General features: G+C 63.4%; 40 protein-coding genes (1 of these 40 only partly in view). 24 read left to right on the forward strand and 16 right to left on the reverse strand.

All coding sequences use genetic code 11. The annotated features are described in order from the left end of the window. Positions 1-956, reverse strand: the 5' portion of a protein-coding gene (gene hemH / locus M0D66_RS31960) for a ferrochelatase (RefSeq protein ID WP_093644645.1). 115 nt of this gene lie to the left of the window's left edge; 956 of the gene's 1071 nt are visible here — the first part of the coding sequence; its start codon is at positions 954-956; the stop codon falls past the left edge of the window. A 176-nt stretch (positions 957-1132) separates the two neighbouring features. After that, a complete protein-coding gene (gene hrcA / locus M0D66_RS31965; protein WP_054040981.1) occupies positions 1133-2152 on the reverse strand; it encodes a heat-inducible transcriptional repressor HrcA in 1020 nt (339 codons plus the stop codon). 213 nt (positions 2153-2365) lie between these two features. Here hrcA and M0D66_RS31970 point away from each other — a divergent pair, with 213 nt between their 5' ends. Continuing rightward, the gene (locus M0D66_RS31970) at positions 2366-3268 is read left to right on the forward strand and encodes an NAD kinase (protein WP_093644643.1); all 903 of its coding nucleotides are present in this window, start codon (positions 2366-2368) and stop codon (positions 3266-3268) included. 94 nt (positions 3269-3362) lie between these two features. Beyond that, positions 3363-5033: a DNA repair protein RecN gene (gene recN / locus M0D66_RS31975; protein ID WP_266212535.1), complete on the forward strand. Its 1671-nt coding sequence runs from the start codon at positions 3363-3365 to the stop codon at positions 5031-5033. Positions 5034-5062: 29 nt separating this feature from the next. Here the strand turns inward: recN and glnE are convergent, their stop codons facing one another. Further along, complete coding sequence (glnE, locus tag M0D66_RS31980; protein WP_200619338.1) at positions 5063-7855, reverse strand: bifunctional [glutamate--ammonia ligase]-adenylyl-L-tyrosine phosphorylase/[glutamate--ammonia-ligase] adenylyltransferase; 2793 nt, start codon at positions 7853-7855, stop codon at positions 5063-5065. 185 nt (positions 7856-8040) lie between these two features. Here glnE and M0D66_RS31985 point away from each other — a divergent pair, with 185 nt between their 5' ends. The 6 genes from M0D66_RS31985 to M0D66_RS32010 all read left to right on the forward strand — a co-directional run bounded on the left by M0D66_RS31985 (position 8041) and on the right by M0D66_RS32010 (position 17158). After that, positions 8041-12234 carry a YhdP family protein gene (locus M0D66_RS31985; protein WP_266212536.1) on the forward strand — a complete coding sequence of 1398 codons (4194 nt, stop codon included), beginning with the start codon at positions 8041-8043 and terminating at the stop codon, positions 12232-12234. Positions 12235-12357: 123 nt separating this feature from the next. Further along, positions 12358-13248, forward strand: a complete 891-nt coding sequence (locus M0D66_RS31990; protein ID WP_200651170.1) for a carbon-nitrogen hydrolase family protein — start codon at positions 12358-12360, stop codon at positions 13246-13248. 93 nt (positions 13249-13341) lie between these two features. Next, positions 13342-14808, forward strand: coding sequence for a metalloprotease TldD (gene tldD / locus M0D66_RS31995; protein WP_054037784.1), 1467 nt, complete (start codon positions 13342-13344; stop codon positions 14806-14808). 403 nt (positions 14809-15211) lie between these two features. Next, positions 15212-16285: a 3-deoxy-7-phosphoheptulonate synthase AroG gene (gene aroG, locus M0D66_RS32000; RefSeq protein ID WP_093644635.1), complete on the forward strand. Its 1074-nt coding sequence runs from the start codon at positions 15212-15214 to the stop codon at positions 16283-16285. A 198-nt stretch (positions 16286-16483) separates the two neighbouring features. Further along, on the forward strand, positions 16484-16822 hold the full coding sequence (locus tag M0D66_RS32005) for a type II toxin-antitoxin system RelE/ParE family toxin (RefSeq protein ID WP_054037780.1): 339 nt from the start codon (positions 16484-16486) through the stop codon (positions 16820-16822). 3 nt (positions 16823-16825) lie between these two features. Then, positions 16826-17158 carry a helix-turn-helix domain-containing protein gene (locus tag M0D66_RS32010; protein ID WP_063494819.1) on the forward strand — a complete coding sequence of 111 codons (333 nt, stop codon included), beginning with the start codon at positions 16826-16828 and terminating at the stop codon, positions 17156-17158. A 58-nt stretch (positions 17159-17216) separates the two neighbouring features. Here the strand turns inward: M0D66_RS32010 and hmpA are convergent, their stop codons facing one another. Both hmpA and M0D66_RS32020 read right to left on the reverse strand, forming a co-directional pair. Continuing rightward, positions 17217-18422, reverse strand: coding sequence for an NO-inducible flavohemoprotein (hmpA, locus tag M0D66_RS32015; RefSeq protein ID WP_200651172.1), 1206 nt, complete (start codon positions 18420-18422; stop codon positions 17217-17219). 98 nt (positions 18423-18520) lie between these two features. Continuing rightward, positions 18521-19075, reverse strand: coding sequence for a cob(I)yrinic acid a,c-diamide adenosyltransferase (locus tag M0D66_RS32020; RefSeq protein ID WP_093644725.1), 555 nt, complete (start codon positions 19073-19075; stop codon positions 18521-18523). A gap of 223 nt (positions 19076-19298) precedes the next feature. On the opposite strand from M0D66_RS32020, the gene M0D66_RS32025 reads away from it, so the two are divergent. The 6 genes from M0D66_RS32025 (at position 19299) to proC (ending at position 26630) form a co-directional block, all read left to right on the forward strand. Continuing rightward, positions 19299-20714 (forward strand): FAD-linked oxidase C-terminal domain-containing protein, encoded by a 1416-nt coding sequence (locus M0D66_RS32025; protein ID WP_093644631.1) that lies wholly within the window; start codon positions 19299-19301, stop codon positions 20712-20714. Positions 20715-20824: 110 nt separating this feature from the next. After that, positions 20825-22318, forward strand: a complete 1494-nt coding sequence (locus M0D66_RS32030) for an FAD-linked oxidase C-terminal domain-containing protein (RefSeq protein ID WP_093644629.1) — start codon at positions 20825-20827, stop codon at positions 22316-22318. Between the two features lie 270 nt (positions 22319-22588). Next, positions 22589-23677: a glycolate oxidase subunit GlcE gene (gene glcE, locus M0D66_RS32035; protein WP_093644627.1), complete on the forward strand. Its 1089-nt coding sequence runs from the start codon at positions 22589-22591 to the stop codon at positions 23675-23677. Positions 23678-23685: 8 nt separating this feature from the next. Beyond that, on the forward strand, positions 23686-24912 hold the full coding sequence (gene glcF, locus M0D66_RS32040) for a glycolate oxidase subunit GlcF (protein WP_093644625.1): 1227 nt from the start codon (positions 23686-23688) through the stop codon (positions 24910-24912). 150 nt (positions 24913-25062) lie between these two features. Further along, entirely contained in the window at positions 25063-25761 is a 699-nt protein-coding gene (locus tag M0D66_RS32045) for a YggS family pyridoxal phosphate-dependent enzyme (protein WP_200651174.1), read from the forward strand. A 53-nt stretch (positions 25762-25814) separates the two neighbouring features. Next, a complete protein-coding gene (gene proC, locus M0D66_RS32050) occupies positions 25815-26630 on the forward strand; it encodes a pyrroline-5-carboxylate reductase (RefSeq protein WP_200651175.1) in 816 nt (271 codons plus the stop codon). Between the two features lie 117 nt (positions 26631-26747). Here the strand turns inward: proC and ubiA are convergent, their stop codons facing one another. The 7 genes from ubiA to recG all read right to left on the reverse strand — a co-directional run bounded on the left by ubiA (position 26748) and on the right by recG (position 33971). Then, positions 26748-27611 carry a 4-hydroxybenzoate octaprenyltransferase gene (gene ubiA / locus M0D66_RS32055; RefSeq protein ID WP_093644619.1) on the reverse strand — a complete coding sequence of 288 codons (864 nt, stop codon included), beginning with the start codon at positions 27609-27611 and terminating at the stop codon, positions 26748-26750. Positions 27612-27838: 227 nt separating this feature from the next. After that, a complete protein-coding gene (locus M0D66_RS32060) occupies positions 27839-28327 on the reverse strand; it encodes a Dps family protein (RefSeq protein ID WP_027777895.1) in 489 nt (162 codons plus the stop codon). 154 nt (positions 28328-28481) lie between these two features. Further along, the gene (locus M0D66_RS32065; protein ID WP_200651176.1) at positions 28482-28643 is read right to left on the reverse strand and encodes a hypothetical protein; all 162 of its coding nucleotides are present in this window, start codon (positions 28641-28643) and stop codon (positions 28482-28484) included. An 80-nt stretch (positions 28644-28723) separates the two neighbouring features. After that, a complete protein-coding gene (locus M0D66_RS32070; protein ID WP_266212539.1) occupies positions 28724-30178 on the reverse strand; it encodes a catalase in 1455 nt (484 codons plus the stop codon). Positions 30179-30248: 70 nt separating this feature from the next. Beyond that, positions 30249-30398, reverse strand: coding sequence for a hypothetical protein (locus M0D66_RS32075; RefSeq protein WP_266212540.1), 150 nt, complete (start codon positions 30396-30398; stop codon positions 30249-30251). Between the two features lie 182 nt (positions 30399-30580). Then, positions 30581-31540, reverse strand: coding sequence for a hydrogen peroxide-inducible genes activator (locus M0D66_RS32080; RefSeq protein ID WP_054037761.1), 960 nt, complete (start codon positions 31538-31540; stop codon positions 30581-30583). A gap of 124 nt (positions 31541-31664) precedes the next feature. Next, positions 31665-33971 carry an ATP-dependent DNA helicase RecG gene (gene recG, locus M0D66_RS32085; RefSeq protein WP_266212541.1) on the reverse strand — a complete coding sequence of 769 codons (2307 nt, stop codon included), beginning with the start codon at positions 33969-33971 and terminating at the stop codon, positions 31665-31667. Between the two features lie 148 nt (positions 33972-34119). Between recG and queA the strand changes: the two genes are divergently transcribed. The 5 genes from queA to secF all read left to right on the forward strand — a co-directional run bounded on the left by queA (position 34120) and on the right by secF (position 40143). Then, positions 34120-35178, forward strand: a complete 1059-nt coding sequence (gene queA, locus M0D66_RS32090; protein WP_266212542.1) for a tRNA preQ1(34) S-adenosylmethionine ribosyltransferase-isomerase QueA — start codon at positions 34120-34122, stop codon at positions 35176-35178. An 88-nt stretch (positions 35179-35266) separates the two neighbouring features. Continuing rightward, on the forward strand, positions 35267-36472 hold the full coding sequence (gene tgt / locus M0D66_RS32095; RefSeq protein ID WP_200651180.1) for a tRNA guanosine(34) transglycosylase Tgt: 1206 nt from the start codon (positions 35267-35269) through the stop codon (positions 36470-36472). A gap of 205 nt (positions 36473-36677) precedes the next feature. Beyond that, positions 36678-37007, forward strand: coding sequence for a preprotein translocase subunit YajC (gene yajC, locus M0D66_RS32100; RefSeq protein ID WP_007179286.1), 330 nt, complete (start codon positions 36678-36680; stop codon positions 37005-37007). A gap of 118 nt (positions 37008-37125) precedes the next feature. Continuing rightward, positions 37126-39174, forward strand: a complete 2049-nt coding sequence (gene secD / locus M0D66_RS32105; RefSeq protein ID WP_211702941.1) for a protein translocase subunit SecD — start codon at positions 37126-37128, stop codon at positions 39172-39174. A gap of 18 nt (positions 39175-39192) precedes the next feature. After that, positions 39193-40143: a protein translocase subunit SecF gene (secF, locus tag M0D66_RS32110; protein ID WP_200651182.1), complete on the forward strand. Its 951-nt coding sequence runs from the start codon at positions 39193-39195 to the stop codon at positions 40141-40143. Between the two features lie 98 nt (positions 40144-40241). Here secF and M0D66_RS32115 read toward each other — a convergent pair whose 3' ends face one another. Next, a complete protein-coding gene (locus tag M0D66_RS32115; RefSeq protein WP_266212543.1) occupies positions 40242-41519 on the reverse strand; it encodes an MFS transporter in 1278 nt (425 codons plus the stop codon). A gap of 139 nt (positions 41520-41658) precedes the next feature. Here M0D66_RS32115 and M0D66_RS32120 point away from each other — a divergent pair, with 139 nt between their 5' ends. Further along, a complete protein-coding gene (locus M0D66_RS32120) occupies positions 41659-41820 on the forward strand; it encodes a hypothetical protein (RefSeq protein ID WP_256456018.1) in 162 nt (53 codons plus the stop codon). Here M0D66_RS32120 and M0D66_RS32125 read toward each other — a convergent pair. The 3 genes from M0D66_RS32125 to M0D66_RS32135 all read right to left on the reverse strand — a co-directional run bounded on the left by M0D66_RS32125 (position 41810) and on the right by M0D66_RS32135 (position 43595). Beyond that, positions 41810-42379 carry a YceI family protein gene (locus tag M0D66_RS32125; RefSeq protein ID WP_266212546.1) on the reverse strand — a complete coding sequence of 190 codons (570 nt, stop codon included), beginning with the start codon at positions 42377-42379 and terminating at the stop codon, positions 41810-41812. The two genes, M0D66_RS32120 and M0D66_RS32125, sit on opposite strands and share 11 nt — an antisense overlap. An 83-nt stretch (positions 42380-42462) precedes the next feature. After that, positions 42463-43026 carry a YceI family protein gene (locus tag M0D66_RS32130; RefSeq protein WP_093644603.1) on the reverse strand — a complete coding sequence of 188 codons (564 nt, stop codon included), beginning with the start codon at positions 43024-43026 and terminating at the stop codon, positions 42463-42465. An 8-nt stretch (positions 43027-43034) separates the two neighbouring features. Beyond that, positions 43035-43595, reverse strand: a complete 561-nt coding sequence (locus M0D66_RS32135) for a cytochrome b (RefSeq protein ID WP_093644601.1) — start codon at positions 43593-43595, stop codon at positions 43035-43037. 448 nt (positions 43596-44043) lie between these two features. On the opposite strand from M0D66_RS32135, the gene M0D66_RS32140 reads away from it, so the two are divergent. The 4 genes from M0D66_RS32140 to M0D66_RS32155 are packed head-to-tail and all read left to right on the forward strand — an operon-like array spanning position 44044 to position 47821. Continuing rightward, positions 44044-44799 (forward strand): paraquat-inducible protein A, encoded by a 756-nt coding sequence (locus tag M0D66_RS32140; RefSeq protein WP_211708181.1) that lies wholly within the window; start codon positions 44044-44046, stop codon positions 44797-44799. 7 nt (positions 44800-44806) lie between these two features. Then, positions 44807-45457: a paraquat-inducible protein A gene (locus M0D66_RS32145; RefSeq protein WP_266212544.1), complete on the forward strand. Its 651-nt coding sequence runs from the start codon at positions 44807-44809 to the stop codon at positions 45455-45457. Beyond that, positions 45450-47108, forward strand: coding sequence for an intermembrane transport protein PqiB (locus M0D66_RS32150; RefSeq protein WP_093644597.1), 1659 nt, complete (start codon positions 45450-45452; stop codon positions 47106-47108). The genes M0D66_RS32145 and M0D66_RS32150 overlap by 8 nt, the downstream gene beginning before the upstream one ends. Beyond that, positions 47105-47821 carry a membrane integrity-associated transporter subunit PqiC gene (locus M0D66_RS32155; protein ID WP_211702936.1) on the forward strand — a complete coding sequence of 239 codons (717 nt, stop codon included), beginning with the start codon at positions 47105-47107 and terminating at the stop codon, positions 47819-47821. Before M0D66_RS32150 ends, M0D66_RS32155 begins: the two co-directional genes overlap by 4 nt. Positions 47822-47920 lie beyond the last annotated feature (99 nt).

The raw sequence follows: 47920 nt of genomic DNA on the forward strand, positions 1-47920 counted from the left end.
ATCCGATGAAACTCCTTGCCGCCCGCCTGCAGGAACTCGTCGCGCACCTCCATGCCGATTTCTTCGATCGTTTCAAGGCAGTCGGCGGTAAAACCCGGACAGAACACGTCGGCACGCCGCACGCCCGCCGAGCCCAATTCCTTCAGCGTGGGCGCGGTGTACGGCTGCAACCACTCGGCCTTGCCGAAGCGCGACTGAAACGTGACGCGGCATTCCACCTGCGTCAATCCCAGCGCCTGCGTCAACAACGCGCCGGTCTGCTGGCATTGCTCGTGGTACGGATCGCCGAGATCCATCGTGCGCTTGGGCACGCCGTGGAAGCTCAGCACCAGCTTGTCGCCCGCCGCGAAATCCGGCCGGCCGTGCTGATGCCAGTAGTGGTGCACCTGAGCGGCGAGCGCGGCGATATACGCCGGATGATCGGCGTACTGCCGCACCGTGCGGATTTCCGGCTGATTGCGCATGCGCTTCAAGGCCGAAAAGGCGTCGTCGAAAGCCGTGGCCGTGGTCGACGACGAGTATTGCGGATACATGGGCATCAGCAGCACGCGCTCGGCGCCCGCCAGCTTGAGCTGGTTCAGCATGGCCGGAATGCCCGGCGTGCCATAGCGCATCGCGTAGTCGACCAGTACCGTGTAGTCGTTCAATTGCAGCAGATGGCGCAAACCCTCCACCTGCTTCTCGGTGAAGACACGCAGTGGCGAGCCTTCCGGCATCCACACGGCCGCGTACTTCTTCGCCGACGCGGGGCTCCGGAACGGCAAAATCAACGTGCGCAGGATCACCTGCCACAGCAGCGCCGGAATTTCGACCACACGCGGATCGGACAGGAACTGCGCAAGATAGCGCCGGACCGCACGCGGCGTCGGCGCGTCGGGCGTGCCGAGATTGATCAGCAACACGGCGACACGGTGTGACGTGGCGTTCTGTGATGGCCGCTCGAGGTCGAAGCGCATAGGCAGCAGGGATAACCGCTTGGGGCGGAGAGTCGGTTCAGGTGGAATTCATTATAGCGGCGCGGTCCATTGCAAGGTCCGCCAGGGCCCCCTGGCCATTCGGCCAATTGGCAAGCCGCGCGCCGTCGCGCATTATTTGCAGCATGAGATGTGCCGCAGCCAACGGTGACCGCAGGTTACTGCTGGCTGAGCGTCAGGGAAAGCAGCCGCGCAGTGATGTCCACGATTGGGATCACGCGGTTGTAAGCCATGCGGGTCGGCCCGATCACGCCGAGCGTGCCGACAATCTTGCCGTTCACCTCATAAGGCGCGGTGACGACGCTCATTTCCTCGATCGGCACGAGATTCGACTCGCCGCCAATGAAAATCTGCACGCCCGCGGCGTGACTCGACACGTCGAGCAACTGAAGGAGACTGGTCTTTTGGTCGAATACATCGAACAGCTTGCGCAAGCGCGCCATGTCCGACGACAGGTCGGCGACTTCGAGCAGGTTGCGCTCGCCGGAAATCAGCACGGTCTCGCCGGTGTCGGACTCATCCGTGCTGGCCGTGACCGCGGCGTGCATCAGCGTGGTCATGTCGCCGCGCAATTCGTCGATTTCTTCGCGCAGGCGGCGGCGCACGTCGTCGAACGAGAGGCCCGCGAAGTGCGCGTTGATGTAATTGGAGGCTTCCACCAGCTGCGACGGCGAAAAGTCGCGCTGGGTGGCCATGATGCGGTTCTGTACGTCGCCCTCGGGCGTCACGATGATCAGCAGGATGCGCTTGTCCGACAGGCGCATGAATTCGATCTGCTTGAACACGTGGCTGCGGCGCGGCGTGAGCACCACGCCGGCGAACTGCGACAGATTGGACAGCACACTAGCCGCTGCGGCGACGACTTTCTGCGGTTCGCCCGCCTGCAGCGTAGTCTTGACGATACGCATCACCGCTTCTTCGTCCGCGGCGGATTCCACCGTCAGCATGGTGTCGACGAACAGCCGGTAGCCGCGCGGCGTCGGGATCCGGCCCGCCGACGTATGCGGACTGATTACGAGCCCCAGGTCCTCGAGATCGGACATCACGTTGCGGATCGTGGCCGGGCTCAGTTCGAGGCCGGAGTAGCGTGACAACGTGCGCGAGCCGACCGGCTGACCTTCGGCGATGTAGCGCTCGATCAGCGTTTTGAGGAGGGTTTGTGCGCGGGGATCTAGCATGACGGAAAATTTTAGCTCAATGGCGCGGCTACAGCGAGCGCTAACGGCGCCAACCCCTGACTATCGCGCCGCCGGTTGGCGGGGCAGCGCCTGTCATCAATGTTTCACCATTCTAACGATAATCCTCCAATGCGCTGGCAGCCCGTTTGCGCAGGCCCGTCACCGGGTCTGTCTGCGGTTCTTTTCAGGCCCTACCTATGGTGTAATGCCGGCATGCAAGTGACCAGCCAGTTCAAGACCGTCGCGCTCGTCGGGCGCAACAATACGCCGGGCATCGGCGAGCCGCTGACCGCGCTCGCCTCGTGCATCGCGAAGCGCGGCTTCGAGGTCGTATTCGAAGCCGACACCGCCGCCGAAATCGGCGTCACCGACTATCCGGCGCTACGCCCCGCCGAGATCGGCGCGCGCGCCGACGTTGCCGTGGTGCTAGGCGGCGACGGCACGATGCTAGGCATTGGCCGCCAGCTTGCGCCCTACCGCACGCCGCTGATCGGCATCAACCACGGCCGCCTGGGCTTCATTACCGACATTCCGATCTCCGACATGCGCGAGATCGTGCCGCAAATGCTCTCGGGTAACTTCGAGCGCGAAGAGCGCATGTTGCTCGAGGCGCGCATCATGCGCGACGGCGCCCCGATCTATCACGCGCTTGCCTTCAACGATGTGGTGGTCAACCGCAGCGGTTTCTCGGGGATGGCGGAACTGCATGTCTCGGTGGACGGGCGCTTCATGTACAACCAGCGCTCGGACGGCCTGATCGTCGCCACGCCAACGGGTTCGACCGCCTACGCGTTGTCTTCGCAGGGGCCGATCCTGCATCCGCAACTACAAGGCATCGTGCTGGTGCCGATCGCGCCGCATGCGTTGTCGAACCGGCCAATCGTGCTGCCGGACGACTCGAAGGTGAGCATCCAGATCGTCTCGGGCCGCGAAGTAAACGTCAACTTCGACATGCAGTCGTTCACTTCGCTGGAATTGGGCGACACGATCGAAGTGCGCCGCTCGCGCCATACGGTGCCGATGCTGCACCCGGTCGGTTACAGCCATTTCGCCACGCTGCGCAAGAAACTGCACTGGAACGAATACCCGTCGCACGAAGAAGATACCAAGCCCTGAGCGGTCCCCGAGCGCCGGAATGCCGGACCGCCGGGCTATCGGAACACGAACGCCGCTGCCGAACCCTGAATCTCAAGCTCACCAGACGACCTCCATGCTTCGCCACCTCTCGATACGCGACTTCGTCATCGTCGCCGCGCTCGACCTCGAATTCGATAGCGGCTTTACCGTTTTCTCAGGCGAAACAGGCGCCGGCAAGTCGATCCTGATCGACGCGCTGGCCCTCGCGCTCGGCGCCCGCGCCGATGCAAGCGTGGTGCGCACCGGCGAGAGCCGCGCCGACATCACCGCGGAATTCGAGACGCATGCGCCAGTCGAGCAATGGCTCGACGAGCAGGCGCTCGGCACGACCGCCGACGACGGCCATCACGGCAGCACCGTCATGCTGCGTCGCGTGGTGGACGCAAATGGCCGCTCGCGCGCGTTCATCAACGGCACGGCGGCAACGCTCGCGCAGTTGCGCGAAGTCGGCGAGATGCTGGTGGATATTCACGGGCAGCATGCGCACCAGTTGCTGATGCGTCCGGACGCGCAGCGCGAACTGTTCGACACCCACGCCGGCCTCACGGAAACCGCGGTAGCCGTCACGCGTGCATGGCGGTCGTGGCGCGACAAGGTTCAGGCCATCGAGCATGCGCAAACGCGCGACCGCGAGCTGCAACTGGAGCGCGAGCGTCTCGCCTGGCAGCTCACCGAGCTGGACAAACTTTCACCGCAACCGGGCGAATGGGAAGAGGTCAACACCGAGCACCGGCGCCTGTCGCACTCGGCCAATCTGATCGACGGCGTGCAAGGGGCGCTCGGCGCACTGTCCGAATCTGATGAAGCGATGATCACGCATCTCGCCTCGATCGTGTCGAAGGTGCGCGACCTCGCCGAGATCGACCCGGCGCTGAACGACGTGCTGGCGGCGCTGGAACCGGCTGAGATCCAGTTGCAGGAAGCGGCCTATTCGCTCAGCCACTACGCGCAGAAACTCGAACTGGATCCCGACCGGCTTGCCCAGGTCGAAAAGCGTCTCGACGCGCTGCACTCGGCCGCACGCAAATTCCGCCTGCGACCCGAGACGCTACCTGAAGAACACGAAGCACGCCGCGCGCAACTTGCCGCGCTCGACGCCGCCGCCGATCTGGACAGCCTCCACGCAGCCGAAGCCAAAGCCAAAGAAGCCTTCCTCGCCGAAGCGAAAAAGCTCTCGAAGGCGCGCGCGAAGGCTGGCAAGGCTCTAGGTGCAGCGGTAACCACCGGCATGCAGGAACTGTCGATGAAAGGCGGCAGCTTCGATGTGGCGCTGGTGCCGTTGCCGGAAGGTGGCGCGCATGGGCTCGAACAGGTCGAATTCCGCGTCGCAGGTCATGCCGGCGTGCCGTTGCGGCCGCTCGCGAAGGTCGCCTCAGGCGGGGAACTGGCGCGGATCAGCCTCGCTCTCGCGGTCATTGCGAGCGCCGCGAGTCCGACTCCAACCCTGATCTTCGACGAAGTGGATACGGGAATCGGCGGCGGCGTCGCGGAAGTGGTCGGGCGCTTGCTGCACCAACTGGGGCAAGCGCGTCAGGTGCTGTGCGTCACGCACTTGCCGCAAGTCGCCGCACGCGGCGACCATCATTTCCAGGTGGCGAAGTCGGGCAATGGCAAGGGTGGCACGGTCAGCAGCGTGACCTCACTCGACCGCGCGAGCCGCGTCGAAGAAGTCGCGCGCATGCTCGGCGGTCTGGAGATCACCGCCACCACCCGCAAGCACGCGAAGGAAATGCTGGCGGCCTAGGAACGCGGGACGGAAATCATCGCGGAGCCTCAGCCGAACACCCGCTTCCACAGCTTCAGCACCGCTTCACGCTCCGTCACCACCAGCGCGGGATCGACCCGCGCCTTTTCCATCCCGTCGAGCCGCAACTGGTGCTGCAACTTCCGGTAGGTCCGATACGCCGCCCCGACCGTCTCCGCTTCCGCCTCGCTCATCAAGCCGAAGCGCGACACTTCGCGCAGCAACGCGATATTGCCGGTATTGCGGATCAGTTCAGGATCGCTCGCCGCATGTAGCAACACCCAGTACTGCACGGTGAATTCGATATCGACCATGCCGCCGCGATCGTGCTTCAGGTCGAACAGCGCCGTATGGTTCGGGTGCCCCGCCTCGACGCGCTCGCGCATCTCGACGATTTCCTTCGCGAGCGGCGCGGCCTCGCGCGGCGTGGTCAGCACCTGTTCGCGGATCTGCTCGAATTTCGCGCCGATTTCAGCGTCGCCCGCACAGTAGCGCGCGCGGCTCAATGCCTGATGCTCCCACACCCACGCGGTATTCGCGGCATCGCCTTCGCGTAGTTGATAACGGCGGAACGCGTCCAGATCGGTGACCAGCAGGCCCGACTCGCCGTTTGGCCGCAACCGCAAGTCGACGTCGAACAAGGTGCCCGCGCCGGTCGCCGTCGTCAGCCAGGTGATGAGGCGGCGGGTGTAGGTGGCGTAGACGTCCGCAGCGGCATCGTCCGGATCGTCGTAGAGGAAGATGACGTCGAGGTCGGACGCGTAGCCGAGCTCCTTGCCGCCCAGCTTGCCGTACGCGATCACCGCAAACTTCGGCACCTCGCGGTGGCGTTTGGCCAATTGGTTCCAGACGGCTTCGAGCGTGACGTCGAGCACGGCATCGGCGAGCTCGGACAGGCGGTCGCTCACATGCTCGACGCTCAACTTGCCGGCCAGATCGATCAACAGGATGCGGAACACCTCGGCCTGGTGCGCGTGGCGCAGCAGATCCATCTGTTGTTCGATGCCATCCGCCGCGGCCAGACGCAAGCGCAGCGTGCGCTTGAATTCAGGCCAGTCGAACGGACTGTCCATCGCCTCTTCGTCAAGGAGTTCGTCGAGCAATTGCGGGTGGCGGATCAGGTAGCCAGCGGCCCAGTGTGAACCACCCAGCACCGACAGCACCCGATGCAGCGCCTGCGGATATTCCGTCAGCAGCGCAAGGTACGCGCCGCGCCGGCTCACGGCTTCGAGCAAGTCGAAGAAACGCGCCACCGTATCGCCGCGCCGTTCGACCGGCTCCAACGTACGCGCGGCTTCCAGCGCACGCTGCGCGACGATATCGAAGCGCTGGCGGCTACGCTCGGCGAGCCCCGCGTAACGCGACGACTGCCATATCGCACGCAAGCGCGCCAGCAACTCGTCCGGCTCGGACACACCCAGTTCGATCAGACGCGCGCGAAGCGCGTCCTCAGCGCTGTCGTCGGCGAGCGCGCTGCTCCAGATCCACACCGCCGCGCCGTCTTCCGGTGCGCCGCAGCCATCGCGGCCGCTCACCTTGTCGGCGAAAATCTGGTCGAACTGCTGTTCGACGAACTCGCGGTGCGCGTCGAGCTTGAGCATCAGCGCGGCATAGTCGTCGCAACCCATGGCTTGCGCGAGCGCCACACGCTCCTCAGGATCGACCGGCATCGCGTGAGTTTGCGCGTCGTTGCGGTATTGCAGACGGTGCTCGAGTTCGCGCAGGAAACGGTAAGCCTGTGAAAGCTTCACGCAGACCGAGGTATCGAGCAGCCCGTGCGTGGCCGCGTGCCGCAAGACTGCGAGCGTCGGTCGAACCCGGAAGCCGGCATCCTGGCCGCCGCGGATCAACTGAAACACCTGAGCGCTGAATTCGATTTCGCGGATGCCGCCGCGGCCCAGCTTGATGTCGTCGGCCTTGTCGGGGCGCATCGAGGCACGCCGCTGCGCTTCCTGGCGAATCTGCAAATGCAGCGCGCGGATTGCGCTGATCACACCGAAGTCCAGATAACGCCGATAGACGAACGGCGTGACGATCGCATCGAGCTGCTTCTGCAGCCGACGCGCTGCGTCGCTCGCGCCTTCGGACACGAGCCGGCCCTTGATCCACGCATAGCGCTCCCACTCGCGGCCCTGCACGTAGAAATACTCTTCGAGCATGCCGAGGCTGCACACAAGCGGCCCGGAATCGCCGTTCGGCCGTAAGCGCATATCGACCCGGAACACGTAACCGTCGGCGGTCACCTCGGCCAGTGCGCCGATCAGGCGCTTACCCAGTCGCGTAAAAAAGTCCTGCGTCGCAATCGGCGAACGCTGACCGCCCGCGGTCTCACCGTCCTCTTCATAAATGAAGATCAGATCGATATCCGACGACACGTTCAGCTCACGCCCACCCAGCTTGCCCATCCCGACCACGCCGAGCGCGAGCCGCTCGCCCTGTGGCCCGCGCGGCTCGCCATAAAGCGTTTCGAGTTCGGCGGACACGACCGCGAGCGCGCGCTGGATCGTCGTCTCCGCCAGATCGGTCATCGCGCCGGTGACTTCGGCGACATCCGCCTCGCCCGCGAGGTCACGCTCCATCACGGCGCAAAATACCTCCGTGCGCAATTGGCGTAAGGCCCGTTTGAGTGCATCCTCGCTCAACGGACCCTCGCCCGCGCCGGCTGCCTCGGCGCACAGTGCGTCAAAGCGCGCGTCGATCCGTTCGCGCGTGAGGGGTGCGGAGGCGAGCGCCACCACCTGCGCCACGATTTGCGGACGGGCCGCCGCGGCACGCGCCGCGTAATGTGAATAGTTGGAACTCAGGAGTGTTGCGTCAGTCATCAAGGGTCTGGCTCGCTCGTTGCTTTATCAGCGTTGTTCAGTTCGCCGCAACACACAGGTCCGGCAGCCTCGCGCAGGTCGCGAGACGGCATGGAGAAAGGGTTTGCCGGAGGTCCGCCGACGCTTTCCCGTGTGTTACATTTCGTCGTTAATTCGCAAAACTACCATACGCCACCCGCCGCAGCATGTCCGAGCGAAACGAATCCGCCGACCCGCACGAAACCAGGCAGGTCCGGCCTGCGAGCGGAAGCGCCCACATGGTGCTGCATCGGACGTCCCATGTAGTGCTGGCGCTCGCACTCGCCTTCTACTTTATCGCGGCGGGTCTGTTTCTCGGTTTGCGTTATGTCCTGCTGCCGCGCGTCGACTCGTTCCGCCCGCGCATCGAAGCCATCGTTTCCGAGAAGCTGCACGCACAGTTCACCATCGGCAAGCTGGCGCCGCACTGGAGCGGCTTTCAGCCAGGCCTCGACGTCACCGATATCGTCATCCGCGACCCGGAAGGCAAAGCGGCCCTAACCATTCCGCACGCCACCGCCGCGCTTTCGTGGAAGTCGCTCTGGCAGTTCCATCCCGCGCTTTCCAGCCTGATCGTCGATCAACCGGACGTGCTGGTGTCGCGCAGCAGCGACGGCGTGATCTCGGTGGCAGGCGTGCCGGTGCCGACCCGGCACAGCGGCAACGACACCCTGTCCACATGGCTGTTGCGCCAGCAGGCGATCGTGGTGCGCGGCGGCGTGCTGCGCTGGCGAGATGCCGAGCATGACGCACCGGAACTCGCCCTGCGCGACATCCGGATCGCGATCCTCAACGAAGGCTACGATCACCGCCTCGCGTTGCAGGCGCCCGCCGACGGCCATGTCCTGCACGGACCGATCGACTTCCGTACGCATTTCAAACACGCCCGGCTCTCGGCGATCGGCAAGCCGGTCAACTGGGCGGGCCAGGTCTATATGTCGACCGGTCCGGTCGATCTGCCGACCCTCGCGCGCTACATCAACTTCCCAATCGAGATGTTCGCCGGCCGCATCGACAATGCGATCTGGGCCGACTTCGCCGACGGCCGCATGAAGTCGGCGAGCGGGCAACTGGCCGGCACGGATGTCTCGATGCGGGTCCGCCCGACCCAGCCCAAGCTGGTGGTACCGATCGCTAATTTCTCCTGGGGTCTCGACGTCAACCAGGGCGACTACACGCTGCAACTGAACCACTTGCACGCCGAACTCGGCCAGCCGCCGCTCGACGACGGTACGCCGCTCACCCGCACCCTCGCGCTAACCACGCTGCACGGCCGCTATCGGACCGCCTCGCTGCAGCATGGGCAACTCGTCAGCGTCAGCGGCGACCGCGTCGACCTGGGCATCCTCGCCGAATTCAGCCGCGCGTTGCCGTTGCCGCGCCCCCTGCTGAACAACCTGGTGCGCTTCAATCCACGCGGCATGGTGTCGAACTATGTGATCGAGGTCGAACGCGGCAAACCGGAATCGGGCGAAGCGGGCAGCGACCATCGGCCAAGCGGCGCCGAGCCGATCGAGCGCTATCGTTTCAAGGGCGATCTGCAGGGCATCAGCATCGCCGCGCAGGAACCGCCGCCGGGGCTGACCCCGCTGAATCACCCGCGCGCGGGCATTCCCGGCATCGAAAACCTGTGGGGCAGCGTCGATGCAGACGAAAACCACGGCACCGCGACGCTCAACACCTCCAACGTCGCGATTACGTTGCCTGGCGTGTTCGACGACCCGCGCCTGACACTCGACCGCCTGCATGGTCGGGCGGACTGGACCATCACGCCGAAGGCGCCGGGCGAAAATCACCCCGCCTTCACCGTCAAGCTGGCCGACTTCGGTATCTCGAACGCGGACGCCGACGCCACCGCCACCGTCGACTACAGCAACCCCGGCCATGGGCGCGGCTCGCTCAACCTGAAGGCCGACTTCCAGCGCGCACAGGTCACGCGCATCGTCCGTTATCTGCCGACCAGCATCAGCGAAAAGCTGCGCATCTACCTGGGCCATGGGCTGCAAGCCGGCGTCTCGCGCGGCGCGACGATCGAAATCCACGGCGATCTAACCAAATTCCCCTACTCGCGCGCCCCTGAGGCCGGGGTCTTCCATATCGTCGCGCCGTTCAAGGGTGGCAAGTTCGACCCTTCGCCGTACCCGCCGCGCAAGATGAAGAACGGCACGCCGAACGTGTGGCCACCGCTGGATGGCATCGACGGCGTGTTCGAACTCAAAGAAAACTTGCTGCGCTTCGATATCGACCGCGCCCATTACAAGCGGGTCGCTTTGAACAAGGTGAACGGCAAGATCGACGATCTCGGCACCAGGGCTTCCGACCTCATCATCACGGGCAACGGCCGTGGGCCGCTTGCCGACATGCTCGACTACGTCAACGAAAGCTCGCTCGGCATCATGTCCAAACATGCGACCGAGAAAGTGCGCGCCGAAGGGCCCGCAGCGCTGGCGCTCAAGCTGACCGTACCGCGCACGCCGAAGCCGCACATCGCTGTGGAAGGCGCAGTGGGCTTCCAGAACAACCGTTTGACGGTCGATAACGTGCCGCCGTTGTCGCAACTCAACGGTAAAGTCCGTTTCACCGAACATACTGCGCAGGTCGACCGGCTCTCGGGCCAGTTCCTCGGCGGCGATGTCCACGCGAACGGCGGCCTGAAACAGGACGGCACGTACGCACTCGACCTCGGCGGCCATATCGCCGTCGACGCCGCGCGCGGCCTGAATCTGCATGGTCCGGCCGCGCAGGTGCTGACGCGCATGAGCGGCAGCGCGCCCTACGCGCTTAACGTGCACGGCGCCAAGGGGCGCTTGCCGGAAGTCACGGCGAACTCCGATCTGACCGGGCTCGCGCTCGACTTCCCCGCGCCGTTCAACAAGCCAGTCGGCACGCCGATGCCGCTGCACTTCGCTGTCAGCCCGTTCACCAGCGCAAGCGAAGCCGATCTGGAACGGGCCGACCTCACCTTCGGCCCGATCGCCGCCACCTACCTGCTGCGTTACCAGCCGAAAACGCCGCCGACGGTCGTGAGTGGCGCGATCGGCGTCAACAAGCCCGCCGACTTGCCATCCGAAGGCGTGATCGCCGCCGTCGACGTCGAAGCGTTCGACGCTGATGCCTGGCGCGCGCTCGTCACGCAGATGCGCAACAAGGACGCGCCCACTCCCGCGCCCGCCGCTGCGCCGGCCACACCGAATCCAACCCTCGCGCAATTCCTGCCGAGCCGCTTCGCGGTGCACGTCGGCACGCTGACACTGCTCAAGCGGCACTGGGACAGTGTGATCGTCGGCGCGTCGCATGCGGACGGCAAATGGCAGGCCAACATCGCGTCGAACCAGGTGTCGGGCCACGTGTCCTGGCTGCCGGGCGCGAACAAGGAATCGCCCGGCACGCTGCAGGCGCGCTTTGCCCGGGTGGTCATCCCCTCGGCCACGGATAAAGACCTGCTCGGCCAGGCCATTTCGGCGCCGGCGCAGAACATGCCGTCGATCGATCTGGTGGTCAATGAGCTGATCGTGCGCGATCGCGACATAGGCCGGCTCGAAGTCGACGCGCACAACTTCGAAGAAGACGGTGTGCCGGTCTGGCAGCTCGACAAGCTGGACATCACCAACCCCGCCGCCACGCTGACCGCCACCGCGAACTGGCGAACCTCGACGGGTCTCGGCAACACCGCCGACGAAGCGACGCCGCGCCGTACCGTGTTCGATTTCAAACTCGACATCAAGGACGCCGGCGGGCTGCTGGAGCGCTTCGGCCAGCCGCACACGCTCAAGGCCGGCAACGGCACGCTGTCGGGCAAGGTGGTGTGGCGCGGCGGCCCGACGACCATCGACTATCCGACGCTCAACGGCAATCTCGCCGTCGATCTGCGCCATGGGCAGATTCTCAAGGTCGACCCGGGCGTCGCGAAACTGCTGGGCGTACTCAGCCTGCAAAGCCTCGCACGCTTCGCCACGCTCAATTTCCGCGACGTCATCGGCGAAGGGTTGCCGTTCGAGCGCGTCACCGGCACGGGCGAGATTCACAATGGCATCGGCCGCACCGAGAACTTCGAGATGGTGACGGCGCCGGCGCGCGCCGAAATGAAGGGCTCGGTGGATCTCGCGCAGGAAACCCAGGATCTGCACGTGCAGATCGTGCCCACTGTCAGCGCCGGCGCCGCCGTGATCGCCGCGACCGTGATCAATCCGCTGCTCGGGCTGGGCGCGCTGGTGGCCGATCTGGCGTTCAGCAAATCGGTGTCCACGGCGTTTGCACGCGAGTACGCGATCACCGGTCCGTGGTCGAAACCGCACATCGAGCGGGTGAAGGGCGATCGCGGTAAGATGGACGCTCCGGCTTCGACCGTGGAAGCGCACTGAGCCCGATCCTGTGTTTGATCAGAAGAGCGCCGTGCCGCCCCGCAGTCCCCAGCCAGCCTTGAACGACGTATGCGGCGCCTACGGTTCGCGCCGCCGCCTTGCCGGGAGTTTTTCGAAACGCTCATGAGCGAAACACACGTCTCTTCATCCTCGTCCACCGCTTCGTCCACTGCCTCGCCCGGCGCGGCGTCCAGCGGATCTTCCGAAAGCGCCTTTCGCGTTGCCGCGTTGCAGATGGTGAGCACGCCGGATCGCGAACGCAATCTGGCCGAAGCGGAGCGCCTGATCGCCGAAGCCGCCGCCGACGGCGCGCAACTGGTCCTGCTGCCCGAGTACTTCTGCTTCATGGGCTTTAAGGACACGGACAAGCTCGCCGTGCGCGAGCCCTACCAGGACGGCCCAATCCAGCGCTTTCTCGCCGACGCCGCGCGCCGCCACAAGGTATGGGTGATCGGCGGCACCTTGCCGTTGATGTCGCAGGAACCGGCGCGCGTGCTGAACACCACGCTGGTGTTCGACCCGCAAGGCAACGAGGCCGCGCGCTACGACAAGATCCATCTATTCAATTTCGAAAAGGGCGAAGAATCGTTCGACGAGGCACGCACCATCTGCCCCGGCGGCGAAGTCCGCACCTTCGAGGCGCCGTTCGGCCGGGTCGGCCTGTCGGTCTGCTACGATTTACGCTTTCCGGAGCTGTACCGGCGCATGGGCGACTGCGCGCTGATCGTGGTGCCGTCGGCGTTCACTTACACCACCGGCCGCGCGCATTGGGAGATGCTGCTGCGCGCCCGGGCGGTCGAAAACCAGTGTTACGTGCTGGCCGCCGCGCAAGGCGGCAAACATGAAAACGGCCGCCGGACATGGGGCCACAGCATGCTGATCGACCCGTGGGGCGAAGTCGTCGCGGTGCGCGACGAAGGCCCCGGCGTGGTGAGCGGCAATCTCGAGCGTGCGCGCATCGACGAAGTGCGGCAGAGCCTGCCCGCCTGGCGTCACCGCGTGCTGAGCTGCTGACGTATTACCTGACATTGAAAGTGCGGCGCCCGTCACTCATATAGTGATGCAAGCGCTAACCGAATCCTTCGTATCGAGCAGAACATACTTCGCATGAACATCATCGAACCCGGTATCCGTAATCTCGCCACCGCCAAGGACATCCTCCTGACGCCCTACGGTCTCGACGAATCCCTGCTCACCCGCACGCTCGCCGAAATCTTCACGCACAAGATCGATTACGCCGACCTGTACTTCCAGTACACGCGCAGCGAAGCATGGAGTCTCGAAGAAGGCATCGTGAAGTCGGGCAGCTTCAGCATCGACCAGGGTGTCGGCGTGCGCGCCGTGGCGGGCGATCGCACTGCCTTCGCGTATTCGGACGATCTGTCGCCCGAAGCAATTCGTCAGGCGGCGCTCGCCACCCGTTCGATTGCCAAGGCGGGCGGCGGCAAGCAGAAGATCAAGGTGGCCTCGTCGCTGACCGGCATCGCCGGGCGCGATCTGTACTTGCCGTCCGATCCGCTGCACTCGCTCGATGCGACCGCCAAGGTCAAGCTGCTCGAGCGTATCGAACAGATGGCGCGCGGCCGCGATCCGCGCATCCAGCAAGTGATGGCAGGCCTCGCCGGTGAATACGACGTGGTTCTGGTCGCGCGCAGCGACGGCGGCTTTGCGGCCGATATCCGTCCGCTCGTGCGCGTGTCGGTCACGGTGATCGCCGAGCAGAACGGCCGCCGCGAAATCGGCAGCGGCGGCGGCGGTGGCCGCTTCGACTACGGCTATTTCACCGACGAAGTGCTGTCGGGTTATGTCGACGACGCCGTGCATGCGGCGCTCGTGAACCTCGACGCCCGCCCGGCTCCGGCCGGCGCGATGACGGTCGTGCTCGGACCGGGCTGGCCCGGCGTGCTGCTGCACGAAGCGATCGGCCACGGCCTCGAAGGCGACTTCAACCGCAAGGGATCGTCGGCGTTTGCGGGTCGAATCGGCGAGCAGGTTGCGGCCAAGGGCGTGACCGTGGTCGACGACGGCACGCTGCCGAACCGCCGCGGCTCGCTGAACATCGACGACGAAGGCAATCCGACCCAGTGCACGACGCTGATCGAAGACGGCATCCTGAAGGGCTACATCCAGGACACGCTGAATGCACGCCTGATGAAGATGCCGGTTACGGGTAACGCTCGTCGCGAATCGTATGCTGCGCTGCCGATGCCGCGCATGACCAACACGTACATGCTCAACGGCGACAAAGACCCGCAGGAAATCATCGCGTCCGTGAAGAACGGTTTGTACGCGGTGAACTTCGGCGGCGGCCAGGTCGACATCACCAACGGCAAGTTCGTGTTCTCGGCCTCCGAGGCGTACATGATCGAAAACGGCAAAGTCACCTACCCGGTCAAGGGCGCGACGCTGATCGGCAGCGGCCCTGAATCGCTCAAATTCGTCAGCATGATCGGCAACGACATGAAGCTCGATTCGGGCGTCGGCGTGTGCGGCAAGGAAGGCCAGAGCGTGCCGGTGGGCGTCGGTCAGCCGACGCTGCGTATCGACAAGATGACGGTCGGCGGTACGGCCTGATTTTGATGTAGACGCATACTTCGTGCATACAATGCTCGAAGTATGCGGATTTACCGCATTTTTACACCCTGCAGCTTGCCAGCCGAGCTTGCACGGGTTATAAAGGCACTCACCCTTTTTGACCAGCGACCCAATTTCGCCATGTCCGCCAAGTTTTACTTTTACTTTTTTTGGCATCTCAGACCGCTGGCGGATCGAGAGGGGTGTTAGTGCACGCAAGACACCCAGAATTCACGAAAACCGCCAGCTAGCCTGGCGGTTTTTTTTCGCCTCACGCCTTTGAAACTTTTGCCGTTGAAATCTTTTTGATTGTTGTTCGCCCTGGCAGCGCTGCCAGATTGCCGTCTGATCGCAGCCTTCATTGCCCGCGCGAACACGCTACGACCGATTCAGGAGAACAAACATGCCCCCGCACAACACCGACGATGTCCGCATCCGCGAATTGAAAGAACTCACGCCGCCCGCTCACCTGATCCGCGAATTCGCTTGCGATGAAACGGTGTCCGACGTGATCTACAACTCGCGCAACGCAATGCATCGCATCCTGCACGGCATGGAAGACCGTCTGATCGTCATCATCGGGCCGTGCTCGATCCACGATACGAAGGCGGCGATGGAATACGCCGGGCGTCTCGTCGAACAGCGCAAACGCTTCGCCGGCGAACTCGAAATCGTGATGCGGGTGTACTTCGAAAAGCCGCGTACGACGGTGGGCTGGAAGGGTCTCATCAACGACCCGCATATGGACAACAGCTTCAAGATCAACGACGGCCTGCGCACCGCGCGCGAACTGCTGCTGCGTATCAATGAGCTCGGCCTGCCGGCCGGCACCGAATACCTCGACATGATCAGCCCGCAGTACATCGCCGATCTGATCTCGTGGGGCGCAATCGGCGCGCGCACGACCGAATCGCAAGTGCACCGTGAGCTGGCTTCGGGACTGTCGTGCCCGGTCGGTTTCAAGAACGGCACGGACGGCAACGTCAAGATCGCCGTGGACGCGATCAAGGCCGCCTCGCAGCCGCACCATTTCCTGTCGGTCACCAAGGGCGGCCACTCGGCGATCGTCTCGACCGCCGGCAATGAGGATTGCCACATCATCCTGCGCGGCGGCAAGACGCCGAACTACGACGCGGACAGCGTCAATGCGGCATGCGCCGACATCGGCAAGGCGGGTCTCGCGGCACGTCTGATGATCGACGCAAGCCATGCAAACAGCTCGAAAAAACACGAGAACCAGATTCCGGTGTGCGCGGACATCGGCCGTCAGATTGCTTCGGGTGACGAACGGATTGTCGGCGTGATGGTGGAATCGCATCTGATCGCGGGCCGCCAGGATCTGCAGGAAGGCTGCGCGCTGACCTACGGCCAGAGCATCACCGATGCCTGCATCGGCTGGGACGAAAGCGTCGCCGTGCTGGAAGGTCTCGCCGAAGCCGTCAAGCAACGGCGTGTGACGCGCGGCAGCGGCAACTAAAAAGTCTCTGCGCGACTCTGCGCGATCGCTGTAGTTGATTCATCGAAAACCCGGCTCATGCAGCCGGGTTTTTTGTTAGCCGAACGGACGAATAGTGCTCCGTGCGCCGCCTCTGTACCGTAACAACTCGTTGCCGGGTCGGATACGACTTGACCAGGCTGGGTGTTGCGTATAAGATTTTGTACATGAAAGGCGGCTATGGAGCACGAAAAAGAAATTCGCTGGATGGGTTCCAGCTATCACGATTTACTCGCCTTTCCTGAAGAGCCACGTCGGCGGGCCGGATTTCAGCTTGGCAAGATTCAGGCAGGTCTCGACCCAGACGACTGGAAGCCGTTTGACTCGATCGGCGCTGGAACACGCGAGATTCGCATCAAGGAGGCAGACGGTATTTACCGCGTGATGTATGTCACCAAGTTCGTGGAAGCGCTGTATGTGCTGCATTGCTTCCAGAAGAAGACGCAGAAGCTACCGCCGCAGGATAGAAAGATTGCCGAGATGCGGTACCGCGCCATCATCAATGATAGGAAAACTTAACAAATGACGATCGACACAAAAATCCGTCACGTAACAAAACCCGGCGCAAACCTGTTTCTCGAACTCGGTTTTTCCGCCGAAGAAGCGAAGCGCCTGCACGCCGCTTCGCAGAAACAGATCAACGACACGCGGCTGCTCAAGGAACAGCTGATGACCGAGTTGTCCAGCTGGATCGAGCAACATCATCTGAAGCAGGCAGAGGCGGCCGAGATTCTGATGGTGTCGCGTCCGCGCGTGTCAGACGTGGTCAACAAGAAGACCACCAAGTTCACTATCGATACGCTAGTCGAAATGATGAGCCGGATCGGCAAGCCGGTCACACTGGCTGTTGGGTAAGGTGGATGGCGCGGCGCCCTAGCGTGCTTTCGCACGTCGCTTGCCGCGCGCCCTTGTTTTACTGCACCGCGCCTGAACCGAACACTTCGGTGTGAATCCGCGCCACATCCACACCGAGCGAGGCCAACGCCTCGCATTGCGCGCGCATGAACGGCACCGGTCCGCAGATGTAGTAATCCGCATCGGGAACGATCACCTTGTCGGCGATTTTCATGAGGTCGAGGCGGCCCTCGAAGTCGTAGTCGATAGCAGCGCGGTCGCAGGCTTCAATGGCTTCGTAGAACACCGCACGCGTGACGTTGGGATGCGCTGCGACCGTATCGTTCAGCCACTGCCGGAACGCGTGCACGCGGCCATTGCGGCAGGCATGCACGAAGGTCACACTGCGCTCACTCTGGTCGGCAAGCAACGTAGACAGCATCGAGGTCATTGGGGTCACGCCCACGCCGCCGCTCATCAGCACCACGGGTGTCCTCTTCTTGCGATCCAGCGTGAAGTCGCCCGCTGGTGCGCTGACATGCACCACCGCGCCCACTTCCACACCGTCGTGCAGGAGGTTCGATACGTGGCCGGGTGCCATATCTTCCCGACCGGCTTCGCGCTTTACCGAGATACGCAGCCAGTTGCCGTTCGGCGCATCCGACAAGCTGTACTGCCGCGGCTGATCGACGCCGAGTTCATCCACGAAACGCTTCACGCTCAGATATTGGCCAGGCTCGAAACCGCAGGCCGGTGAGCCATCGGCGGGCGTCAGATAGAACGACGTGATTTCATCGCTCTCCACTTCCTTGCGTGCAACCTTGAAGGGCCGGAAGCCGCTCCACGCCGCACCTTCGTAAAGCTTGGCCTCTGTGCCGATAAAAATATCCGCGAGCTGCCCGTAAGCGACTTCCCACGCGCCGAGCGTCTCCTGATCGACTGCATCGCCGAGCACATCAACGATTGCGCCTAACAGGTGGCGTCCCACGATCGGATACTGTTCCGGCCGGATATTCAGACTCACGTGCTTATGCGCGATGCGTGAGACGGTGGGACCAAGGGCGCCGAGGTTATCGATATTGGCGGCATATGCGTATACCGCCTTCGCCAGCGTCTCCGGCTGATTGCCGCTCTTCTGGTGAGTCTGGTTGAACACGTTCTTCAACTCAGGATGGTGCGCGAACATGCGCTTGTAGAAGCGTTTGGTGATGGTCGTGCCGTGCACGGCAAGCACGGGAACGGTGGCTTTGACGCGGGCGATCTGGTCGGCGGTGAGTGCGGTCATAACGACTTCTCCTTAAAGATACATTTACAATACATCTTTAAGGAGAAGCTTTGCCCGGACAGATTGTCACAGGAGCTTAAAGGGACTGAAGCGCCGTGTTAGCCGACGCTACGATCGTGCTGCCACAGCACGTCGCTGCCGCCGTCCGCGCGATTGAGCACCCGCGCGAGCACGAACAGCAGATCGGACAGCCGGTTCACATACTGACGCGGCGCCTCATTGACCGCCTCGCTTTCACCGAGCGCGACGATCGACCGTTCGGCGCGCCGGCACACCGTGCGGCACACGTGCGCAAGTGCGGCTGCGCGCGAGCCGCCGGGCAGAATGAATTCCTTCAATGGCGGCAGGGTGGCGTTGTAATCGGCCAGCCAGTCGTCGAGCTGGCCGAGATGCGTGTCGGTAATCATTGTGTGGCCGGGAATGCAGAGCTCGCCGCCAAGATCGAACAGGTCGTGCTGAATCGCAACCAGCGCCGCCCGCACCGTGTCGGGCAGCGTTTCGCACAGCAACACGCCGAGATTTGAATTGAGTTCATCGACGTCGCCGATTGCGGCAATGCGCGCGCTGTCTTTGCGCACGCGCCGGCCATCGCCGAGACCGGTGCTGCCGTCGTCGCCCGTACGGGTGGCGATTTTGCTCAGGCGGTTGCCCATGATGTCTCCCATGCATTCATTCAGTAACGATGCGTCTGCGCGGCGGCGGTGAATCCATCCGGCGAACCTGGTAAGCAAGCCACCGGGTTATCCATATTGCGCGCATCGTGAGGTCGCCGCCATTATAGGAGCGGCAGCCGTCCCCGACGCCGGCCCGCGGGTGATCGGCGTAAAATGAAGCACAAGCTGTAGAACAGCTCCGCCCCAATATCAGGAGACATGCGTGAATCATCCCGTGCCGCCGGCCCCGCTACGCCGGCCGTTTCCCGCCGAGTTACTGACTGCCCTCAAAGCCGTTTTCGGCGAACGCGTGTCCACCGCCGAAGCCGTGCGCACCCACCATGGCCGCGACGAATCGCCGTTCGATCCCCAACTGCCCGACGCCGTCGTCTTCGCGCGCAATACGGAAGACGTGCAAACCATCGTCAAACTGTGCGGCCAGTACAACGTACCGATCATCCCCTACGGCAACGGTTCGTCGCTTGAAGGACATCTGCTGGCAGTGCAAGGCGGCGTGTCGATCGACCTGTCGGAAATGAACCGGGTCTTGTCGATCAACGCTGAAGACCTGACCGTCACCGTCGAACCCGGTATTTCGCGCAAGCAGTTGAACGAAGCACTGCGCGACACCGGCCTGTTTTTCCCGATCGACCCGGGTGCTGACGCGAGCATCGGCGGCATGTCGGCTACGCGGGCCTCGGGCACCAACGCCGTGCGCTACGGCACCATGCGCGAAAACGTACTGGGGCTGACGGTGGTTCTCGCCGACGGCCGCGTGATCAAAACCGGCACGCGCGCGCGCAAGTCGTCGGCGGGTTACGACCTCACGCGTCTGTTTGTCGGCTCGGAAGGCACGCTCGGCGTGATTACCGAAATCACCGTTCGGCTGTATCCGCAACCGGAAGCGGTCTCGGCGGCGGTCTGCACGTTCCCGTCGATGGGCGATGCGGTGCGCGCGGTCATCGAAACGATTCAGATGGGCGTGCCGATTGCACGTGTCGAGTTCGTCGACTCGCTCGCGATCCGCTCGATCAATCGTCATTCGAACCTCACGTTGCGCGAGGCGCCAACGCTGTTCTTCGAATTCCACGGCACCGAAGCCGGCGTGAAAGAGCAAGCCGAACTGGTGCAGGAGCTCGCCGCGCAGAATGCCGGCGAAGGCTTCGAATGGGCAACCCGGCCGGAAGACCGCAGCCGCCTGTGGAACGCGCGCCACAACGCCTATTTCGCGATGCTGCAACTGAAGCCCGGCTGCCGCGCCGTCACGACAGATGTCTGCGTGCCGATCTCGCGCCTGGCGGAATGCGTGATGGAAACCGAGCAGGATCTGAAGACGTCGCCGCTGCCCTGCCCGATCGTCGGCCATGTCGGCGACGGCAACTTCCACGTCGCGATCCTGATCGATCCGAACAAGCCGGAAGAGCTCGTCGAGGCCGAGCGCCTGAACCATCTCATCGTGCAACGCGCGCTGCGCATGGACGGCACCTGCACGGGCGAGCACGGTGTCGGCCTGCACAAGATGAACTTCCTGCTCGAAGAACACGGCGAAGTCGCGGTCGACACGATGCGCTCCATCAAGCACGCACTCGATCCGCATAATCTGATGAACCCGGGCAAGATCTTTTCCTGGGCGGCGTGACGCTTCATCAGCACTCAGCTCAGTTGCATCGGCGGCAGCGGCAACGCCTGCTGCCGCACAACGAGGCTTGACCGGGCACGCAGCGTGAAAGACACCAGGAGACAAGTCATATGAACGCACCCGTCGAACTGACGGCCGAAGTTCTCGCCCAGCGCCAGCGCGAAGTCGTGCAGGCGCTGATGGCCGTGCTGCCGAACCATTGTCTGCTGTATCGCGAAGAAGACACCGTTGCCTACGAGTGCGACGGTCTCGCCGCGTACCGGCGTCTGCCGCTCGCGGTCGCCTTGCCCGAGACGGAATCGCAGGTCCAGCGCATCGTGCAGATCTGCCACCGGCTCGACGTGCCGATCGTGCCGCGCGGCGCGGGCACCGGTTTGTCCGGCGGGGCGATGCCGATCCGGCACGGCGTGGTGGTGTCGCTCGCGCGCTTCCGCAAGATCGTCGAAGTCGACTCCTATGCCCGGACCGCGACCGTGCAACCGGGGGTGCGCAATCTGTCGATCTCCGAAGCCGCCGCGCCCTACGGGCTTTACTACGCGCCCGATCCGTCGTCGCAGATCGCCTGCACGATCGGCGGCAACGTCTCCGAGAATTCGGGCGGCGTGCACTGCCTCAAGTACGGTCTTACCGTGCATAACGTGCTGCGTGTTCGCGCCGTGACGATGGAAGGCGACATCGTCGAATTCGGCTCGCTCGGGCCTGACGCGCCCGGGCTCGATCTGCTCGCGGTGCTGATCGGCAGTGAAGGCATGTTCGCGATCGTCACCGAAGTCACCGTCAAGCTGATCCCGAAGCCGCAAACGGCACAGGTCATCATGGCCAGTTTCGACGACGTCGTGAAAGGCGGCAACGCGGTCGCCGGCATCATTGCCGCAGGCATCATTCCGGCCGGTTTGGAGATGATGGACAAACCGGCTACCCGCGCGGTCGAAGAATTCGTCAACGCGGGCTACGACCTCGACGCGGCGGCGATCCTGCTGTGCGAATCGGACGGCACGGCTGAAGAGGTCGCCGACGAAATCGTGCGCATGACCGCGGTGCTGCGCGAACAGGGTGCAACCCGCATCCAGATTTCGCGCTCGGAGAATGAACGGCTGCGCTTCTGGTCCGGGCGCAAGAACGCCTTTCCCGCGGCAGGCCGCATTTCGCCCGACTACTACTGCATGGACGGCACCGTGCCGCGCCGCAGTATCGGACCGCTGCTGGCGCGCATCGAGGTCATGGAGAAGAAATACGGCCTGCGCTGCATCAACGTGTTCCATGCCGGCGACGGCAACATGCATCCGCTGATCCTGTTCAACGGCAACGATATGGACGAGTGGCACCGGGCCGAAGCCTTCGGTTCCGACATTCTCGAAACCTGCGTGGAGCTGGGCGGCACGGTAACCGGCGAACACGGCGTGGGCATCGAGAAAATCAATTCGATGTGCGTGCAGTTTTCGCCCGAAGAGCGCGATGCATTCCACGCGGTCAAACGCGCCTTTGACGCGCCGGGCTTGCTCAATCCCGATAAGGGCATTCCCACCCGCGCGCGTTGCGCTGAGTACGGCAAGATGCACGTGCGCGGCGGCTTGCTGCCGCACCCGGACCTGCCGCGGTTTTAAGACGGCTGATGACGCTGCCGGCCCAAGGCGGGCCCGCAGCGTAACATGGCGCGGCCGCCGCCCGGCTCCGTGCCGCCCGTCCACATATCGGGCCCCCCGCCCACGACCAGCCAGCCTCCCCGCACGCCCGTTCCCCACCGGCACGTCCACAAGTCCCAAGCCCCAAGCGCTTCCCCGCTCCCACCCTGATTACCCGATGCGGGTCCGCTCCGGGTTGCCAGCGCGCCGCCGCCCGGTACAATCAATCGAAACACAACGAAGCAGGACACCATGGAAGAGGACGACATCGTCGCCGTTTGGTCTGAACGCGTGCGTTCAGCCAGCGCCGAAGGGCGCACACTGCGCATCCGTGGCGGCGGCACCAAAGACTGGTACGGTCAGACGCTGGAAGGTGACATCCTCGACACGCGCGCTTATCGCGGCATCATCGCCTACGACCCGGCCGAACTGGTCATCACGGCGCGCGCGGGCACGCCCCTGCTGGAGATCGAGGCCGCGCTCGCCGAGCACCATCAGATGCTCGCCTTCGAGCCGCCCCACTTCGGGCCACAGGCCACCTTCGGCGGCTGCATCGCGGCGGGCATCGCCGGTCCACGCCGCCCGTCGGCCGGTGCGGCGCGCGACTTCGTGCTGGGTGCGGTCATCATGAACGGCCAGGGCCAGGTCCTGCATTTTGGCGGCCAGGTGGTGAAGAACGTCGCCGGATACGACGTCTCCCGCTTGATGGCGGGTTCGCTGGGCACCCTTGGGCTGATCCTCGAACTGTCGGTCAAGGTCCTGCCGCTACCGCAGGCCGAAACCACGCTCAAATTCGACATGAACGGCACCGATGCGGTCCGCAAGCTCAACGAATGGGGCGGCCGCCCACTGCCGATCACGGCGAGCGCATGGCGTCACGGCACGCTGGCCGTGCGGATGGCCGGCGCGGAAGCCGCGGTCAAAGCGGCGCGCACGGCGCTCGGCGGCGAAGTGGTCGATGCCGTCGAAGCGGAGCGCTTCTGGGCCGGCCTGCGCGAACAGACCGACTCGTTCTTTGCGGCCATCCCGCCGAAGGCCGCGCTCTGGCGCCTCGCGCTGCCGTCCATCACCGAGCCGATGCAATTGCCCGGCGCGCAACTGATGGAATGGGGCGGCGGCCAGCGCTGGTGGATCACCGACACCGACGCGCAAACCGTGCGTATCAGCGCCAAACAGGCCGGCGGCCACGCCACCATCTTTCGTAGCGGCTACGGCTACGACCGCAACGCCGGAGTCTTCACACCGCTGCCCGCACCGCTGATGAAAATTCATCGCGGCCTGAAAACCGCCTTCGACCCGGCCCGCATCTTCAATCGCGGCCGCCTCTACCCCGACTTCTGAGCGACGCGATGCAAACCAACCTCGCGGACTTCATTCGCAATACACCCGATGGCGACGAAGCCGACGCCATCCTGCGCAATTGCGTGCATTGCGGCTTCTGCACCGCGACCTGCCCGACCTATCAGATACTCGGCGACGAACTCGACGGACCACGCGGCCGCATCTATCTGATCAAGCAGATGGTGGAAGGCGCGGCGGTCACGCGCAGCACCCAGGTTCACCTGGACCGCTGCCTCACTTGCCGCAACTGCGAGACAACTTGCCCTTCCGGTGTGCAATACGGCAGGCTGGTCGAGATCGGCCGCAAGATCACCGAGGAAAAGGTCACACGCCCGTTCGGCCAGCGGATGGTGCGCCGGCTGCTTGCGAGCTTCGTGCCGAACAGCGCACTGTTCACGCCGACCATGCGAATCGGTCAGCATATCCGCCCGCTCCTGCCGAAGAAACTGCGCGACAAGGTGCCCGCGCGCCAGCGTCCGCTCGAATGGCCGACCGCGAAACATCCGCGCAAGATGTTGATGCTCGCGGGCTGCGTGCAACCGTCGATGATGCCGAACGTCAATGTCGCGACGGCACGGGTGCTCGATGCGCTCGGCGTGGAAACCTTGATCGCGCCCGAAGCAGGCTGCTGCGGTGCGATCCGTCTGCATCTGGGCTACAACGACGAAGCGCTCGACGACCTGCGCGCCAACATCGACGCGTGGTGGCCGTACATCGAACAGGGGGTCGAAGCGATCGTAATGAACGCGTCAGGCTGCGGCGCGACGGTCAAGGAATACGGGCATCTGCTGCGCAACGACCCTGCGTATGCGGAGAAGGCGCGCCGCGTGACCGAGCTGACGCGCGACGTCGCGGAGATCCTGCCGGAGTTCGAAGAAGCGCTCGTCGCCGTGACGCGCCGCCGCGCGATCCATACGGTGGCGTTCCATCCGCCGTGCACGTTGCAGCATGGTCAGCAGGTGCGCGGCAAGGTCGAACATCTGCTGACGGCGCTCGGCGTGGAAGTGCGCCTGCCCGCCGACAATCATCTCTGCTGCGGTTCGGCCGGGACCTATTCGCTGACCCAGCCCAAGCTCTCGTACGCGCTGCGCGACCAGAAGCTCGAGCGGCTGCAGGCGCAGGAACCGCAGGTGATCGTGTCGGCCAACGTCGGCTGCATTGCGCACCTGCAAAGCGGCACGTCCACGCCGGTCGCTCATTGGATCGAACTGGTGGAGCATATGCTGTCCGCCTGAGCGATACGTTTTGATGAGAAGCGCGGCACGTGGCTTGCGGCACCTCACCGCAAGCGCGTGCGCCTATCCCGCAGCGGCATAAAGCGGCACGAGATGGCGGCGTCCGTATAATTCGATCATCGCTTTTCGCCAGACTTCCGGTTCCGTTCCATGCCCGATCTGATTCACAACCTCGAAGCGGTGCAGCAGCGCATCGCTCTCGCCGCGCAGGTGGCCGGACGCGACCCGCGTTCGATCACCCTGCTCGCGGTCTCGAAGACGTTTCCCGCCGAAGACGTGCGTGCCGCCTACGCAGCCGGCCAACGCGCGTTCGGTGAGAACTACGTGCAGGAATCCATCACCAAGATCGAAGCGCTGGCCGATCTGCGAGCCGCGCTCGAATGGCATTTCATCGGACCGTTGCAATCGAACAAGACGCGCCCGGTTGCCGAGAATTTCGACTGGGTGCATTCGGTCGACCGCCTGAAGATCGCACAGCGGCTCTCGGAGCAGCGCCCGGACAACCTGCCGCCCTTGAACGTCTGCCTGCAGGTCAACATTAGCGGCGAAGCGTCGAAAAGTGGTGCGAGCATTCCCGAGGCCGTCGAAGTCGCACAGGCAATTGCCGCGCTGCCTAAGCTGAATCTGCGCGGCCTGATGGCGATTCCGGAGCCGGCCGGCAGCATCGAAGAACAGCGCGCGCCGCATCGGCAACTGCGTGAACTGTTCGAGCGTCTGCGTAACGACGGCCTCGAACTCGATACGCTCTCGATGGGCATGTCGAGCGACCTCGAAGCCGCCGTGCTGGAAGGCGCGACGATCGTGCGCGTCGGCACGGCGATCTTCGGTGCACGCGATTACTCTCACTGACCGTTTCAGACCTTTCCCTTCCCGACACCTCACGGCACTTCTTTCGGAACATCATGAAAATTGCTTTTATCGGCGGTGGCAATATGGCCGCCGCGTTGATCGGCGGTCTCATCAAGCGCGGCGTCGCGCCCACTGACCTGTACGCAATCGACCCCAACGAAGACGCGCGCAAACGCAATGAGCAACAATTCGGCGTCAAGACCGGCGCCGCCGCGGACGCTGCGCTCGCGTCGTACGACGCCGTCGTGCTGGCAGTGAAGCCGCAGATCCTGAAGAGTGTCGCCGAGGCACTGGCGCCGCATCTGCAGGCCTCGCAACTGGCAATCAGCATCGTCGCGGGTATTCGCATGGATGACATGTCGCGCTGGCTGAACGGCCACGCGCGCATCGTGCGCGTGATGCCAAATACGCCGGCGCTGATTGGCATGGGCGTCACGGGCCTGGTTGCGACCGGCAGCGTCGACGAAGCCGGCCGCGCGCTCGCCTCGCAGGTGCTGGGCGCAGTTGGCGAAACGGTCTGGTTCGACGACGAAGCGAAGATCGACGCCGTCACCGCGATTTCGGGCAGTGGCCCTGCTTACGTGTTTTATTTCATCGAGGCGCTGCAGGAAGCGGCACGCCAGCTCGGTATGGATGAAGCGCAAGGCCGCGCGCTGGCGGTCGCGACCTTCACCGGCGCGGCACAATTGGCCGCGAACTCGGACGAGCCGCCGAGCCTGTTGCGCGAACGTGTGACGTCGAAGGGCGGCACCACGGCGGCCGCGCTGGCCTCGTTCGAAGCGAGCGGGATCAAGGATGCGATCGTCCGCGGCGCGCTTGCCGCCAATGCGCGCGCCAACGAAATGGGCGACGAGTTCGGCAAGCTGTAAGGGCGATCAGCTGGCAATTGCCAGCACAAGAGCAGGAAAGTAGAAAGTACGCTCAAGGACGCTGCGCCTCGAACTCATCCGAGGCGGCGTCCGCGGCGGAACAGAAGCGCGCAAGAACTAAAACGAAGCCGCCGCGTAATGCGCTGCGATACCGACAAACAACGCGCCGCCGAGCCAGTTGTTATGACGGAACGCCGCGAAGCACGCCATGCGCTCGCGATTGCGGATCAGCGTGTAGTGATAGATTGCGCAGCCCACCGCCGCCGCCCATCCCAGCCAATACAACACACCGAAGCTGAGCATGACGCCGATGCCGACGTAAATCCCCAGCGTCGCCGCATAGCACAGCATGATCGCCGCCACGTCGAAGCGGCCGAAGGTGAGCGCCGACGTGCGGATACCGATCTTGATGTCGTCGTCGCGATCGACCATCGCGTATTCCGTGTCGTAGGCAACCGACCAGAACACGTTGGCCAGCAGCATGACCCAGGCGAGCATCGGCACGTGATCCTGAATCGCGGCGAACGCCATCGGAATACCGAAACCGAACGCGATGCCGAGATACGCCTGCGGAATCGCAAAGAAGCGCTTCGTGAACGGATACGACCCGGCGACGAACAGCGCCGCCACCGACAATTCCTTGGTCAACGTATTCAGCGGCAGAATCAGTAGAAAGGCCAGCAGCGACAAGCCGGCCGCCAGCGCCACCGCTTCCCATGCCTTGATCTTGCCCGACGTGATCGGGCGGTTTTCCGTGCGCTTCACGTAGCGATCGAAGTCGCGATCCGCGTAGTCGTTGATCGCGCAACCCGCCGAGCGCATCAGCACCGTACCCACCGTGAAAATCACCAGCAGCGGCCACGACGGATGACCGTCGGAGGCAATCCACAGCGCATTGAGCGTCGGCCACAGCAGCAGCAGGCTGCCGATCGGCTTGTCCATGCGCACGAGGCGCAGATACAGGGGAAGTCGGGCGAACATGGGCGGATTCGGTGAAGTGCAGACGGTGCCGCTATTTTACGGGATGCGGACTGAAGGCAGTCTTCAGGCGGGCGAAGCTGGCCTTCTGGGTGCCAGAACCGGGGCCGCAACCGTAGCCGGGCCTCGAGCTACAGCTGAATGCAGATCGGGCACCGCAAAAAACAAAGCCTCCCGCAAAGGGAGGCTTTGTTTGTTTTGCTACTCAACTCAACTTAACGCTAAAGCATTTAAGCCAACATCGAGCGCAGCATCCACGCAGTCTTTTCGTGAGTTTGCATGCGTTGCGTCAGCAGGTCAGCGGTCGGCTCGTCGTTGGCGGCTTCCGTCGACGGGAAAATCGCGCGTGCAGTACGCACCACGGCTTCCTGACCTTCCACCAACTGCCGGATCATTTCTTCCGCCGCCGGCACGCCGTCCGCTTCCGGAATCGACGACAGCTTCGCGAATTCCTTGTAGCTGCCCGGCGCATGCACGCCCAGTGCGCGGATGCGTTCAGCGATCGAATCGACCGCGAGCGCCAGCTCGTTGTACTGCGTTTCGAACATCAGATGCAGCGTGTTGAACATCGGACCCGTCACGTTCCAGTGGAAGTTGTGGGTCTTCAGATAAAGCGTGTAGGTGTCGGCGAGCAAGCGCGACAGACCTTCTGCGATCTTCTTGCGATCCTTGTCGCTGATTCCGATATTGACGTGCTGTACAGCTTCTTTCTTGGCCATGATGACTCCTTTGAAGAGTGATACGAACCGGTAGGTAGAGTGACGGCGTGCGGCTAGCAAACCCGGCACGTCGAACGCCCGCCAGTTTAGCTTAGAAAGCCGCTGCGTTCGTGTGACGCGTGGTCGCTTGCCGCACCCGCGGTCCCGCGTTCAATCACGCACCCAATGCATGTTGCACGGCTTGCGCGACGATCACCACGAGTCCGCTCGAGAAGATCGCGAATCCGACTGCCTTGCGCAGCGTCGATGCGTAGTGCCGTTGCTTGCCGCGAGCGGCCGGCGAGCCGCCAATGGTGGACATCATCATCTGGATCATGATCGTGCTTCCTCGATTCGTATCAATACCGGCGGGGCGCCGATGCGCCCCGTCCTGCTACATCAACTCACTGCAACTGCTCACTTCTTGCCGCCTTCGGCAAGTTCGGCCAGCGCGGCGCTCACGCCTTGCGCATAAGCCGGATCGGCGCGACGGAAATGCTCGATCTGACGCGCGACGATCTCTTGCGGCACACCGTTAATATGGCGTGCGATGTTGCCGAACAAACGCTGACGCTGTGCCGCATCGAAGAGCGCAAACAGCATGCCCGGCTGCGTGTAGTAGTCATCGTCCTCGCGATGCTCGTAACGATCGACCGTACCCGCTGCGAGCGGCGGCTCCGCTGCGTTGGTGTCCTGCGCGAAGTCGCCGAAGCGATTCGGCTCGTAGTTCACGTTGCCGCCGAGGTTGCCGTCCGTGCGCATCGCGCCGTCGCGATGGAACGAATGGTGGACCGGGCAGCGCGGCGCATTCACCGGAATCTGATGGTGATTGATCCCGAGGCGATAACGCTGCGTGTCGCCATACGAGAACAAACGGCCTTGCAACAGACGGTCCGGCGAGAAGCCGATACCCGGCACCACGTTGGCGGGCGTGAACGCGGCCTGCTCCACATCCGCGAAATAGTTCGCCGCGTTGCGGTTCAACTCGATCGTGCCGACGTCGATCAACGGGTAATCCTTCTGCGACCACACTTTCGTGATGTCGAACGGATTGAAGCGGTACTTCGCGGCTTCCGCTTCCGGCATCACCTGAATAGCAAAACGCCATTTCGGGAAGTTGCCTGCGTCGATGCTCGTGAGCAGATCCTGTTGCGCGCTTTCACGGTTCTGTGCGACCACTTGCGCCGCTTCGGCATCGGTAAAGTTCTCAATGCCTTGCATCGACTTGAAGTGGAACTTCACCCAGAAACGCTCGTTGTTCGCGTTGATGAACGAGTACGTGTGCGAGCCGAAGCCATGCATCTGGCGGAAGTTCTGCGGAATGCCGCGATCGCTCATCAGGATGGTGACCTGATGCAACGACTCCGGATGGCGCGACCAGAAATCCCATGCCGCGATATTGCTGCGCATGTTGGTGTACGGGTCGCGCTTTTGCGTGTGGATGAAGTCCGGAAACTTCAGCGGATCGCGGATGAAGAACACTGGCGTGTTGTTACCGACCACGTCCCAGTTGCCTTCTTCCGTGTAGAACTTGATCGAGAAACCGCGCACGTCGCGCTCCGCGTCGGCGGCGCCGCGTTCGCCCGCCACCGTCGAGAAGCGCATGAAGAGCGGCGTGTCCTTGCCGACCTCGGCGAACACTTTCGCCTTCGTGAAGCGCGAGATGTCGTGCGTGACTTTCAGCGTGCCGAATGCGCCCGAACCCTTGGCGTGAACGCGGCGTTCCGGAATCACTTCGCGATCGAAGTGAGCGAGTTTTTCGAGCAGCCAGACGTCTTGCAGGACGACCGGACCGCGCGCGCCGGCGGTCATCGAGTTCTGGTTGTCGGCGACGGGTGCGCCGGCTGCATTGGTGAGCTTACGTTCGGACATGCGGTACTCCTGAGTGGCTTTGATCGGAAACGGAATGCGGGGAGAGGTGCGGCGCGCTGATGCCTACGGCTTATGCGGATAGGGCCCGATCGACCAGCAATGACAATGCAACCGTGCCCATACCGCGCACCGACGCGGCGAAGGTGCCGGTGCTGCCGGTGGTCATGCGGATGGGTTGGGCGAGGACAGTTGGGACTTGCTGCGAGTTCGGCTGCGTCATGATTTCCTCCGGGTCTGATGGGATCGGGCGATCCATGGAGGAAACTATAACAATGCTATCGAATTAACGTGTTTGATTAATTATATCTATTCGATAGGGAGTGCGGTTGTCGGCGCCTTGGGTATCGCCGGACCGGCTGCACAGAGCGTGCGGCGGACCGGCGTGGGCGCGAGCGTAGCCGTTCAGTTGACGGCGACAGGCAGATCGAGTTTTTTTACACCCGTCAGATCGCAGGCGTTGATGGCGTCGCAGATGGCGTCGATAGCCGGTGTCCGCGTGAAGCTCTTACGCCAGGCAAGCACCACACGGCGATCCGGCACCGGTTCGTCGAAGGCGACGTAGCTGAGCAGGCCGGCGTCGATACCACCAGCGTGCGGCTTGACCTCCTGAACCGACATGCGCGGCAACACGGTAATGCCGACGCCGCTCGCCACCATATGACGGATGGTTTCCAGCGACGAACCTTCGAAGGTCTTCTGGATGCCGTCCGCGTTCTGCGAGAAGCGCATCAGTTCCGGGCAGACGCCCAGCACATGGTCGCGGAAGCAGTGGCCGCTGCCGAGCAGCAGCATGGTTTCCTGCTTCAGATCCTCGGCGTCGATCTTCGCGCGGTTTTCCCACGCGTGACCAGACGGCAGTGCGACGACAAACGGCTCGTCATAGAGCGGACGTTGCATGAGACCCGTTTCCGGGAATGGCAGCGCCATGATGGCGACGTCGATTTCGCCCTGCTTGAGCAGTTCGATCAGCTTGACCGTGTAATTTTCCTGCAGCATCAGCGGCATCTGCGGGACGCGCTTGATCATCTGTTTGACGAGCGTAGGCAGCAGATACGGCCCGATCGTATAGATGACGCCGAGGCGCAACGGCCCGACCAGCGGGTCTTTGCCCTGTTTCGCGATCTCTTTGATGGCGAGCGTTTGTTCGAGGACGCGCTGTGCTTGCGTGACAATCTGTTCGCCGATCGGCGTGACACTGACTTCGCTGGTGCCGCGTTCGAAGATCTGTACGTTGAGCTCGTCTTCGAGCTTTTTGATGGCCACCGACAGGGTCGGCTGGCTAACGAAACACGCTTCGGCGGCCCGGCCGAAGTGCCGTTCGCGGGCAACCGCGACGATGTATTTCAATTCGGTGAGCGTCATTGGGGGACCAATCAGTGCGATGAGTTCGATAGGTTCTAGTTATACACCTATAGGGTCGGTTCGCCAACTTTTTGGTCCTTTGCCGGCCTGGCTGACGAGCGTATCTGCCGTCAAGGACCTGTCGTCAAGCCTTCAAATACTGCTCCCGCGCCCCGAGCCAGCGGGCCAGATGCTGCAACACCACCTCCGGATACTTTTCGAGCAAAGCCGCGGCGGCCTCTCTGGCCGGCTCGATGAGCCACTGGTCATTCTGGAGATCGGCAAACCTCAACATGGCCGCGCCCGACTGTCGGGCGCCAAGAAACTCTCCCGGACCGCGAATCTCGAGGTCGCGCCGGGCGATTTCGAAGCCGTCGGTCGTCTCCCGCATGGTCTGCAAGCGCGCCCGCGCCGTCATCGAGAGTGGACCGGTATAGAGCAACACGCAGACCGAAGCCGCACTCCCGCGCCCCACCCGCCCGCGCAACTGATGCAATTGTGCGAGACCGAAGCGCTCGGCATGCTCGATCACCATCAGCGAGGCATTCGGCACATCCACGCCCACTTCGATCACCGTCGTCGCCACCAGAAGCTGCACTTCGTTGCGCGTGAACGCATCCATCACCGCGGCCTTCTCCGCCGGCGCGAGACGCCCGTGCACCAGCCCAACATTCAATTCGGGCAACGCGGCCACCAGCGTCTCGTAAGTCTCCACCGCGGTCTGCAACTGCAGGGTTTCGCTTTCCTCGATCAGCGGACACACCCAGTACACCTGGCGTCCCGTCAACGCAGCTTCACGCACGCGGCCGATCACCTCTTCGCGCCGCGCATCGGAAACGAGCTTGGTCAGAATCGGCGTGCGCCCAGGCGGCAATTCGTCGATGGTCGAGACATCGAGGTCGGCGTAATAGGTCATCGCGAGCGTGCGCGGAATCGGCGTCGCCGACATCATCAGTTGATGCGGCTGGAAATCGCGCGCCCCGTCAGCGGCGTTCCTCGCCTTGGCGCGCAAGGCGAGGCGCTGCGCCACGCCGAAGCGATGCTGTTCGTCGACGATCACCAACCCCAGTCGCGCGAACTCGACTGCGTCCTGGATGATCGCGTGCGTACCGATCACAAGCTGCGCAGTACCAAGTGCCGCTGCTTCAATCGCAGCGCGCTTTTCCTTCGTCTTAAGACTGCCGGCGAGCCACGCGACGCTTACGCCGAGCGGCTCCAGCCAGCCGCGCAATTTGCGCGCGTGCTGTTCGGCGAGAATTTCGGTCGGCGCCATCAGCGCGGCCTGGTAGCCGGCGTCGATCGCCTGTGCCGCGGCCAGCGCGGCCACAATCGTCTTGCCACTGCCCACGTCACCCTGCAGCAAGCGCTGCATCGGATGAGGCTGCGTCAAATCGAGCGCGATCTCGCCGCCCACGCGCTCCTGCGCCGCCGTCAGCGAAAACGGCAGCGCCTTCAGCAACCGCGCCACCAGTGCCGCTTCGTCGCCCAGCTTGCGGCGTGGCATGGCCGGCGCCGCACGCGTGCGGCGCTCGTCATGGGCGCGCTTCAACGACATCTGCTGCGCCAGCAATTCCTCGAACTTGATCCGCACCCACGCCGGATGCGTGCCATCCATCAGCGCGTTTTCATCGGCCTGCACGCCCGGGTGATGCAGCGTGCGCACCGCCTCCATCAGCGCCGGCACGCCGAGCGGCTGCAAATAAGCCTGCGCGATCGGCTCGGGCAGCAACTCCGGCAACGAGGTGCGCGACAACGCGTTGTCGATCGATTTGCGCAGATACGCCTGCGTCACGCCCGCGGTGCTCGGATAGACCGGTGTCAGCGCCTGCGGCAGCGGCGTGTCTTCGTCGACCACGCGCACCGCCGGGTGCACCATCTCCATGCCGAAGAAACCGCCGCGCACGTCGCCACGCACGCGCAGCCGCGCGCCGATCGCCATCTGCTTGACCTGCGAGCCGTAGAAATTCAGAAAGCGAAGGACAAGTTCGTCGCCGGCGTCGTCGCGCAGTTTCACCAGCAATTGGCGGCGCGGGCGATAGGCGATCTCGTTGTCGAACACCACGCCTTCGGTCTGCGAGATGCCACCCGGCAGCAAATGCCCGATCGGTGTCAGCGAGGTCTCGTCTTCGTAGCGCATCGGCAGATGCAACACCAGATCGATGTCGCGCGTGAGACCGAGTTTGGCGAGCTTGTCGACGGGTTTGGCCGCGGGCTTGGCGCCGGCTTCGGCTGCAGGCTTCCTGGCGACTTTGCCCGCGGATTTGCCGGCAGGCTTGTCGCCGAATGGGTCAACCATTTCGCCTTCACGCGCGGCTTGGTCGCTCTCCGGCGCGACACCCCCGCCAAGGTCGTTCTGGTCGGCCGCCGCTGCTTTGCCCCGCGAGACGCGGCGCTTCGGCTCGGCGCTCACTTCATCGGTAGCGGAGGGCAATCGGCGTTCGGACAAAGGCATGGGTTGCTTCGCAAGTACAATATCGGCTGTCAAAGGTGTCGCCGCCAAGCAGCACGCGGGCTCGCGGGCCGCTCCGGCGTCCCGCAATCATAGCCGCCCGGCTCCGGCTTCGGCTCAATTCAGTCCCAATTCGCTTCCAGTCGTCCGCATGTTTACGCTTTCCGATTTCGATTTCGATCTGCCGCCCGAGCTGATCGCGCAAGTCGCGCTGCCCGAGCGCAGCGCCAGCCGTCTGCTCGAAGTGGCCCACACGGCCGACGCGACCGACGCCGCGCACCTGATCGACCGCCGCTTTGCCGAGTTGCCCGAGTGCATCGCGCCCGGCGATCTGCTGGTCTTCAACGATACCAAAGTCCTGAAGGCACGCTTCCTCGGCCAGAAGGCCAGTGGCGGCAAGATCGAAGTGCTGGTAGAGCGCCTCACGGGCGAGCGCACCGCGCTCGCGCAGATCCGGGCGAGCAAGAGCCCGCAGCCGGGCACCACGATTCGTCTCGCCGACGCGTTCGACGTGACGGTCGGCGAACGCGTCGAGCCGTTCTACACACTGCATTTCCCCGACGACTGCCTCACGCTGATCGAGCAATTCGGCCGCCTGCCACTGCCGCCGTACATCGAGCACGACCCCGACGCGACCGACGAAACCCGCTACCAGACGGTGTTCGCGCAAAACCCGGGCGCGGTGGCCGCCCCCACTGCCGGCCTGCATTTCGACGACGCGCTGCTCGCGCGGCTCGACGCCCGCGGCGTGGAGCGCGCGACGCTGACGCTGCACGTCGGCGCGGGCACCTTCCAGCCGGTGCGGGTGGAGAATCTGGCCGAGCACAAGATGCACAGCGAGTGGTACCACCTGCCGCAATCGCTCGCCGACAAGATCGCGGCGACGCGTGCGCGCGGCAACCGCGTGATCGCCGTGGGCACGACGTCGATGCGCGCGCTCGAAGCCGCCGCGCGCGATGCCGACGCGGCCGGACGCCCGCTCGGCGCGGCCAGCACGGAAACCGACATCTTCATCACGCCGGGCTATAAATTCCGCGTGGTTGACCGGCTGGTGACCAATTTCCATTTGCCGAAGTCGACATTGCTGATGCTGGTGTCGGCATTCGCGGGCGTCGAAACGATTCGCGAGGCTTACCGCCACGCAATCGAACAGCGTTACCGCTTCTTTAGCTATGGCGACGCGATGCTGCTCACGCGCCGCGACGCTTGAACCGTTGTTTTTTACCCAGCCGCCGTGGCCTACCCGGCGGCGTTCATCATTTGCGCCGGACTGTTCTCCGGTGGCACAGGAGTCCCCCATGACCGACGGTCATACCCACGATACAAGCGGTACCTGCACTACCTGCGCGAGCCACGGCGAGCGCCCTGAAAACGGCCTCAAATTCGAACTGCTCGGCACCGACGGCCAGGCACGCCGTGGCCGCGTCACGCTGAATCACGGCGTGGTCGAAACGCCGATCTTCATGCCGGTCGGCACCTACGGCACGGTGAAGGCGGTCCAGCCGCGCGAGCTCGAAGAAATGCACGCGCAGATCATCCTCGGCAACACCTTCCACCTGTGGCTGCGCCCGGGCCTGGAAACCATCGAGGCGCACGGCGGCCTGCACGGCTTCATGGGCTGGAAGAAGCCGATCCTGACGGACTCGGGTGGTTTTCAGGTGTTTTCGCTCGGCGATCTGCGCAAGATAACCGAAGATGGCGTCACGTTCGCGTCGCCGATCAACGGCGACAAGCTCTTCCTGTCGCCGGAAGTGTCGATGCAGATCCAGAAGGTGCTGAACTCGGACATCGTCATGCAGTTCGACGAATGCACGCCCTACGCGACCAACAACGTGCCGACTTCGCATCAGGAAGCCGCTGATTCCATGCGCATGTCGATGCGCTGGGCCAAGCGCTCGATCAACGAATTCAACCGCCTCGGCAATCCGAACGCGTTGTTCGGCATCGTCCAGGGCGGCATGTTCGAAGACCTGCGCGACGAGTCGTTGGCGGGTCTCGCGGAGATGGATTTCCACGGTCTCGCGATCGGCGGCCTGTCCGTCGGCGAGCCGAAAGAAGACATGATGCGCGTGCTGAACCATATCGGCCCGAAGCTGCCGGCCGACAAACCGCACTACCTGATGGGCGTCGGCACGCCGGAAGATCTGGTGGCGGGCGTGGCCGCCGGCGTCGACATGTTCGACTGCGTGATGCCGACCCGCAACGCGCGCAACGGCTGGCTCTTCACCCGTTTCGGCGACATCAAGATCCGCAACGCCGCGCACAAGAACTCGCTGCGCCCGCTCGACGAGCAATGCGGCTGCTACACCTGCCGAAATTTCACACGCGGCTACCTCCACCATCTGCATCGTGTAGGGGAAATCCTCGGTGCGCAGCTGAACACGATTCACAACCTGCACTACTACCTCGAGTTGATGCAGGAAATGCGCGACGCGATCGACGCAAAACTGTTCGAGCCTTTCCGCAAGCGCTTCCACGAGGACCGCGCGCGCGGCATCGATTAGCCGGCATTTGGGAATCAGCTGACGAAATTGCCGGAGGAATCTGCTGGCGTCGCGCGGAAAACCTTACAATTAACTTTCGCGCACGGCAAAAAGGCCTTAAACGGTTGATCGGAAAGCCGATTCGCCGCGCCGACCCCTGTCAGGCCAGTGGTAGAATAACCGGCTGATTTTTTTGATCGTTTTGATTTATAACGGAGAGACCAACGTGTCGTTCATTTCCAATGCCTTTGCCCAAGGCACAGCAACAGGTGGCATTGAATCGAACCTGATGAGCTTCCTGCCGCTGATCCTGATGTTCGGCGTGCTGTACTTCATCATGATTCGCCCGCAAATGAAGCGCCAGAAGGAACACCGCAATATGCTCGCCGCCATGGCCAAGGGCGACGAAGTGGTGACGAATGGCGGCATCGTCGGCAAGGTGACCAAGGTAGGTGAAGCTTACGTCGGCGTCGAAATCTCGGAAGGCACGGAAATCACCGTGCAAAAAGCGTCGGTCACGACGATTCTCCCGAAGGGCACGATCAAGTCGCTGTAAGGCCTGCTCTCTCGCGTCCGGCGCGGCCTCGCCGGCAGTTCTCGCAGCACAACGCTGAACTGCCCGCGCTCATCGCCGGACGCATCGCTTCCAAGCCAACCTTCCCGTTGGACCACTCATGAATCGCTACCCCCTCTGGAAATACGCCGTGATGCTGGTGGCTCTGGTCATCGGCCTCGTGTACACGCTGCCCAATCTGTTCGGCGAAGCGCCGGCGGTGCAGGTGTCGAGCGGCAAGGCAACGGTCAAGCTCGACTCGACCACGCTGTCGGCAGTCGAAACGGCGCTGGCCGCCAATCAGATCAAGCCTGACGAAGTCACGTTCGACAACTCGTCGACCAACGCGAACATCCGCGTGCGCCTGCTGGACACTGACACGCAACTGCGCGTGAAGGATCTGCTGCAGAAGTCGCTTAACAGCGACCCGACCGACCCGCAATTCATCGTCGCACTGAACCTGCAAAGCGCGTCGCCGCGCTGGCTGACCGCCCTGCATGCGCTGCCGATGTACCTCGGTCTGGACTTGCGCGGTGGCGTGCACTTCCTGCTGCAGGTCGACATGGCCGGCGCGTTGAACAAGAAGCTCGACTCCGACGCCTCGGATGCACGCACCATGCTGCGTGACAACAACATCCGCGACGGTGGCGTAAACCGCGTCAACCAGACGGTGGTGATCAATTTCGCCGACCAGGCCACGGCAGACGCGGCATCCAAGCAACTGGGCCGCGGCATCAGCGAACTCCAGTGGACCTCGCAAGCGAATCCGGACGGTGGTGTGCAACTGGTCGGCACGTTCACGCCGGCAGTGCAGAAAGCCGTGCAGGACGCCGCGCTCAAGCAGAACATCACCACGCTGCATAACCGCGTGAATGAACTCGGCGTAGCCGAGCCGGTGATCCAGCAGCAAGGCTCGGACCGTATCGTCGTCGAACTGCCGGGTGTGCAGGACACGGCGAAGGCAAAGGACATCATCGGCCGTACGGCAACGCTCGAAGCGCGCCTCGCCGACCCGGTCAACACGCATCCGAATCCGTCCGATCCGGTGCCGCCGGGTGACGAGCTGTTCACCCAAGGCAACCAGACGCCGGTGCTGCTGCGCAAGCAGATCATCTTCACGGGTGACCGCATTATCGACGCGTCGGCAGGCTTCGACGAACATCAGCGTCCGTCGGTGAACATCCGCCTCGACTCGGCCGGTGGCCGCGCGGTGCGCAGTGTCTCGCGCGACAACATCGGCAAGCCGATGGCCATGGTGCTGTTCGAAAAGGGCAAGGGCGAAGTGCTGACGGTGGCGACCATCCAGTCGGAACTGGGCGACCGCTTCCAGATCACCGGCCAGGCCACGCCGCAAGGCGCCGCCGACCTTGCGCTGCTGCTGCGCGCCGGTTCGCTGGCAGCGCCGATGGACATCATCGAAGAACGCACGATCGGCCCGAGCCTCGGCGCGGACAACATCAAGAAGGGCTTCCACTCGGTGGTGTGGGGCTTCGTGGCAATCGCCGTCTTCATGATCGCGTACTACATGCTGTTCGGCGTGATCTCGATGATCGGCCTGTCGGTCAACCTGCTGCTGCTGATCGCCGTGCTGTCCATGTTGCAGGCCACGCTCACCTTGCCGGGTATCGCCGCTATCGCGCTCGCGCTCGGTATGGCGATCGACGCGAACGTGCTGATCAATGAGCGCGTGCGCGAAGAACTGCGCCACGGCGCGCCGCCGCAACTGGCGATCCAGAACGGCTACGCGCATGCATGGGCGACGATTCTCGACTCGAACGTCACCACGCTGATCGCCGGCCTCGCGCTGCTCGCCTTCGGCTCCGGCCCGGTCCGCGGCTTCGCGATGGTCCACTGTATCGGCATCTTGACCTCGATGTTCTCGGCTGTGTTCTTCTCGCGCGGTATCGTCAACCTCTGGTACGGCGGCAAGAAGAAGCTCAAGTCGCTGGCTATTGGCCAGGTGTGGCGTCCGCAACCGGAAGGTATCGACGGCGCCGCCGCTTACCTCGGCAATGAAGACGCCGCGACCGACACTGCACGTGCCGTCGCTGCGGCAAGCGCCAAGCCCAAGACCAAAGCTACGGCCCAGGCGCGCACCAAGCCGACCGTGCGCCGTCGCGATGCGTCGGGTTCGTCGAACACGCCGCAGAAACCGGGTTCATCCCGCTGAGTCCCGGAGAACAAGACCATGGAATTTTTCCGTTTTCGCAAAGACATTCCGTTCATGCAGCGTGCGTTGCTGTTCAACGCAATCTCGCTGCTGACGTTCGTCGCTGCTGTGTTTTTCCTGCTGCATCGCGGGCTGCATCTCTCGGTGGAATTCACCGGCGGTACCGTCATCGAAGTGCAGTATCCGGGTGCGGCGCCGCTCGAACCGGTGCGCGGCACACTCGGCAAACTCGGTTATGCCGACGCTCAGGTGCAGAACTTCGGCACCTCGCGCGACGTGCTGATCCGTCTGCCGCTCAAGCAGGGCTACACGTCAGCTCAACAGAGCGACCAGGTGATGGGCGCGCTGAAGGCCGACACGCCGGAAGTGCAATTGCAGCGTGTCGAGTTCGTCGGCCCGCAGGTCGGCAAGGAACTCGCTACAGACGGCCTGCTTGCGCTGGCCTGTGTGGTGGTCGGCATCGTGATCTACCTGTCGTTCCGCTTCGAGTGGAAATATGCAGTAGCCGGCGTGATCGCTAACTTGCACGACGTGATCATCATTCTCGGCTTCTTCGCGTTCTTCCAGTGGGAGTTCTCGCTGTCGGTGCTGGCTGCGGTGCTCGCGGTGCTCGGCTACTCGGTGAACGAATCCGTCGTTATCTTCGACCGGATTCGCGAGACCTTCCGCCGCGAACGCAAGCTGACCGTGATCGAGGTGATCAACCACGCGATTACCAGCACCATGTCGCGCACGATCATCACCCACGGCTGTACGCAGATGATGGTGCTGTCGATGTTCCTGTTCGGCGGCCCGACGCTGCACTACTTCGCTCTGGCGCTGACGGTCGGTATTCTGTTCGGTATCTACTCGTCAGTATTCGTGGCCGCGGCGCTCGCCATGTGGCTCGGCGTGAAGCGCGAAGACCTGATCAAGGACAAGAAGGAACGCGTCGATCCGGACGATCCAAACGCAGGCGCGCAAGTTTGAGCTTGCTCTAGTCAGACCTCGCAATAAGAAAGGCCGGTTCTCTCGAACCGGCCTTTTGCGTTTACGGCGTTTATCGCCCTTATCGCCTTTGCCGCGCGTTAGCGAAACCCGAGCTTGCGCCGCGCCGCCATCAGCGCCACCAGGCTCACGACCGCGGCAAATATCATGTAGTAGCTCGGCGCCGCCTTCGACCCCGTGAAGCTGATCAGCCACGCGATGATGAACGGCCCGAAGCCGCCGAAGATCGTCACGGCGATGTTATAGGCCAGCGACATGCCGGTCGTACGCGTCTGCACCGGGAACATCTCGGAGAGCAAACCCGGCAGCGCCGCGAAGTAGCCGGTCATCAGAAAGCCGAACACCACCTGCAGCGCGATCAGCGTGCCGAAGGTCGGATGCGCGACCAGATACACGAACGCCGGATTGATCAGCACGAGAAGCAACAGCGCCGAGATCAGCATGATCGTGGTGCGCCCGTGGCGGTCCGACAGATGGCCGACCAGCGGCGAAAACACCATCTGGATCACACCGGTCAGGGCAATCGCCGCGAACGCGACCGAAGGCGCCAGTCCCAACTGCTTCACGCCATAAGTCGGCATGAACAGGACCAGATAGGTCGACACGGTACCGAGCACCACCACGCCGATCGCAATCACGAGGCGCAGCTTCTGGCTCGTGAACGTGTCGCGCAGCGGCGTCGTGGTGGTTTCCGCCGCAAGAAACTCAGGTGTTTCGTCGAGCTTGGTGCGGATGTACCACGCGACCGGCCCGATCAGAAGACCAAAGAAGAACGGCACGCGCCAACCCCATGAGGCCATCTGCTCCGGCGACAGCTGGCCGGTCAGCAGCACGCCGAAACCGGCCGCGAGCAACGTGGTGAGCCCCTGGCTCGCGACCTGCCAGCTCGCGAAGAAACCGCGCCGCCCCGGCACGTGTTCCGCGAGAAAAGCCGTGGCGCTGCCGAACTCGCCGCCGGCCGAAAAGCCCTGCATCAGGCGCGCCACCACGAGAATCACGGGCGCGGCAATGCCGATGCTCTGATACGTCGGCAGAAGCGCGATGATCAGCGTGCCGCACATCATCAGCAGGATCGACAGCGTGAGCGCCGCTTTGCGTCCGGCGCGGTCGGCGTAGGCACCGATCACGATCGCGCCGAGCGGCCGCATGAAGAACGACACACCGAAGGTGCCGAGCGTCAGCAGCAGCGAGACCGTGTCGTTACCCGCCGGGAAAAACAGCTTCGCGATGGTGACCGCGAAAAAGCCGTACACCACCAGATCGAACCATTCCAGCGCGTTGCCAATCGAGGCGGCGACCACCGCGCGCCACGAATTCCGCCGGCTCCCCGCCAGACTTGCCGCTGTCGTTGTATTCATGCAGATCTCCAATGCGCGCGAAATATTATTAACGTAGGTTTTACGCTGGATCTTGCCGAACTGGGTGCGCGCACAACCAATGCGGTGTCAGCGCTCTATGTACCTGAAAAATTAAAACGGCGCGAGCGGCAAATCGCTCGTGGCCATTGCACAAGGCTTCCGGCGTTTCGGGCAGGCAATAAAAAACCGCTTCATCGCAAAAGCGAACGAAGCGGTTTTTTTGTTGCGGCGCAACGGCAGCGTCATAAGTGACATTGAATACGAGCCGGCTAAAAGGCTCGCTAATGCGCTTATTGCTTGATGCCTTCGGCTTGAATGTGAAGCTTGGTGTCCATGCTGAAGCCGTACTTGGCGCCGAAATCCATGCCGTAATCGTTACGGTTGAAATGCGCGCTCGCTTCCACGCCGCACACTTCGCGCTTGAGCACCGGATGCTGCATGCACTTGAACGATTCGATCGTCAGATTCAGCGGCTTGGTCACGCCATGCATCGTCAGGCTGCCGACCACCTGGACCGGCTTGTCGCCGTCGAACTTGATATCGGTGCCCTTGTAGGTCACCGACGAATACTTGGCCACATCAAAGAAGGCGTCCGTCTTCAGATGCTCGTCGAGCTTGGTGTTGCCGGTTTCGACCGAAGCCGGGTCAACCGTGACGTCCACCGTGCCGGTCTTCGCTGCGCGATCGAGCGTGACCGTGCCGGAGCTCTTGGTGAACTTGCCGCGCCACACCGAGAGGCCACCGAAGTGATCCGCCTCGAAGCTGGGATACGTGTGGGTCGGGTCGAGCTGATAGGTGTCGGCAGCAGCAAACGCGCCGAGCGAGAAAGAAGAAGCCAGTGCGCCGACGGCGATCAACAGGGATGTTTTCAATTCATGCTCCTTATGGTTCCGGAATTCCCGACTTGAAGGAAAGCAGCCGCGCCCAGAGAGCGCGGCGAACGTCACTTGTGTGCTGCAACGATATGAAACTTGATCACCACGTCATCGGCCACCACCGAGGTGTCCTTCCATTCGCCGGTGCCGATGTCGAATTGCGAGCGCTTGATCGGCAACGAGCCGTCGAACGTCTGGTTCGCACCCTGCTGGGTGACCGTAACCGGCACCACGACGGTCTGCGATTTACCCTTGATGGTCAGCTTGCCCGTGACCTTGAACTGATTGCCGCCGGCCGGCGCAATCGCGCTCGATACGAAGGTTGCAGTCGGATACGTCTTCGCGTCGAACCAGTCCTTGCCGCGCACCTGATCGTTGTAGCTTTCGTCACCGAGATCGTAGCTGGCCACGTCGATGCTGAACTGCGCGCTGCCGTCGGCCGGTTTTGCCGGGTCGAACTTGACTTGTGCGGTGAACTTGCCGAACTTCCCTTCCACCGGCACGTTCATCTGCTTCGAGGTTGCCGTCACCGAACTCTTCGCGACGTCGACCTGGGCCAGCGCACTGCCGGCGGCGGTCAGCGAGGCCGCAGCGAACGCGGCGAGCATGTAGCGATAAAACGAAACTTTCATGGTTATCCTTATTTGATGAAAGGGAGCATGCGCGACAGCAGGCCGTCGCGGTCCAACCATTGATGCTTCAGGGCCGCCGCAACGTGCAATGCGACCAGCACGAGCAACGTGTAATTCAGGGCGATATGCACGTTCTTCAGCAACTCCTTGAGATGCGGGTCCGGTGCGATCAGGCGCGGCAGCGGAATCAGGCCGAGGTACACCACCGGGATGTTGGCCGCCGAGCTATACAGATAGCCGGAAGCGGGAATAACGATCATCAGCACGTACAGCAACAGATGCGTGAGATGCGCGGCGCCGCGCTGCCAGCCCGGCATGCGGCGCGGCATCGGCGGGGCCGCATGGGTGGCGCGCCACAGAACGCGCAGCACGGCGAGCGCGAACACCGTCACGCCGATCCATTTGTGCCAGGAGAAATAGCGCAGCTTGGTGGGCGTGAAGCCGGGGATGTCGGTCATCACCCAACCCAGCGAGAAGCCGCACACGATCAGCAGCGCGATCAGCCAGTGAAGGGCAATAGCAGTCCGCGTGTACGATTCCCGGCCACCGAAAGAAGGATTGTGTGCCATGACAGGTCAACGCAAGCTAAGAGAGGTTAACGGCGCAGTCGGCCCTGCTATTCCACGCCCGCCAATGCATGCTGCATTGCGCGACGCGATAGAAAACATGGCGGCTGCGGCACACGCCAAGGCCGCCATGCTACCGCAAGCGGAAAAAGCTGGCAGTGTCGACCGGAGTTAGCGCTTCAGCGCTTACTCCGGTCTCATGCAGAGCCCAGCACCCGGAAAGTTTTCCCGCGAGCAGAACGGTATTGAACAATTAGGGCCGGACGGTGTCAGAGGTAAGCTTTTATGTAAGACTATTCCGATTCCGAAGCCGCCTGGCCGAGCGCTTGCGCGAGAAGCAACGGCCTGCCCTCGGCGAAGCGCGTTTGGTACTATTGCTCCACGCTTTCTGCAGCCCTGCCCTGAAACGGGCATTGCACGCCTCCCATCACGTCGTTAGCCCTTCTGCCGTATGGACCATGACAACCTGATCGCGTGCCATGAATGCGATACGCTGTTCCGCAAGCCCCGGCTTGTCGGGCGGATGGTCGCGCGCTGTCCGCGCTGCGGCGCGACGCTCTATCGGGGCGTCTCCCGCAAGCTCGACACCATCTGTGCGATGACGCTGGCCGCGTTGATCACCTTCGTCATCGCCCAGGCCTTCCCGATCGTCGAACTCGAAACCAACGGCATCACCTCGCAGACCACGCTGTTCGGCGCGCTCGTCGCGTTATGGGGCGAGGACATGCAGATCGTCGCGGTCATGGTGTTCTGCTCGACCATCCTGTTCCCGCTGACCGAACTGGTCGCGCTGCTCTATGTGCTGATCCCGCTGCGCTCGGGCTACGTGCCACCTGCCTTCAACCGCGTGTTGCGCGCCATTCAATTCGTGCGGCCGTGGGGCATGATCGAAGTGTTCATGCTCGGCGTGCTGATCACCATCGTGAAGATGGTGAGTCTCGCGCGCGTGATTCCGGAAGCGGCGCTATTCGCGTTCGGCGTGCTGACGCTGATGATCGCAGTGGTCGTCACGTTCGATCCGCGCGTGCTGTGGGATCTCGCAGACGAAATGGGCGAGCGCGGCCGGCGGCCGTTGCCGCGTACTTCCGCGGACAGCGCGGCGGCTGCCGTCAGTTCGGTCGCCGGGCCGCCCGCGCCACCGGAAGTGCAAGGCGGGTCGCAATCCGCATTGCCGCCGGGCGCTCCGCCGGCCCCGCATCAGGGATGAGCGCACGATGAAATACGTCACCGCGAAGCGCGCGGGCCTCGTCTCCTGCCATGCATGCGGACGCGTCGAGCCGCGCATCCGCTCCGTCACGCCGCAGCACTGCAGCCGTTGCGGCGCGGTGCTGCACCGGCGCAACCCCGACAGCCTGATGCGCACGTGGGCGCTGCTGATCGCCGCCGCCTTGCTGTATATTCCCGCGAATCTGCTGCCGGTGATGCATACGGCGTCGCTGCTCGGTTCGGAAGACGACACCATCATGAGCGGTGTCGTGTACTTCTGGACCTCGGGCGACTGGCCGCTGGCCGTGATCGTGTTCATCGCCAGCATCATGGTGCCGATGCTCAAGCTCAGTGTGCTGGTGCTGCTCACCACTACCGCGCAGCGCCGCTCGCGCTGGCGGCCGGAGCAACGCACCACGTTGTACAGGATGGTCGAACGGATCGGGCGCTGGTCGATGCTCGACGTGTTCGTCGTCACGCTGACCGTCGCGCTGGTCCGTTTCAAGTCGCTTGCTGTGATCACGGCCGGCCCGGGCGCGATCGCCTTCGGCTCGGTGGTGATTCTGACGATGATGGCATCCATGCAATTCGATCCACGGCTCATCTGGGACAACGTGGAAGGCAGTACTCCAAAACCTCAGGACCTCGACCATGACTAGCCCGCAAGGACCGACGCCCGCCTCCGATGCGCCGCGCAACGATTCGAACGGACCGAAGCTGCCGCCCCAACTGCCAGACCCCGACATCGAGCCGAAGAGCCGCTGGCTACCCTCCCTCGTCTGGGTGATTCCGCTGATCGCCGCGTTGATCGGCCTCGCGCTCGTGATCAAGTCGGTGACCGAAAGAGGCCCGACGATCACGATTACGTTCACCAGCGCCGAAGGCCTCGAGCCCGGCAAGACCAAGGTCAAGTACAAGGACGTCGACGTCGGCTCGGTGAAGACCATCACGCTCTCGAAAGATTTGTCGCACGTGCTGGTTCAGGTGCAGCTCACCAAGGAAGGTGAAGACTTCGCGGTCAAGGATTCGCGCTTCTGGGTGGTGCGCCCTCGCGTCGGCGCGAGCGGCGTATCGGGCCTGACCACGCTGCTCTCGGGCGCGTACATCGGCGCGGACGCCGGCCATTCACCGGACACCGAGAAGAACTTCGTCGGCCTCGAAACGCCGCCGCCTATTACGGGCGACCAGAAGGGCCACCAGTTCATTCTGCACGGCGACTCGCTCGGCTCGATCGACATCGGCTCGCCGATTTTTTACCGGCGCGTGCAGGTCGGCCAGGTGGTGGGCTTCTCGCTCGACAAGGACGGCACCGGCGTGACGATGCAGGTGTTCGTGTCGGCGCCGTTCGACCAGTACGTCGGCACCAATTCGCGCTGGTGGCATGCGAGCGGCGTCGATCTGCGGCTCGACTCGAGCGGGTTCAAGCTGAATACGCAGTCGCTTGCGACGGTGATCGTCGGCGGCCTGTCGTTCCAGTCGCCGCCGGGCCAGGGCGTGGGCGCGCAGGCGCCGAACAACATGACGTTCCGCCTCGGCTCGGATGAACAGGACGCGATGCGCGAACCGGACGGCGTGCCATTGCGCGTGGTGATGAATTTCAATCAGTCGCTGCGTGGGTTGTCGGTCGGCGCGACGGTCGACTTCCGCGGCATCGTGCTGGGCCAGGTGACCAACATCGGCATCGACTACGATCCGAAGACGCGCAGCTTCACGATGCCGGTGACGATGAACCTGTACCCGGACCGCCTCGGCAAGCGCTTCCGCGAAACCGCGCCGACACCGGGCAGCCTCGCGGGTCAAACCTTGCTGCAACAACTCGTCAAGCATGGTCTGCGCGGCCAGTTGCGCACCGGCAATCTGATTACGAGCCAGTTGTACGTGGCGCTCGATATCTTCCCGAAAGCGCCGCCGGCCACGGTTGACGTCACGGGCGATCCGCTCGAGTTGCCGACCATTCCGAACTCGCTCGACGAACTGCAGGTGCAGGTTGCCGACATTGCGAAGAAGCTCGACAAGGTGCCGTTCGACCAGATCGGTTCGAACCTGAACAGCGCGTTGAAGAACGCCGACCAGCTGTTCACGCGACTCGACAAGGAAGTCGTGCCGGAAGCGCGCGACACCCTCGCTGCGGCGAAGCAGACCTTCGGTTCGGCCGAGGCGACGTTGCAGCAGGACTCGCCGTTGCAGTCGGATGTTCATCAGGCGTTGCAGGAACTGACGCGCACGTTGCAGTCGCTGAATGCGTTGTCGGATTATCTGGAGCGTCATCCGGAATCGCTGTTGCGCGGTAAATCAGGAGATAAACCATGATGTTTGCCCGGCTCCCCCGCCCGCCGCGCGGGCTCGTGCGCGGCGCTGTTTATGTCGGCGCTCTGGCCGGACTGGTGGCGATGGCGGCGTGTTCGTCGCCGAGCAGCCGCTTTTATACGCTCGGCGCCGATGGCGCGCCTGCTGGCGCCGCGGCGCCGGTTAGCGCGCGGACTTCGGCTGCGCCGGCGTGGCTGATCGAAGTCGCGCCGATCGATGTGCCGCCGCAGGTGGCGAAGAATCAGCTGGTGGTGCAGACGGGACCGACGCAGGTCCAGGTGCTTGAACAGGAGCGATGGGCTTCGTTGCCGGGTGACGAGATTCGGCGGGCTTTGTCGACCAGTCTGACGCAGCAGTTGGGCACGATTGACGTGTATGGCACTGCGTATCCGGATACGACGCCGGTGTACCGGGTCAGCATGAATGTGCAGCGATTCGAGTCATGGCCGGGGTCGCATGCGTTGATCGATGCGGTCTGGAGTGTTAGGGCTGTACGTGGTACTGGGGTGATGACCTGTCGGAGTGTGGTGAGTGAGACGGTTAGCGGCGGCTACGATGCACTTGTTAATGGGCATCGCGTGGCGTTGCAGCGGATTGCTGTGCAGGTGGCTGCTGCTGTGCAGATGATGGCGGCTGTGGCGCCTAAGGGTGGTTCTGCTGGGAAGGGGGTTGCTGTTGCTGTGCCGGCTTGTCCTTCTGCTGTTGTTAGTAGCTGAGAGGGTTTTTTGCCTGCGCGGCGCTTATTGTCCGTGTTCTTAGCGCTTTGGCCTTTCCTTGAATTGTTAGTGGTCTATTAGCGTTCCCCCTGTGCGGGG

This window comes from Paraburkholderia sp. SECH2 (assembly GCF_030464795.1).
In the GTDB taxonomy this organism is placed as follows: domain Bacteria; phylum Pseudomonadota; class Gammaproteobacteria; order Burkholderiales; family Burkholderiaceae; genus Paraburkholderia; species Paraburkholderia aspalathi.

Coding starts and splice junctions, on each gene's coding strand:
- hrcA (WP_054040981.1), bottom strand. CDS start 2,152: ATGCTAGATCCCCGCGCACAAACCCTCCTCAAAACGCTGATCGAGCGC.
- M0D66_RS31970 (WP_093644643.1), top strand. CDS start 2,366: ATGCAAGTGACCAGCCAGTTCAAGACCGTCGCGCTCGTCGGGCGCAAC.
- recN (WP_266212535.1), top strand. CDS start 3,363: ATGCTTCGCCACCTCTCGATACGCGACTTCGTCATCGTCGCCGCGCTC.
- glnE (WP_200619338.1), bottom strand. CDS start 7,855: ATGACTGACGCAACACTCCTGAGTTCCAACTATTCACATTACGCGGCG.
- M0D66_RS31985 (WP_266212536.1), top strand. CDS start 8,041: ATGTCCGAGCGAAACGAATCCGCCGACCCGCACGAAACCAGGCAGGTC.
- M0D66_RS31990 (WP_200651170.1), top strand. CDS start 12,358: ATGAGCGAAACACACGTCTCTTCATCCTCGTCCACCGCTTCGTCCACT.
- tldD (WP_054037784.1), top strand. CDS start 13,342: ATGAACATCATCGAACCCGGTATCCGTAATCTCGCCACCGCCAAGGAC.
- aroG (WP_093644635.1), top strand. CDS start 15,212: ATGCCCCCGCACAACACCGACGATGTCCGCATCCGCGAATTGAAAGAA.
- M0D66_RS32005 (WP_054037780.1), top strand. CDS start 16,484: ATGGAGCACGAAAAAGAAATTCGCTGGATGGGTTCCAGCTATCACGAT.
- M0D66_RS32010 (WP_063494819.1), top strand. CDS start 16,826: ATGACGATCGACACAAAAATCCGTCACGTAACAAAACCCGGCGCAAAC.
- hmpA (WP_200651172.1), bottom strand. CDS start 18,422: ATGACCGCACTCACCGCCGACCAGATCGCCCGCGTCAAAGCCACCGTT.
- M0D66_RS32020 (WP_093644725.1), bottom strand. CDS start 19,075: ATGGGCAACCGCCTGAGCAAAATCGCCACCCGTACGGGCGACGACGGC.
- M0D66_RS32030 (WP_093644629.1), top strand. CDS start 20,825: ATGAACGCACCCGTCGAACTGACGGCCGAAGTTCTCGCCCAGCGCCAG.
- glcE (WP_093644627.1), top strand. CDS start 22,589: ATGGAAGAGGACGACATCGTCGCCGTTTGGTCTGAACGCGTGCGTTCA.
- glcF (WP_093644625.1), top strand. CDS start 23,686: ATGCAAACCAACCTCGCGGACTTCATTCGCAATACACCCGATGGCGAC.
- M0D66_RS32045 (WP_200651174.1), top strand. CDS start 25,063: ATGCCCGATCTGATTCACAACCTCGAAGCGGTGCAGCAGCGCATCGCT.
- proC (WP_200651175.1), top strand. CDS start 25,815: ATGAAAATTGCTTTTATCGGCGGTGGCAATATGGCCGCCGCGTTGATC.
- ubiA (WP_093644619.1), bottom strand. CDS start 27,611: ATGTTCGCCCGACTTCCCCTGTATCTGCGCCTCGTGCGCATGGACAAG.
- M0D66_RS32060 (WP_027777895.1), bottom strand. CDS start 28,327: ATGGCCAAGAAAGAAGCTGTACAGCACGTCAATATCGGAATCAGCGAC.
- M0D66_RS32065 (WP_200651176.1), bottom strand. CDS start 28,643: ATGATCCAGATGATGATGTCCACCATTGGCGGCTCGCCGGCCGCTCGC.
- M0D66_RS32070 (WP_266212539.1), bottom strand. CDS start 30,178: ATGTCCGAACGTAAGCTCACCAATGCAGCCGGCGCACCCGTCGCCGAC.
- M0D66_RS32075 (WP_266212540.1), bottom strand. CDS start 30,398: ATGACGCAGCCGAACTCGCAGCAAGTCCCAACTGTCCTCGCCCAACCC.
- M0D66_RS32080 (WP_054037761.1), bottom strand. CDS start 31,540: ATGACGCTCACCGAATTGAAATACATCGTCGCGGTTGCCCGCGAACGG.
- recG (WP_266212541.1), bottom strand. CDS start 33,971: ATGCCTTTGTCCGAACGCCGATTGCCCTCCGCTACCGATGAAGTGAGC.
- queA (WP_266212542.1), top strand. CDS start 34,120: ATGTTTACGCTTTCCGATTTCGATTTCGATCTGCCGCCCGAGCTGATC.
- tgt (WP_200651180.1), top strand. CDS start 35,267: ATGACCGACGGTCATACCCACGATACAAGCGGTACCTGCACTACCTGC.
- secD (WP_211702941.1), top strand. CDS start 37,126: ATGAATCGCTACCCCCTCTGGAAATACGCCGTGATGCTGGTGGCTCTG.
- secF (WP_200651182.1), top strand. CDS start 39,193: ATGGAATTTTTCCGTTTTCGCAAAGACATTCCGTTCATGCAGCGTGCG.
- M0D66_RS32115 (WP_266212543.1), bottom strand. CDS start 41,519: ATGAATACAACGACAGCGGCAAGTCTGGCGGGGAGCCGGCGGAATTCG.
- M0D66_RS32130 (WP_093644603.1), bottom strand. CDS start 43,026: ATGAAAGTTTCGTTTTATCGCTACATGCTCGCCGCGTTCGCTGCGGCC.
- M0D66_RS32135 (WP_093644601.1), bottom strand. CDS start 43,595: ATGGCACACAATCCTTCTTTCGGTGGCCGGGAATCGTACACGCGGACT.
- M0D66_RS32140 (WP_211708181.1), top strand. CDS start 44,044: ATGGACCATGACAACCTGATCGCGTGCCATGAATGCGATACGCTGTTC.
- M0D66_RS32145 (WP_266212544.1), top strand. CDS start 44,807: ATGAAATACGTCACCGCGAAGCGCGCGGGCCTCGTCTCCTGCCATGCA.
- M0D66_RS32150 (WP_093644597.1), top strand. CDS start 45,450: ATGACTAGCCCGCAAGGACCGACGCCCGCCTCCGATGCGCCGCGCAAC.
- M0D66_RS32155 (WP_211702936.1), top strand. CDS start 47,105: ATGATGTTTGCCCGGCTCCCCCGCCCGCCGCGCGGGCTCGTGCGCGGC.